The organism is Bartonella sp. B12(2025) (assembly GCF_053795135.1).
This window is the reverse complement of record NZ_CP200031.1, coordinates 1,388,187-1,445,857: the sequence shown is the minus strand read 5'-3', so window position 1 is coordinate 1,445,857 and position 57,671 is coordinate 1,388,187. Positions and strand designations below refer to the sequence as shown.

General features: G+C 37.6%; 51 protein-coding genes and 2 pseudogenes. 33 read left to right on the top strand and 20 right to left on the bottom strand.

The window, feature by feature from the left end:
• The first annotated feature begins 116 nt into the window (after window positions 1-116).
• From V3564_RS06465 to V3564_RS06445, 5 genes are all read left to right on the top strand, one after another.
• Entirely contained in the window at window positions 117-1,049 is a 933-nt protein-coding gene (locus V3564_RS06465) for an RsmD family RNA methyltransferase (RefSeq protein WP_455480752.1), read from the top strand.
• Window positions 1,050-1,051: 2 nt separating this feature from the next.
• The gene (locus V3564_RS06460; protein ID WP_455480751.1) at window positions 1,052-1,900 is read left to right on the top strand and encodes a TrmH family RNA methyltransferase; all 849 of its coding nucleotides are present in this window, start codon (window positions 1,052-1,054) and stop codon (window positions 1,898-1,900) included.
• The gene (lspA, locus tag V3564_RS06455; protein WP_455480750.1) at window positions 1,897-2,400 is read left to right on the top strand and encodes a signal peptidase II; all 504 of its coding nucleotides are present in this window, start codon (window positions 1,897-1,899) and stop codon (window positions 2,398-2,400) included. Before V3564_RS06460 ends, lspA begins: the two co-directional genes overlap by 4 nt.
• Before the next feature lie 829 nt (window positions 2,401-3,229).
• Window positions 3,230-4,003 carry a Bax inhibitor-1/YccA family protein gene (locus V3564_RS06450; protein ID WP_455480749.1) on the top strand — a complete coding sequence of 258 codons (774 nt, stop codon included), beginning with the start codon at window positions 3,230-3,232 and terminating at the stop codon, window positions 4,001-4,003.
• Between the two features lie 112 nt (window positions 4,004-4,115).
• On the top strand, window positions 4,116-4,994 hold the full coding sequence (locus tag V3564_RS06445; RefSeq protein WP_455480748.1) for an endonuclease/exonuclease/phosphatase family protein: 879 nt from the start codon (window positions 4,116-4,118) through the stop codon (window positions 4,992-4,994).
• Here V3564_RS06445 and polA read toward each other — a convergent pair.
• From polA to V3564_RS06415, 6 genes are all read right to left on the bottom strand, one after another.
• Window positions 4,991-7,897 (bottom strand): DNA polymerase I, encoded by a 2,907-nt coding sequence (polA, locus tag V3564_RS06440; RefSeq protein WP_455480747.1) that lies wholly within the window; start codon window positions 7,895-7,897, stop codon window positions 4,991-4,993. The two genes, V3564_RS06445 and polA, sit on opposite strands and share 4 nt — an antisense overlap.
• Before the next feature lie 325 nt (window positions 7,898-8,222).
• On the bottom strand, window positions 8,223-8,927 hold the full coding sequence (dnaQ, locus tag V3564_RS06435) for a DNA polymerase III subunit epsilon (RefSeq protein ID WP_455480746.1): 705 nt from the start codon (window positions 8,925-8,927) through the stop codon (window positions 8,223-8,225).
• A gap of 4 nt (window positions 8,928-8,931) precedes the next feature.
• Complete coding sequence (coaE, locus tag V3564_RS06430) at window positions 8,932-9,519, bottom strand: dephospho-CoA kinase (protein ID WP_455480745.1); 588 nt, start codon at window positions 9,517-9,519, stop codon at window positions 8,932-8,934.
• Window positions 9,516-10,397 carry a shikimate dehydrogenase gene (locus V3564_RS06425; protein WP_455480744.1) on the bottom strand — a complete coding sequence of 294 codons (882 nt, stop codon included), beginning with the start codon at window positions 10,395-10,397 and terminating at the stop codon, window positions 9,516-9,518. The genes coaE and V3564_RS06425 overlap by 4 nt, the downstream gene beginning before the upstream one ends.
• Entirely contained in the window at window positions 10,390-10,986 is a 597-nt protein-coding gene (locus V3564_RS06420; RefSeq protein WP_455480743.1) for a Maf family nucleotide pyrophosphatase, read from the bottom strand. The genes V3564_RS06425 and V3564_RS06420 overlap by 8 nt, the downstream gene beginning before the upstream one ends.
• A 206-nt stretch (window positions 10,987-11,192) precedes the next feature.
• Window positions 11,193-11,354, bottom strand: a complete 162-nt coding sequence (locus V3564_RS06415; protein WP_455480742.1) for a kinase/pyrophosphorylase — start codon at window positions 11,352-11,354, stop codon at window positions 11,193-11,195.
• Window positions 11,355-12,414: 1,060 nt separating this feature from the next.
• Between V3564_RS06415 and rho the strand changes: the two genes are divergently transcribed.
• The 6 genes from rho (at window position 12,415) to V3564_RS06385 (ending at window position 19,396) form a co-directional block, all read left to right on the top strand.
• Window positions 12,415-13,680, top strand: a complete 1,266-nt coding sequence (rho, locus tag V3564_RS06410; RefSeq protein ID WP_455480741.1) for a transcription termination factor Rho — start codon at window positions 12,415-12,417, stop codon at window positions 13,678-13,680.
• A 30-nt stretch (window positions 13,681-13,710) separates the two neighbouring features.
• Complete coding sequence (mnmE, locus tag V3564_RS06405; RefSeq protein ID WP_455480740.1) at window positions 13,711-15,018, top strand: tRNA uridine-5-carboxymethylaminomethyl(34) synthesis GTPase MnmE; 1,308 nt, start codon at window positions 13,711-13,713, stop codon at window positions 15,016-15,018.
• 108 nt (window positions 15,019-15,126) lie between these two features.
• Window positions 15,127-16,995 carry a tRNA uridine-5-carboxymethylaminomethyl(34) synthesis enzyme MnmG gene (gene mnmG, locus V3564_RS06400; protein ID WP_455480739.1) on the top strand — a complete coding sequence of 623 codons (1,869 nt, stop codon included), beginning with the start codon at window positions 15,127-15,129 and terminating at the stop codon, window positions 16,993-16,995.
• Window positions 16,995-17,642, top strand: coding sequence for a 16S rRNA (guanine(527)-N(7))-methyltransferase RsmG (gene rsmG, locus V3564_RS06395; protein ID WP_455480738.1), 648 nt, complete (start codon window positions 16,995-16,997; stop codon window positions 17,640-17,642). Before mnmG ends, rsmG begins: the two co-directional genes overlap by 1 nt.
• A 6-nt stretch (window positions 17,643-17,648) precedes the next feature.
• Entirely contained in the window at window positions 17,649-18,446 is a 798-nt protein-coding gene (locus V3564_RS06390; protein ID WP_455480737.1) for a ParA family protein, read from the top strand.
• Between the two features lie 50 nt (window positions 18,447-18,496).
• On the top strand, window positions 18,497-19,396 hold the full coding sequence (locus V3564_RS06385; RefSeq protein WP_455480736.1) for a ParB/RepB/Spo0J family partition protein: 900 nt from the start codon (window positions 18,497-18,499) through the stop codon (window positions 19,394-19,396).
• Window positions 19,397-19,753: 357 nt separating this feature from the next.
• Here the strand turns inward: V3564_RS06385 and gloB are convergent, their stop codons facing one another.
• The 5 genes from gloB to dapF all read right to left on the bottom strand — a co-directional run bounded on the left by gloB (window position 19,754) and on the right by dapF (window position 24,639).
• Entirely contained in the window at window positions 19,754-20,515 is a 762-nt protein-coding gene (gloB, locus tag V3564_RS06380) for a hydroxyacylglutathione hydrolase (RefSeq protein WP_455480735.1), read from the bottom strand.
• Between the two features lie 68 nt (window positions 20,516-20,583).
• Window positions 20,584-21,267, bottom strand: a complete 684-nt coding sequence (locus tag V3564_RS06375; protein ID WP_455480734.1) for a septation protein A — start codon at window positions 21,265-21,267, stop codon at window positions 20,584-20,586.
• Window positions 21,264-22,490 carry a signal recognition particle-docking protein FtsY gene (gene ftsY, locus V3564_RS06370; protein ID WP_455480733.1) on the bottom strand — a complete coding sequence of 409 codons (1,227 nt, stop codon included), beginning with the start codon at window positions 22,488-22,490 and terminating at the stop codon, window positions 21,264-21,266. Before ftsY ends, V3564_RS06375 begins: the two co-directional genes overlap by 4 nt.
• 14 nt (window positions 22,491-22,504) lie before the next feature.
• Window positions 22,505-23,788, bottom strand: coding sequence for a tRNA (N(6)-L-threonylcarbamoyladenosine(37)-C(2))-methylthiotransferase MtaB (gene mtaB / locus V3564_RS06365; RefSeq protein WP_455480732.1), 1,284 nt, complete (start codon window positions 23,786-23,788; stop codon window positions 22,505-22,507).
• Entirely contained in the window at window positions 23,788-24,639 is an 852-nt protein-coding gene (gene dapF, locus V3564_RS06360; protein ID WP_455480731.1) for a diaminopimelate epimerase, read from the bottom strand. The genes mtaB and dapF overlap by 1 nt, the downstream gene beginning before the upstream one ends.
• Before the next feature lie 230 nt (window positions 24,640-24,869).
• On the opposite strand from dapF, the gene V3564_RS06355 reads away from it, so the two are divergent.
• The 8 genes from V3564_RS06355 (at window position 24,870) to lpdA (ending at window position 35,987) form a co-directional block, all read left to right on the top strand.
• Window positions 24,870-25,418: an AprI/Inh family metalloprotease inhibitor gene (locus V3564_RS06355; protein WP_455480730.1), complete on the top strand. Its 549-nt coding sequence runs from the start codon at window positions 24,870-24,872 to the stop codon at window positions 25,416-25,418.
• Between the two features lie 103 nt (window positions 25,419-25,521).
• Window positions 25,522-26,697 carry a cell division protein ZapE gene (gene zapE, locus V3564_RS06350; RefSeq protein ID WP_455480729.1) on the top strand — a complete coding sequence of 392 codons (1,176 nt, stop codon included), beginning with the start codon at window positions 25,522-25,524 and terminating at the stop codon, window positions 26,695-26,697.
• Window positions 26,698-26,961: 264 nt separating this feature from the next.
• Entirely contained in the window at window positions 26,962-27,924 is a 963-nt protein-coding gene (mdh, locus tag V3564_RS06345) for a malate dehydrogenase (protein ID WP_455480728.1), read from the top strand.
• A 93-nt stretch (window positions 27,925-28,017) separates the two neighbouring features.
• On the top strand, window positions 28,018-29,214 hold the full coding sequence (sucC, locus tag V3564_RS06340; RefSeq protein ID WP_455480727.1) for an ADP-forming succinate--CoA ligase subunit beta: 1,197 nt from the start codon (window positions 28,018-28,020) through the stop codon (window positions 29,212-29,214).
• Between the two features lie 3 nt (window positions 29,215-29,217).
• The gene (gene sucD / locus V3564_RS06335) at window positions 29,218-30,120 is read left to right on the top strand and encodes a succinate--CoA ligase subunit alpha (RefSeq protein ID WP_455480726.1); all 903 of its coding nucleotides are present in this window, start codon (window positions 29,218-29,220) and stop codon (window positions 30,118-30,120) included.
• 160 nt (window positions 30,121-30,280) lie between these two features.
• Window positions 30,281-33,283, top strand: coding sequence for a 2-oxoglutarate dehydrogenase E1 component (locus tag V3564_RS06330; RefSeq protein ID WP_455480725.1), 3,003 nt, complete (start codon window positions 30,281-30,283; stop codon window positions 33,281-33,283).
• Between the two features lie 32 nt (window positions 33,284-33,315).
• Window positions 33,316-34,548 (top strand): 2-oxoglutarate dehydrogenase complex dihydrolipoyllysine-residue succinyltransferase, encoded by a 1,233-nt coding sequence (odhB, locus tag V3564_RS06325; protein ID WP_455480724.1) that lies wholly within the window; start codon window positions 33,316-33,318, stop codon window positions 34,546-34,548.
• A 32-nt stretch (window positions 34,549-34,580) separates the two neighbouring features.
• Entirely contained in the window at window positions 34,581-35,987 is a 1,407-nt protein-coding gene (gene lpdA / locus V3564_RS06320) for a dihydrolipoyl dehydrogenase (protein WP_455480723.1), read from the top strand.
• A gap of 148 nt (window positions 35,988-36,135) precedes the next feature.
• On the opposite strand, the gene V3564_RS06315 is transcribed toward lpdA, so the two are convergent.
• Both V3564_RS06315 and V3564_RS06310 read right to left on the bottom strand, forming a co-directional pair.
• Complete coding sequence (locus V3564_RS06315; RefSeq protein WP_455480722.1) at window positions 36,136-37,374, bottom strand: saccharopine dehydrogenase NADP-binding domain-containing protein; 1,239 nt, start codon at window positions 37,372-37,374, stop codon at window positions 36,136-36,138.
• Window positions 37,375-37,433: 59 nt separating this feature from the next.
• Window positions 37,434-38,531 carry a carboxynorspermidine decarboxylase gene (locus V3564_RS06310; RefSeq protein ID WP_455480721.1) on the bottom strand — a complete coding sequence of 366 codons (1,098 nt, stop codon included), beginning with the start codon at window positions 38,529-38,531 and terminating at the stop codon, window positions 37,434-37,436.
• A 154-nt stretch (window positions 38,532-38,685) separates the two neighbouring features.
• On the opposite strand from V3564_RS06310, the gene V3564_RS06305 reads away from it, so the two are divergent.
• The 7 genes from V3564_RS06305 to mnhG all read left to right on the top strand — a co-directional run bounded on the left by V3564_RS06305 (window position 38,686) and on the right by mnhG (window position 45,409).
• The gene (locus V3564_RS06305; protein WP_455480720.1) at window positions 38,686-39,174 is read left to right on the top strand and encodes a BA14K family protein; all 489 of its coding nucleotides are present in this window, start codon (window positions 38,686-38,688) and stop codon (window positions 39,172-39,174) included.
• A gap of 198 nt (window positions 39,175-39,372) precedes the next feature.
• Entirely contained in the window at window positions 39,373-42,294 is a 2,922-nt protein-coding gene (locus V3564_RS06300) for a monovalent cation/H+ antiporter subunit A (protein ID WP_455480719.1), read from the top strand.
• Entirely contained in the window at window positions 42,294-42,635 is a 342-nt protein-coding gene (locus V3564_RS06295; protein ID WP_455480718.1) for a Na+/H+ antiporter subunit C, read from the top strand. Before V3564_RS06300 ends, V3564_RS06295 begins: the two co-directional genes overlap by 1 nt.
• A complete protein-coding gene (locus tag V3564_RS06290) occupies window positions 42,635-44,257 on the top strand; it encodes a monovalent cation/H+ antiporter subunit D (RefSeq protein WP_455480717.1) in 1,623 nt (540 codons plus the stop codon). Before V3564_RS06295 ends, V3564_RS06290 begins: the two co-directional genes overlap by 1 nt.
• Window positions 44,254-44,739, top strand: a complete 486-nt coding sequence (locus tag V3564_RS06285) for a Na+/H+ antiporter subunit E (protein ID WP_455480716.1) — start codon at window positions 44,254-44,256, stop codon at window positions 44,737-44,739. Before V3564_RS06290 ends, V3564_RS06285 begins: the two co-directional genes overlap by 4 nt.
• Window positions 44,736-45,017: a K+/H+ antiporter subunit F gene (locus V3564_RS06280; protein WP_455480715.1), complete on the top strand. Its 282-nt coding sequence runs from the start codon at window positions 44,736-44,738 to the stop codon at window positions 45,015-45,017. The genes V3564_RS06285 and V3564_RS06280 overlap by 4 nt, the downstream gene beginning before the upstream one ends.
• Complete coding sequence (gene mnhG / locus V3564_RS06275; protein ID WP_455480714.1) at window positions 45,014-45,409, top strand: monovalent cation/H(+) antiporter subunit G; 396 nt, start codon at window positions 45,014-45,016, stop codon at window positions 45,407-45,409. Before V3564_RS06280 ends, mnhG begins: the two co-directional genes overlap by 4 nt.
• Window positions 45,410-45,448: 39 nt before the next feature.
• Here the strand turns inward: mnhG and V3564_RS06270 are convergent, their stop codons facing one another.
• The 4 genes from V3564_RS06270 to V3564_RS06255 form a co-directional block, all read right to left on the bottom strand.
• Window positions 45,449-45,835, bottom strand: coding sequence for an MliC family protein (locus V3564_RS06270; RefSeq protein WP_455480713.1), 387 nt, complete (start codon window positions 45,833-45,835; stop codon window positions 45,449-45,451).
• 17 nt (window positions 45,836-45,852) lie between these two features.
• The gene (locus V3564_RS06265; RefSeq protein WP_455480712.1) at window positions 45,853-46,248 is read right to left on the bottom strand and encodes an MliC family protein; all 396 of its coding nucleotides are present in this window, start codon (window positions 46,246-46,248) and stop codon (window positions 45,853-45,855) included.
• A gap of 408 nt (window positions 46,249-46,656) precedes the next feature.
• The gene (gene aroB, locus V3564_RS06260; RefSeq protein WP_455480711.1) at window positions 46,657-47,790 is read right to left on the bottom strand and encodes a 3-dehydroquinate synthase; all 1,134 of its coding nucleotides are present in this window, start codon (window positions 47,788-47,790) and stop codon (window positions 46,657-46,659) included.
• Window positions 47,765-48,397 (bottom strand): shikimate kinase, encoded by a 633-nt coding sequence (locus tag V3564_RS06255; protein ID WP_455480710.1) that lies wholly within the window; start codon window positions 48,395-48,397, stop codon window positions 47,765-47,767. Before V3564_RS06255 ends, aroB begins: the two co-directional genes overlap by 26 nt.
• 272 nt (window positions 48,398-48,669) lie before the next feature.
• Between V3564_RS06255 and V3564_RS06250 the strand changes: the two genes are divergently transcribed.
• The 3 genes from V3564_RS06250 to V3564_RS06240 all read left to right on the top strand — a co-directional run bounded on the left by V3564_RS06250 (window position 48,670) and on the right by V3564_RS06240 (window position 51,429).
• The gene (locus tag V3564_RS06250) at window positions 48,670-49,608 is read left to right on the top strand and encodes a site-specific tyrosine recombinase XerD (protein WP_455480709.1); all 939 of its coding nucleotides are present in this window, start codon (window positions 48,670-48,672) and stop codon (window positions 49,606-49,608) included.
• Window positions 49,609-49,684: 76 nt separating this feature from the next.
• Complete coding sequence (locus tag V3564_RS06245; protein ID WP_455480708.1) at window positions 49,685-50,641, top strand: acetyl-CoA carboxylase carboxyltransferase subunit alpha; 957 nt, start codon at window positions 49,685-49,687, stop codon at window positions 50,639-50,641.
• Between the two features lie 38 nt (window positions 50,642-50,679).
• Window positions 50,680-51,429, top strand: a complete 750-nt coding sequence (locus V3564_RS06240; RefSeq protein WP_455480707.1) for a L,D-transpeptidase family protein — start codon at window positions 50,680-50,682, stop codon at window positions 51,427-51,429.
• An 860-nt stretch (window positions 51,430-52,289) separates the two neighbouring features.
• Here V3564_RS06240 and V3564_RS06235 read toward each other — a convergent pair.
• The 3 genes and pseudogenes from V3564_RS06235 to V3564_RS06225 all read right to left on the bottom strand — a co-directional run bounded on the left by V3564_RS06235 (window position 52,290) and on the right by V3564_RS06225 (window position 55,105).
• Entirely contained in the window at window positions 52,290-52,562 is a 273-nt protein-coding gene (locus V3564_RS06235) for a GTP-binding protein (RefSeq protein ID WP_455480706.1), read from the bottom strand.
• Between the two features lie 24 nt (window positions 52,563-52,586).
• Window positions 52,587-53,692: pseudogene (locus V3564_RS06230) on the bottom strand (D-alanyl-D-alanine carboxypeptidase family protein).
• Between the two features lie 606 nt (window positions 53,693-54,298).
• Window positions 54,299-55,105, bottom strand: coding sequence for a lysophospholipid acyltransferase family protein (locus tag V3564_RS06225; protein WP_455480705.1), 807 nt, complete (start codon window positions 55,103-55,105; stop codon window positions 54,299-54,301).
• 129 nt (window positions 55,106-55,234) lie between these two features.
• On the opposite strand from V3564_RS06225, the pseudogene V3564_RS06220 reads away from it, so the two are divergent.
• From V3564_RS06220 to V3564_RS06205, 4 genes and pseudogenes are all read left to right on the top strand, one after another.
• Window positions 55,235-55,772 (top strand): annotated as a pseudogene (locus tag V3564_RS06220) (bifunctional hydroxymethylpyrimidine kinase/phosphomethylpyrimidine kinase); the annotation flags it as partial.
• Window positions 55,773-55,938: 166 nt separating this feature from the next.
• Window positions 55,939-56,091, top strand: a complete 153-nt coding sequence (locus tag V3564_RS06215) for a nucleotide-binding protein (RefSeq protein ID WP_455480704.1) — start codon at window positions 55,939-55,941, stop codon at window positions 56,089-56,091.
• A gap of 30 nt (window positions 56,092-56,121) precedes the next feature.
• Complete coding sequence (locus tag V3564_RS06210; RefSeq protein WP_455480703.1) at window positions 56,122-56,328, top strand: hypothetical protein; 207 nt, start codon at window positions 56,122-56,124, stop codon at window positions 56,326-56,328.
• A gap of 301 nt (window positions 56,329-56,629) precedes the next feature.
• Entirely contained in the window at window positions 56,630-56,947 is a 318-nt protein-coding gene (locus tag V3564_RS06205) for a hypothetical protein (RefSeq protein ID WP_455480702.1), read from the top strand.
• The last annotated feature ends 724 nt before the right edge of the window (window positions 56,948-57,671 follow it).

Sequence of the window (57,671 nt, the reverse complement as noted above, 5' to 3'; positions counted from 1 at the left end):
TCCTTTTTATTTTTTTCTATATATGTTTTAATTAACCTTAACTTCTTCGTACTCTTACGAGAAATTTAAGAGCTTTATAACATAAATTTTTTAAATTTGCATCGGTGATACCGAACATGCCTGCACAATGCTTTCAAACTCACCAGAATAATAGATATCCGCAGGAAAAGTTGCCTCTTATTTTAGAAACAGGTACGAGTGCAGATTATGCCCTCATTGACTCTGGCAATGGGCAAAAGTTAGAGCGTTATGGAGCTTACCGCATTATCCGACCAGAAGGTCAAGCACTATGGAAACCTGTTTTATCACAAAAGCAATGGGCTAATGTTGATGCCATTTTCACAGGCAACAAAAATGAAGAAGGTGTTGGTCGTTGGTATTTTCCCAAAAAACCGCTTGATGAAACGTGGCCACTTTCTTGGAATGGATTGTCCTTTCTAGGCCGCTTTACTTCCTTTCGTCATGTGGGTGTTTTTCCTGAACAAGATGCCCATTGGCGCACAATGGAAGAACAAATTGTTAAGACGGCACGTCCAATCAAATTGTTAAATCTTTTTGGCTACACAGGTATTGCTTCTCTGATTGGCGCACGTGCAGGTGCAAATGTCACACATGTTGATGCTTCTAAAAAAGCTATTTCTTGGGCAAAAGCCAATCAGGAAAGAGCAAAACTATCAGATCGCTCTATTCGCTGGATCTGCGATGATGCCGTAAAATTTGTCGAACGTGAACTACGTCGTAAAAAAACCTATGATATGATTTTTCTTGATCCCCCCGCATATGGACGTGGACCTCACGGTGAAATTTGGCAACTATTCGATCACTTACCGGCTATGATCACAAGCTGTCGTAAGCTTCTATCTGACAAGCCTCTCGCCATCATACTCACAGCTTATTCTATTCGTGCTTCCTTCTACGCACTTCATGCTTTAATGCGTGATGAATTCATAAACCTTGGTGGCACAGTCGAATCAGGAGAACTGATCTTGCGTGAAGAAGCTGCCGGACGCGCCCTTTCTACTTCTCTTTTCAGCCGTTGGATTGCCTGAATATGTGTATACCAAAAATCGGTAGGGTTAAAGAAATCACCTCTCTTAGCAACCCCATTATCAAAGACCTCCGAGCACTCTTCCAGAAAAAAAACCGTAATCGAGAAGGTCTTTTCATGGCAGAAGGGCTTAAATTAGTGATTGATGCTCTCAATCTCGGCTGGACAATACAAACACTTATTTTTTCTAAAAGCAAAACCGGAAATGCCGCTATCGAAAGCACTGCTGCACACACTATAGCAAATGGTGGTTTTGTCATTAAAGCCTCACAAAAGGTGATGGAATCCATTACTCGCCGTGATAACCCACAAACAGTTATTGGTATTTTCAAACAACAATGCCAACCAATTGAAACAATAAAAGGAGGGATAGAAGATGTTTATGTCGCACTTGATCGAGTGCGTGATCCTGGAAATCTTGGAACCATTATTCGCACTGCAGATGCCGTAGGAGCTAAAGGCGTGATTTTGATCGGCGAAACAACAGATCCTTTTTCACCTGAAACAGTACGCGCAACAATGGGATCAATTTTTTCTATACCACTTTATCGTTTTGATGAAAGCGCCTTTTTAAACTGGTCTGCTCACTTTAAAGGCATGATCGTTGGCACTCATCTCAAAGGATCTACAGATTATCGTACAATCGATTTCAAAAATGGCCCTATTATGCTTTTAATGGGAAATGAAAAACAGGGATTACAAGATATTCTTGCGAATCGTTGTGATCAACTCGCGCGTATTCCACAAAGTGGACGCGCCGACTCACTTAATCTGGCGATAGCAACAGCTATCATGCTTTATGAAATCCGTCGTCCTTATTTAACACTGGAACCATGCGAGACCAAAATATGATACGTAAATCACCGTTTTTTTTCCTCCTTGGCTTGGCATTTACAGTAGGGCTTGACCAAGCAGTCAAATACTGTGTTATGCGCAATATACCTCTAGGAACAGAAATTCCGTTTCTTCCTTTTATTTCCCTCTATCATGTGCGTAATTCTGGTATTGCATTTTCGTTTTTTTCTTCTTTTTCTCACTGGGGACTCATTGCCATTACGCTCATCATTATAGTTTCTCTTCTATGGTTATGGAAAAATACTGGATATAACAAGTCGTTAACATGCTTCGGTCTTACCCTTATCATTGGTGGAGCAATAGGCAATCTTATTGACCGTATTCGTTTTCACCATGTCACTGACTATATATTCTTTCATATCGATGATATTTTTTATTTTGCTGTTTTCAATCTTGCAGATACTTTTATTACACTCGGTGTCATTGCTATCCTTATTGAAGAATTGTGTATCTGGATAAAAGTAAAACGTCACTCCAATCGTACAGTTTCCAAATAAGAGCCTGTTAATTCACCTAAAATAATCGCATTTCATACAAAATATTTATAATATATGTACATCTTTATGCCTTATGTTTTGGATATTGTTGTTTACTGTTTTTCGTAATAATTTTGTTAAAAACATTCTATTTTCATTTTTACGTCTATATCTTTTAGAGCGTTAAGCGTAGCCTATTTTTCTAAAAAACAGCATTTTTTACTTTCCTATTTATTTCCAATATCTGGCTTTTTAATGGCTACAGTTGTTATTGTTATGCTAATAGTTTCTTTCATGACTGCATTCCTATCCTTTTTTGCATATTTTCAATTACAAGGTAATATATTGATTTTAAACATAAATAATAATTTTCATTAGATGAATTTATATATATCTTTAAAATGCTGTTTTTAAAAAGATTTAACTGCCTTTGAACCGTGTAAAAAGAGGTACGACATTGAAAACTGGAAAATAATAATAGGAACCGCTTGTATCTTCATAAACGCCAAAATGTTCATGCCAATGGATTTTGCATCATATTATTTATGTAGAAATAAAAATCTTACATTTTAATATTTTCTTTCGTACAAAATATGACAAAAAAGATTTAATGGTTTTTCTCAAAATAAGCCTTTTCCTTACTAATTTGTAAGATTTCTTCCCAACGAAAATCTCTTGTAATTTTAAAATAAATCTCCATAATAAGTGAAGGTATGCTGGAATTCTGCCAGCGGCACCTGGAGTTGTTGGTATGTGCCAAGTAAGGGCTTATACAAGACTGCTGTCCTAATGACAGAGATTCTTTTTAACTCCAACATCTGGCGGAACATATGCTAAAGGACTTTATATTATGGCTGATTTCAAAAATTTACGTTCGGCATCTATTTCTCATGTCGATGCATCAATTGATCAAGGATTGCGCAGTTATATGCTGGGCGTCTATAATACAATGGCCATTGGTTTGCTTCTTACAGCTGCTGCTGCTTACGCAGTCGCATTATTAGCAACGACGACAGACATGAGCCAAGCAGCCGCTCAAATCAATAGCAGTGTTTACTTAACCTCATTTGGAGTAACATTTTACACATCGCCATTCTCTTATATTGTTATGTTCGCACCACTTGTGGCGGTATTATTCCTTAGTTTCAAAATCAATACATTGAGCACAATCGCAGCGCGTAGTCTCTTTTTTGGTTATGCTGCTCTCGTTGGACTCTCTCTGTCCTCTATCATTTTACGTTATACGACAGAAAGTATTGTGCAAACGTTTGTCATTACTTCTGCAGCTTTTGGTGCTCTTTCGCTTTATGGTTATACAACGAAACGTGATCTCACAGCGATGAGATCATTCTTCTTTATCGGTTTGATTGGCTTGGTACTTTCCATGATTGTGAATATCTTTCTTGGATCGAGTGCTTTGCAATTTGCTATCTCCGTGATTGGCGTGTTTCTCTTTGCTGGTTTAACAGCTTATGACACACAAAGCATTAAAGTTATGTATTACGAGGGAGATGCACATGATGCAAGAGGACGTAAAATTATTATGGGTGCATTAAGTCTTTATCTTGATTTCATCAATATGTTTGTCTTCTTGCTACAGTTTCTCGGCTCAAATCGTGATTAATTGTAAAAGTTATAGTTCAATTAAAGAACCTTGTTTCTCAAAGGAAACAAGGTTCTTTTGTTTTTAGCACAAGCATTCCCATTTTACCTCTTAGGTACACCCTGATTCACAAATGACAAAAATACTTCATAAACAAAAATTTTCTCGATTCACCACATTGATCCAGAAAAATCTCCATAGCTCTTTTTTAAACACAATTCGCAACCACTCCCATCATCGGTCAAATATAATAAATCAGGACAAAAATTATGATCTCACTGTCGCTTCCTATAATGTTCATAAATGTGTAGGTGTTGATAAAATTTTTAATCCTACTCGTATTGTACGTGTTATTGCTGAACTGCAAGTTGATATCCTCGCCCTTCAAGAAGCAGACAAACGTTTTGGTAAACGCATTGGCTTAATTGATCTTCAATTGTTAAAAACCGAAACAGGTTTGATTCCAGTGCCCCTGAATACCATGTCACCTCAAGGTCATGGCTGGCATGGTAACGCTCTTTTTCTGCGAAAAGGATATATATGCGATATCTCACAAGTCACACTTCCTGGTATTGAACCACGTGGCGCTGTGATTGTAGAGTTGGAAATGGAAGCAGGCCTTATTCGTGTTATTGCTACTCATTTTGGTTTACTACGCCACTCTCGCAATCAGCAAACAAAAATGCTCCTTGCACTTCTCCAAAAACTCCCCCTTATGCCAACACTCCTCATCGGAGATTTTAATGAATGGCGGATGGGAAAAAATTCATCTCTAAATCATTTTTCTCCCTATTTTGATAACACACTTGAGGCTGTGCCAAGCTTTCCATCTCGCTTTCCTTTTCTAGCTCTCGATAGAGTTTTTGCTTTTCCCCATCAATTGGTAACAAATATTGAAAATCATCATTCACCGCTTGCACGCATTGCCTCAGATCATTTGCCTATCAAAGCTTATCTTGACCTTGCCAATGCAATGACCATTCTTAAAAACAAAATAAGTAAAAAAGACTAATGTGCTTCATCCCAATTTTGAGCAACCATTACTTTCACTTCAAGCGGTACAGACAAAGAGAAGACTGGCATTGTAGCATTTTCCATAACCTTTTTAACAAGAACCATAGTTGCTTCACTCTCTTCTTCCGGTACCTCAAAAATCAGTTCATCATGCACTTGCAGCAACATTTTTGCTAACAGTTTTTCTTTTTCCAAAGCATCTTCCATTTGAATCATGGCACGACGAATAATATCCGCCGCCGATCCTTGAATTCGTGCATTGATAGCAGCCCGCTCGTTAAAAGAACGGACTTGTAGATTTGCCGCTTTTATTTCTGGATAATGGACACGACGTCCAAAAATTGTTTCTACATAACCATTTTGGCGTGCAAACACCTTGGTATTTTCCATATAGTCTTTAATTCCCGGAAACCTTTCAAAATAAAGTTGAATATAACGTCCTGCTTCTTGTCGCGAAAGACCTAATTGGTTAGCTAATCCAAAAGCTGAAATGCCATAAATAATACCAAAATTAATTGCTTTTGCACGCCTTCTTATATCTGAATGCACTTCCTCTATCGGAACCCCAAACATTTGCGATGCAGTTATAGCGTGAATATCCTGACCTTGAGCAAAAGCTTCTTTTAACGCCGTGATGTCTGCAATATGTGCAAGAATGCGCAATTCAATCTGGCTATAATCAGCCGAAAGCAGAACATGTCCTTTTGGAGCAATAAAAGCTGTTCGAATTTTACGTCCTTCAGCAGTTCGCACTGGAATATTTTGTAAGTTTGGATCTGATGATGATAACCGCCCCGTTGATGTTGTTGCCAAAGAATAATTCGTATGAACACGCCCTGTTTTTTGCAAAATATAAGAAGGAAGAGCATCCGCATAAGTAGATTTTAGTTTTGCAAGTTGACGCCAATCAATAATTTTACGCGGCAAAATATGGCCTTCAGCAGCCAGCTCCTCTAAGGTCTGTGCAGAAGTTGACCATTGTCCACCTTTGGTTTTAGCATCTCCAGGCAATCCCATTTTTCCAAAAAGAATATCACCTAACTGCTTTGGCGAAGCAAGATTAAATTTCTCACCAGCTAACTGATAAATTTCTTCTTCTAGAATAAAAGCAGCCTGCGCTAATTCTCCTGAAAGACGCAATAAAATTTGACGATCAACGAGAATCCCTCGTTCTTCCATTCTTGCAAGCACTTCTATCAGTGGCCGATCAAGACGCTCATAAATTTTTGTCATTCCCTGTGCCACAAGCTGCGGTTTTAAGACTTGCCATAAACGAAATGTTACATCAGCATCTTCCGCAGCGTAAAAGGTTGCCTGTTTTAAATCTAATTGTGCAAAAGAAGTAATCTTTTTTCCATTATGCGTTAAATCATTGTAAGAAATCGGTTTATGTCCAAGCCAACGTTCGGATAAATCATTCATATTATGTCTTAGAGTTCCAGCATCTAAAGCATACGACAAAAGCATGGTATCATCAAAAGAGCGTATCACAATGCCGTACTGCTTCATCACCAACCAATCATATTTTATATTCTGACCAATTTTTAATACCGCTTGATTTTCCAATATCAGCTTTAAAAGTACCAAAGCCTTTTGTGTTTCAATCTGCCTGACAATGCGCCCACCACTTAAAAGATCATCTCCTCCTGCAACGTGTTCAAGGGGTACATAAGCTGCTTTTCCCGGCTGTAATGCCAATGAAAAACCAACAAGCTTTGCTTGCATAGGATCAAGTGAAGTGGTTTCAGTATCAAAAACGAAAAAGCCTTGTTCTTGTGCTTCTAATAACCATTCTTTCAAAATTTCTTCATCAAGAATAGTCGTGTAGGCATCTCTTGTAACTTTTTGAGTCAGTGTTTGATCTTTACGTTTTTGTGCTAACAATTGTGGGGAATCTTCAGAAAAATTATACGGAGATTCTCTGTCATACCTTTTAACGTCAGAATCACATCCATAACTAGGCTCTTTCCACTCAATATCTATATCAAGTGCATCAATAACTGCAGCGTTACATTCTGTTTCCTCTGCCACACGGCGCGTTAATGTAGCAAACCCCATCGCTTTAAGAAAGGCTATTAATCGTGGACCATCTTGTGGTTCTAAAACGAAATCATCTAAATCACTATCTATAGGCACATCTGTTTTAAGCCGAACAAGTTCACGAGAAATTTTTGCTTGTTCGCTATAAGTTTGAATATTTTCACGCCGTTTTGTTTGTTTAACTTCTGTCACGCGCTGCAACAAAAGATCAAGAGAATCAAATTGATCCAATAACTGGGCTGCAATTTTGGGGCCAATGCCTGGAATACCTGGTACATTATCTGTCGGATCTCCAATCAAAGCTTGTAAATCGACCATTTTTTCAGGCCTAACACCCCATTTTTCTACAACTTCAGAAACACCGATATGTTTGTCTTTCATTCCGTCATACAAAGATACATGCGCATTCACCAGTTGCATGAGATCTTTATCAGAAGAAATAATGGTTGTTTTTGCCCCAACCTTTGTTGCCAACTGCGCATAGGTAGCAATTAAATCGTCCGCTTCAAATCCTTTCTTTTCGATACAGGGTAAATTAAAAGCCTTTGTTGCCTGACGTATTAGAGAAAATTGAGGAATAAGATCTTCAGGGGGTGTCTCCCGATTAGCTTTATATTGTGGATAAATTTTTTTCCGAAATGTATCAGATGAATAGTCAAAAATAACAGCAAAATGCGTTGGAACAACGCCGGTAGCTGTATTGCGTGCATCACAGAGTAATTTCCACAGCATATTACAAAAACCAGCCACAGCTCCTACAGGAAGTCCATCTTTTTTGCGCTTTAAAGGTGGCAAAGCGTAATAAGCGCGAAAAATATAGCCTGATCCATCAACCAAAAAAAGATGATCTGTTGCTTTCATGACAATTTTATTTCTCCATTTCAGCTAAAAAACAATTCACTTTTATATATTTTTTCACTCTTACCTTAAAATTTATCAAACCGCCTCTAAAAAGCCATTTTTTGTTTTCATAAAGTATGGAGTCGTTACACTTTATATTCAGTACCTAGAGCTTTTCTTTGCTGTTACAGGATATAATAGCTTTCATTTTGCTCCTCCTATGATAGCTGAGGTACGATGTAGCGATAGGGTCGTTGTGGTGTTCCCCTCCCCACAACGACCGTTTTTTATAGACCTTGTTATTCTTGGTCTTTTAAATGATCTTTCCGGAAAAAAGCCATAGAAGCTAGTGAGAGGCTTTGAATTTATTCCACAGAGCTTTTTCGCCCATTTTGTTGATGAAATCGGCATGCATACTTCTTTCTTGCGCACTTAATCTTGAAGGTAAGGTCTGTGGACGAATTTTTACTACGTAGAGCGCATCCTTATCATTTTTAGTTCTCTCAATACCCTCTCTGTTATCAAAACCTAATACGCCCTGTTTTCCACCAATGAGCTCAATATAAACATCGGCGAGAATCTCCGCATCTAGCAAAGCACCGTGAAAAACACGATGACTATTATCAATTCCAAAACGTTTACACAAAACATCAAGAGAATTAGGGCCCATAGGAAATTTACGCCGTGCCATAGCTAATGTATCAAGAATATTATCAACACTGATAAGTTGTTTATTTGCTCGTCCTAATTCCGCGTTAAGAAAGCCTATATCAAAACTAGCATTATGCGCAATCATTGTTGCGCCATTGATAAATTCTAAAAACGCATCGGCAATATCACTGAAGCTTTTTTCATTCTTTAAGCGTTCATTGGTCAATCCATGAATTGCTACAACTTCATCAGGAATAATAACGCCTTGTGGGTTCAAATAAACATGGAATCGGCGCCCTGTCAGATAACGATCAACCATCTCTACACAACCTATTTCGATTATGCGATCTTTCTCTTTATCTAAACCTGTTGTTTCTGTATCAAAAATAATCTCACGCATTGCTTTAATTCTTTAGCAAACTTTTTATCACATAAAAAACTTGTTGACGTATATTTTCTAAATCTTTCCCTGTATCAATAATAAAATCAGCACGTTCTCGCTTTTTTTCATCAGACATTTGTTGAGAATTTATAAAAGCAAATTTTTCTTCATTCATGTTTGGTCGAATCATTGCACGCTCTTTTTGTATTGCCAGTGGAGCAGATACAACAACCACACTGTCTACACGTTTTTCACTATTTGTTTCAAAAAGAAGCGGGATATCAAGAACAACTAGATTTTTTCCCTGTTGGCGTACTCTATCAATGAATTCTCTTTCCTTTTTTTGAACAAAAGGATGAATTATTTTTTCTAATGTTTGTAATTTTTTATTATCATTAATCAAAATTTCAGAAAGCTTTATACGATTAACTTTACCATTTTCAACAACACTAGGGAATGTATGTGCTATAAGCGACAAAGTTGGCTCACTCTTATAAAGTTTGTATACTGCATCATCAGCACTAAAAACGGAGATACCCGCTTGTTTGAAGAAATTAGCAACCGTCGATTTTCCCATTGCGATGGATCCTGTTAATCCTATGATTTTCATTCTATTTCTTCACCCATATCTTCTAAAATTGCCATCCGTAATGCCTTTGTCACCTGTGGTCTTATTCCAAACCATCGTTCAAAGCCGAAAACAGCTTGATGTAAAAGCATACCAAGCCCATCGACAGTTCTTAAACCATGCGTTTTTGCTTGTTGTAAAAAAGGTGTTATCAATGGTGTATAAACAATATCTGTCACTAACGCTGTTGTCTTTGTTTTATGAAAATCGCAAAAGGGGAAAACATTTTTTTTCTCGTGTGGGTTTGTCATACCCACAGAAGTTGTATTGACAATTAAATCAGCCTGATAAAGTATTTCATCAGTACAATACCAATCATGAACTTTAACAGGTTTTCCGAAATACTCGGCTAAATCGTCCGCACGTTGCTTTGTACGATTAAGCAAGTAAATACGTTCAAATCCACGTTTTTTTAAAGTGTATAGAACAGCGCGTGCAGCACCACCTGCACCAAAAACAACAGCTGTTTCTTTAACCCAATCAGGAAAAAATTCATCAAGATTAGCACTAAAACCATAAGCATCGCTATTTGTGGCACAAAGTTTATCCCCTTCATACCACAGAGTATTAACCGCACCGATCATTGTTGCTACATCGTCTTTATGACTTGCTAAATGAAAGGCTTCCTGTTTATAGGGTAGAGTAACATTACCCCCACAAAATCCTCTTTTTTTTATAGATACGAAAAAATCTCTAAATTCTTCAGATATTATTTCCTGTGCTAAATATTCGCCTTGTAGATTGTATTTTTTAAGCCAAAAATTGTGAATTTTGGGTGATTTTGAGTGATGAATAGGATAACCCACAACAAAAGCACGTGGAAGGATTGTTTTTTTGCACTCTATTGCCAAATCAACCATCAATTATCCCTAAATGACGCAGTTTTACTAATAAAGGCAATAAAGGTAAACCAATAATAGTAAAAAAATCTCCATCAATTTTTTCAAAAAGATGGATTCCTTCCCCTTCAATTTGATATACTCCTACACTGTTTAAAACATCTGTCCCTACACGTGCTAAATAACGTTCAATGAACTCTGATGAAAGAAGACGCACTGACATATGTGCGCTAAAAGCTTCTACCCAAATTTTTTGACCATTTTTAAATAAAGCCACTGCGCTATGAAGAGAATGAGTTTTTCCTGATAAGTCACGTAAACGTTGATGTGCTTCCTTGTTATTTGTGACTTTATGAAAAACTTTCTCTTCTAAATTAAGCACTTGATCACAACCAATGACAAAGGCATCAGGAAAGCGATCAGAAACATTTTTTGCCTTTGCACTTGCAAGAAAACAACAGAGTTCTTTAGGAGTCTTTGTTTTTCCTGTTTTTTCTACTTCTCTTTCATCAAAGGAGGCTCCTTCAATAAAAAATTTTAAACCTGCCTTTTTCAGTAATTGTGCACGACAAGAACTAAGGGATGCTAATATTAACGTATCTGCTGCCATAGAGGTTTTCTCATTTTTCTTTTAAAAATCACGACAAAAGTTCAGATACAGCTACAGCTACAGCTGTTTTAAATAAAGTATTTTGTAAAATCAATAATAGATCAAAAAAACATTTAAAAATGCATTTTGCATAAGTCAATTTTTTAGTCATTATAGTGCGATTAATATAGCTACTTTTAGTTAGCGACAAAACTCTCTCACAAATTTCAAATTTTACGAACATGTGAGATTCTTTCAACTGAAGCAATTAAACCGATGACAAAAGCATTTTTTTCTTCCAAGAGAGCTTTTGGTAAATCAGCATTTGGAATGAGAGAAACATTAACTATTTTGATTCCACGATTTGCTAAATAGATGCTGATAAACATTTTAGAATTTTTTTGAGATTTCTACAGATATTGCATCTGATAAATCACTGGAAAACTGCCCATCATCACATTCTGTTGCAAAATTTAATATATCAATACAATGAAAGTAGTCTGCATTAAGACCACATTGCACACTAAGCACGTAAATTTTTTGGATTTCCGAGGAAAAACAGGAAAGCATCTAAAACATGAGGCAATATATCGATACAGAAAACTTTTATTTTTACATCTTTACTCTAAGAAAGAGTTTAATTTTTTACCAATGGTTGTGTAAAGAAAAACACCAAGCTCTTATTATATCTCATTAGGAGTTCTCTGTAGCTGTGTTTCATCACAAATCATAGAATATATACACCCCGTTTCTTAGCTTATCATATGATGAGATAGCACTTTCTAACAGAGAATCTTTTTTATATTGCATCAAAAAGCAGATGCAAATGAAAGATTTTTTTTCTCTTGTCACAAAAAAATTAATTCCTTGTTAACAAATGTGTATATACCCCCAGTGTTTTTCATAAAACTAAATTTTAGGAAAATTTTTCCATTATTATACACAGATAAAGCAGTTGTGATAATTGAACTCTCCTTATGAGAAAAAAAACGAGGATAATATCCTTAATATAGTGTTATAATTATTTTTTTTTCTTTTTTCTTTGTGGATAAAATTGAGGATAAATAAAGTATAAATGATAATTCACATTAAACACAGATTTAAATAAAAATAATAACTCATTTTAAAAAATTATTAATATAATATTTTTGAAATTTGTTTAGTTTTGATATAAATTAAATTCATAATTTATTATATGTGTTATAAACTAAGTTAAAACTTAACTTATGAAAAAATATATTTAATTAAATGATATATTTTAAAGTATTTCAATTTACATAATCAATCTTCTTATATAATTACTTATTCTTATACGAAAACAATCCGTATAGTGCTTGCAGATTGAAAAAATTGAGTGTACAATATCATTCTCTTATAAGAATGTTCCGTTCTTTAAATTTTCCGTATTTAATTCAAGGACAATCCTCCATCTATTAAAGAGCATATTTCATGCAAGAAATGAAACTACAAGAACTTAAAAGTAAAAATCCAGTTGAACTTGTTTCTTTTGCTGAAACATTAGAAGTTGAAAATGCTTCTTTGATGCGTAAACAGGAATTAATGTTCGCTATCCTGAAAAAACTTGCTTTGCAAGATGTAGAAATCATCGGAGAGGGAGTCGTTGAAGTTTTACAAGATGGGTTTGGATTTTTGCGATCTGCTGATGCTAATTATCTTCCAGGACCTGATGATATTTACCTTTCCCCTACACAAATTCAATCTTTTTCTTTAAAAACAGGTGATACTGTTGAAGGTCCTATACGTAGTCCAAAAGAAGGAGAACGTTATTTTGCTCTTCTTAAAATTAACACGATTAATTTTGAAGATCCTGAAAAAATTCGTTATAAAATTCATTTTGATAATCTCACTCCCCTTTACTCGAATGAACGTTTTCAGATGGAAATACAGGATCCTACAGAAAAGGATATGTCATCACGGGTAATTGATTTGATATCTCCATTGGGAAAAGGGCAGCGAGGATTAATTGTGGCGCCTCCTCGAACAGGAAAAACGGTTTTACTTCAAAATATTGCTCATTCTATCACAACTAATCATCCTGAATGTTACCTTATAGTTCTTTTAATTGATGAACGACCAGAAGAAGTTACTGATATGCAACGTTCTGTAAAAGGAGAAGTTGTTTCTTCTACTTTTGATGAACCAGCAATTCGTCATGTACAAGTAGCTGAGATGGTCATTGAGAAAGCAAAACGCCTAGTTGAATATGGGCGTGATGTCGTTATTCTTCTTGATTCTATTACACGTCTTGGGCGTGCTTATAACACGGTTGTTCCTTCATCAGGTAAAGTTTTGACGGGTGGTGTAGATGCAAATGCTTTACAGCGTCCTAAACGCTTTTTTGGTGCAGCACGTAACATTGAAGAAGGCGGGTCTTTAACCATTATTGCAACGGCTTTGATTGATACAGGTAGTCGTATGGATGAGGTTATTTTTGAAGAATTTAAGGGAACAGGTAATTCAGAGATTGTTCTTGATCGTAAAGTTGCTGATAAGCGTATTTTCCCAGCTATGGATATCTTAAAGTCAGGAACACGTAAAGAAGAGCTTCTAGTAGCACGACAAGATTTACATAAAATTTTTGTTCTTCGCCGTATTTTAGCACCCATGAATGTAACAGATGCAATTGAATTTTTGATTGACAAATTAAAACAAACAAAAAACAATAGTGAATTCTTTGATTCAATGAATACATAGGCATTGAACTTTTCGATTAGGATATATCCTGTGGATACAATCTTTGCCGTTTCTAGTGGATTGTTACCTTCAGGGGTTGCTGTCATTCGGCTTTCTGGTTCTCATGTTGTGACTATTGTTAAAACGCTTTGTGGTTGTTTACCTAAAGCGCGATTTATGCATTATGGAAATCTTACTGCTCGTGATGGTAGTTTTTTAGATTCTGCTTTGACTGTTTTTTTTCCTGCTCCTCATAGCTTTACGGGGGAAGATTGTGCAGAGTTTCATTTGCATGGAGGAAAAGCAGTTGTTAATCGTTTTCTTGACGAATTATCTACGTTTTCTGGATGCCGTATCGCAGAGGCAGGTGAATTTTCACGTCGTGCGTTTATGGAAGGAAAATTAGATCTTGTTCAAGCAGAAGGTCTTGCTGATTTAATTGAAGCAGAAACGGAAAGTCAACGGCGTTTAGCGGTTATGGGTACAAGTGGACGTTTAACAACACTTTATCGCGATTGGCGTCATAAACTTATAAAGGCACGTGCTTTTATTGAAGCAGAACTTGATTTTTCTGATGAAGATGATATCCCCAACTCGGTATCTGATGAAATTTGGAAAGATGTGGAAAATCTTTGTGCTTCCCTTCGGGAACATATTTATGAAGGGGAACGTGCAAGTATCTTACGTGATGGGCTAAAAATTGTTATTGTAGGTGCTCCGAATTCCGGAAAATCGAGCATAATGAATCGTTTGGCTGGGAGATCTGTTGCTATTGTGACAGAAGAAGCGGGTACAACCCGTGATGCTTTAGAAATGAGACTGGTTCTTGGTGGTTTACCAGTTTTTTTAACAGATACTGCTGGTTTTAGAAAAACAGAGAACAAAATCGAGCAATTAGGAATAGAAGTTGCAAAGAAGCATGTTATAGACGCTGATTTAGTTATTCTAGTTTATGATATGGACAATCCTATAAAAGTTGATTTACCAGAAACATTGGCTGAAATATGGCATGTTGGTAATAAGCTTGACCTTTATAAAAATAATGAAACCCATTGGTCTATACAGTTTTCTGCATTAACTGGTTTGAATTTTGATTATTTTATTAAGGAACTCGAGTCATTTTGTTTACGCCGCGCTTCTGAAATTGGAAACCTTGTTCCAGCACGTAAAAGGCAACTTCAATTATTAAAAGAGGCTGTTAAAGAAATTGAGGCTTCTATGAATTATGATTTTCTTGATTTAACTTTACGTGCAGAACATCTTCGCCGTGCAAGTGATTTTCTTGGGAGGATTACGGGGGATATAAATGTTGAAGATTTGCTTGATGTTATTTTTTCAGAGTTTTGTATTGGTAAATAATGATTCACGTGAAACATTGATTATTTCATAGACAGATTTAAAAGTTTATGTATTTTATATTTTGTTTCACGTGAAACTTTAAAACAATTTTCTATAGAAAGAATTTAGATGCAGTCATATGATGTTGTCGTCATTGGTGGTGGTCATGCTGGTTGTGAAGCCGCTTCAGCTTCAGCACGTGTTGGAGCGCGAACAGCACTTGTTACGCACAAAATATCAGCACTAGGAACAATGTCATGTAATCCCGCTATTGGTGGTCTTGGAAAAGGACATTTGGTTCGTGAAATAGATGCTTTAGATGGTCTCATGGGAAGAGCTGCAGATGCTGCTGGAATTCAATTTCGGCTTCTTAATCGGCGTAAAGGACCAGCAGTAAGAGGACCGCGTACACAAGCTGATAGACAATTATATAAAAAAGCAATTCAAAAAATTTTACAAGAACAAGATAATCTCACTTTAATTGAAGATGAAGCAGTTGATTTGATTGTTAAAGACAATTATACTTCAGGTGTTCTTTTAAAAAAGCAAGGACCTATTCTTTCTGGCGCTGTTGTTTTAGCAACAGGCACATTTTTAAACGGTTTTATTCATATCGGTAATAAAACGTGGGCTGCTGGACGTATGGGCGATAAATCAAGTGTGCAACTTGCTGAACGTTTAAAAAAATACAATATAAATCTTAGTCGATTAAAAACAGGAACTCCTGCTCGTCTTAGCAAAAAAACGATTCATTGGGATGCGCTTCCAAAACAAAAAGCTGATGAAGATCCAGTTCCTTTTTCTCTTTTAACAGAAAAAATTGACCAACCCCAAATTGAATGTGCAATAACACGCACAAATACTCAAACACATAAAATTATACGTGAAAATATTCATAAATCTGCTTTGTATTCTGGAAATATTGAAGGATTAGGACCGCGTTATTGTCCTTCAATTGAAGATAAAATTATTAAATTTGGTGAACGTGATGGCCATCAGATTTTTTTGGAACCAGAAGGTTTAAATGATGATACTATTTATCCAAATGGTCTTTCTACTTCTCTTCCTGAAGATGTACAAATTTCCTTATTAAAAACTATTGAAGGGTTGGAAGATGCTACAATTTTACAGCCTGGTTACGCTATTGAATATGATTTTGTTAATCCACAACAATTGACTAAAACTTTGGAATTGTGCTCCTTATCAGGATTGTTTTTAGCGGGTCAGATTAATGGTACAACAGGATATGAGGAAGCTGCAGCACAAGGACTTTTAGCTGGATTAAATGCTGCACGTAAAGTGGGAAAATTAAATGAGATCATTATAAGTCGTTCTACTGCTTATATTGGTGTTATGGTAGACGATTTAGTTACACGTGGTGTTTGTGAACCTTATCGAATGTTTACATCACGTGCTGAATTTCGTTTATCTTTACGGTCTGATAATGCTGATGCTCGTTTAACACCTTTAGCACAGAAATGGGGAATCGTTAGTAAATTACGTTGGAATTATTTTCAACAAAAACAGCAGCGTCTTGATCAAGCACGATCAATGTGCCAAGAACTTTTTATAACTCCTAATGAAGCTTCTGCTCATGGATTGCAAATAAATCACGATGGGATTCGACGCTCAGCTTATGATCTTCTTGCTTATCCTCATATGACTATAGAACGTCTTTCACATTTTTGGCCGCAATTACAGTCTATTGATTCTAAAACAGTTGAATCTTTAGAAATTGAAGCACAATATGCAGTTTATTTAGAAAAACAAGCACAGGATATTGTTGCTCTTCAACGAGATGAACATTTAGAAATTCCTTCTTCTCTTGATATTCAGTCAATTTCTGGTCTTTCAAATGAACTAAAAACAAAAATTCAGGAGATATCGCCACGTTCAATTGCTGATGCTCAAAAAATTGATGGTATGACGCCCGCAGCATTATCGCTTATTATTACGTATATTCAACGTAAACGACGTGAAAAGGCTAAATCAGCTTAATGAATATTTGCATAGAAAAAAAATATAAGGCATTATTAAATATTGTTCCTTCTGTTTCACGTGAAACAATGGATGATTTAATGAAATTTGAAACTTTAATAATGCAATGGAATACACATATTAATTTGGTGTCCACTACAACAATACCAGTTTTATGGACACGTCACATTTTAGATTCTGCACAAATTTATCCTTTACAAAATGATTTTATGCATTGGTGTGATCTTGGATCAGGTGGCGGGTTTCCCGCAATTGTTATCGCTATTTTTATGAAAGAAAGAAAAACAGGGCATATTGATCTCGTTGAAAGTAATGGAAAAAAAATATCTTTTTTACGAACAGTTATTGCTCAACTTAATCTCCCAGCTACAGTCCATCATTGTAGAATTGAAGATGTCTATCAAAAAATAAAAACGCCAGATGTTATAACAGCGCGAGGATTAGCTTCTCTAGATGATCTTTTAAAGCTTATTTTTCCCTTTTTTACACAAAAAACAATAGCCCTTTTTCAAAAAGGTCGGGATTACTCTACAGAAATTACAAATGCCTCTGCCAATTGGCAATTTAATCTGATAAAACATAAGAGTAAAATTGATGAAAATTCTGTTATTTTAGAAATTTCTCATCTTCTATCACGCAGAGGATAAGGCAAAATGAGCGAAACACGGATTATCGCTATTGCAAACCAAAAAGGTGGAGTTGGTAAAACAACCACAGCAATTAATCTTGCTACAGCTTTAGCAGCCATTGGTGAAAATGTTCTTATCATGGATGTCGATCCACAAGGCAATGCCAGTACAGGATTGGGAATTGATCGAAATAGCCGCCCTCTATCTTCTTATGATGTTTTGGTTTCAGAGATTTCAGTTACAAAAGCAGCTTTGAAAACAGCTGTACCAAATTTACATATTGTACCTTCTACACTTGATCTTTTAGGCGTAGAAATGGAAATTTCTTCATCAAAGGATCGCATTCAACGTTTGCGTAAAGCCTTCTATGATGATCCAAAAATGGAAAAAAAATTCAGTTATATTTTAATTGATTGTCCCCCATCGCTTAATCTTTTAACACTTAATGCTATGGGTGCTGCGGATTCTGTTTTGGTGCCTATGCAATGTGAATTTTTAGCACTTGAAGGTTTAAGCCAATTGCTTGAAACTGTAAAGCAAGTACGATCTGTACTTAATCCGTCTCTAGAAATTCAAGGTATTGTTCTAACAATGTATGATGGACGTAATAATCTTTCAAATCAAGTTGTTGAAGATGTACGCTCTTTTATGGGAGATAAAGTTTACCGCACCGTTATTCCACGAAATGTGCGAGTATCGGAAGCGCCTTCTTTTGGTAAACCGGTATTGCTTTATGATCTCAAATGTGCTGGTAGCCAGGCTTATTTGCGTCTAGCATCAGAAGTAATACAACGTGAAAAACAAGCACGCGCTGCTGCTTAGAAATATAAGAAAATTAATTTTTGTAAAAAAAAAACTCAAAGAGCAAAATTATGAATGATGATCAATCAAAAAAAAGACTAGGACGTGGATTAGCAGCACTGATTGGTGATATAAGTCTAAATAACAATCTTGCATCTTTACCAAGTGATGATAAATCGATAGAATCTAGTACCCTTTCTGAGAGGTTTATTCCTATTGAATCCATTTCTTGTAATCCACATAATCCACGGCGTCATTTTACTGAATCAGAACTTGATAATTTAGCACAATCAATTCGCCAGCACGGTGTTGTTCAACCTGCTATTGTAAGGCCTTCACGCGATCATCCTCATCTATTTGAATTAATCGCTGGCGAACGACGGTGGCGTGCTGCACAACGAGCAAATTTAAGCCAATTGCCGGTTATTGTTCGCGATGTGGATGATAAGACAGCTTTGGAATTGGCAATTATTGAAAATGTTCAACGTGCTGATCTTAATCCTATTGAAGAAGCAAGGGGGTATGAAATTCTTCTGAGTGAGCATGGTTATACGCAAGCAGATTTAGCACAAGTGATTGGAAAAAGCCGAAGTTATGTTGCAAATACACTTCGTTTGTTGAAATTGCCGTTAAAGGTACAACAATTTTTAACCGATGGACAACTTTCAGCGGGTCATGCACGCTGTCTTATAACTGTTGATAATCCACAGGATTTAGCTGAAAAAATTATTCGTGAAGGCCTTTCAGTACGTCAAACAGAAATGCTTGTTGCGTATGAGCAAGAAAATCCTAGAGTTAAAAAACGAACTTCTGTAGAGAAAGATGCAGAAACAAAATCTTTAGAAAAATTACTTGCAGATATGATTGGAATGAAAGTAATCATTCGGCATGGTAAAAAAGGTGGTGATTTAAAAATACACTATTCTTCATTAGAGCAATTGGATGACATTTGCCGACGTTTACAAAATTAATCAATAGCCTAAAATAATGCAAATCTTATCAATATGTTTTTTATAAAAATTCAAATTTCCAAAAGTGCAATGTTATTTTCAGTGCTATAGTGTCAGTTGCATAATTTGGTGTGATATCTTTATTAATTTTGGCTACCGAAAAATATAAACGTTATTATTATTTCTGGTGCTTAATGGTTCCGGCTTTAGAGGTAGCAAGTTTTTGACTTCTTTTTTATTGTTCTATTTTAAAAAGGAAGTTTTCTTTTAAAGAAAAGTTTATCACGATATTGGGATTGTTTATATGTGATAAAGAAAAATGGTTATTTGGGAATACGTTACAAGAAATAAAAGAAAACACAAAAAAAATAAATATTGTCAAAAATTATCTTTTCTTTTCCGTATGTCAGCAAATACCTCTTCATCTGTTGCATTCTCCATTGCGAGATTTTCTCTTAACAAATTATCATCCCAACGAAGAAAAGGATTAGTTGCTTTCTCTTGTCCTAAGGTGACAGGTAAAGTCATAAGATTCTTTGAACGTAACAAAAAAACATCTTCTGCTCTTTGATGAAGCTTTTGATTGTGTGGATCAAGTGTTAATGCGAAAAGAGCATTGGTTTTGGTGTATTCATGTCCACAATAAAGAAGCGTTTCATCGGGAAGTTGACGAAGTTTTTTTAAGGAGTTCAGCATTTGTGCTGGTGTGCCTTCGAAAAGACGTCCACAACCAAGTGAAAAAAGTGTGTCCCCCGCAAAGAGTAAATTTTCTTCAGGAAGATAGTAAGACAATGCTCCTAGCGTATGACCAGGTGTTGAGAGAGCTAAAAGCGTGTGGGTTCCGAAGAAAAAGCTTTCATCAGATTGAAGTGTTTTGTCAAGATGACCAATCTTTTCTTTTTCTGCTTCTGGCCCAATAACTACGGCTTTATAAGTTTGTTTTAACTCTGCCAATGCTTCTATGTGGTCATGATGGTGATGAGTTACAAAAATAGTTTGAAGTGTCCAGTTACGACGTTTTAATGCACTATGGATCGCTTTGCTTTCAGGTGCATCAATTGCGGCCGTGTAGCCACTTTTTTCATCATGAATGAGTACACAAAAATTATCTTCTCGGCAGATAAACTGCTCAATTAACACGTATTTTCTCCATAAAAGTGCGCAGTAATGAATCTATAAAATAATTTGTAATAACGAATGTGTTATATTCAAGAATCAGACTTTTCATTTTCTGTAAAAAGACCTTGTGAGTGTTTCATAATAAGAGGCATTTGGGTAAGCATGAAGAGAACTGTTATAGGCATGACGCCAAATACTTTAAAACTAGTCCAAAAATTATTGCTAAAATTGCGCCAAATTATTTCATTTAAAAGAGCAAGAAAAACGAAGAAAAACGCCCAGCGATAGGTAAGTTTTTGCCATCCTAAATCATCAAGTTTTAAAGTAGAATCGAGAGCATAACGCAAAAGTGGTTTTTTAAAAAACATACCTCCAAAAAGGATAAGGGCAAATAAGCTATTAATAATTGTTGGTTTCATTTTGATGAAAGTATCATTGTGAAGCCAAAGAGTTAAAAATCCAAAGATCAGAACAAATATTCCCGAGATGAGAGGCATTATGGGAATTTTCCGTGCAAGAATCCATGATAGGCTTAAAGCCACAACGATTGCTACCATGAAAATAGCGGTTGCAGGGAAAATAGGTTTATCAAAATTTTTAAAGAGTCCAATATTGTTTATCAGCCATTCACCTTTATAATTGGCAAGAAAAAAGACGACTAACGGTCCCATTTCTAAGAGAAACTTAAGTGTTGGTGAAAAGGCTATTTTTTTATTTATATTTTTTGAATCAGGATTATTGTACAGATTAGGTTTAAAAGAAGTTTTTTTCATGCGTATTTTCCTGCGATAGTTTCGGTAAAATCAGAAGCAGAAAAAGGTTGAAGATCCTCGACATTCTCTCCTATACCAATAAAATAAATGGGTAATTTGTATTTTTCTGCAATGGCGACAAGAATTCCTCCCCGTGCAGTACCGTCCAGTTTTGTCATGACTAAACCGTTAACGCCAGCAATATCGCGGAAAGTATCCACTTGGCTAAGTGCATTTTGTCCGGTAGTTGCATCAAGCGTTTGAAGAATTGTATGGGGTGCTTGGGGTGTATGTTTGCCTAAAACACGAATAATTTTTGCCAATTCATCCATCAGTTCAGTTTTATTTTGTAAGCGTCCAGCTGTATCAATAATCAATACATCACTGTTTGCTTTTTTTGCTTTTTCATAGGCATCAAATGCTAGACTAGCAGCATCTGCACCTAGTTTGGTTGAAATAACAGGAGATCCTGTGCGTTCACCCCAAATATGCAATTGTTCAATGGCTGCAGCACGGAATGTATCACCAGCAGCTAGCATAACTTTTAGCCCTCCTGCAGTAAGTTTGGCAGCAAGTTTTCCAATAGTTGTCGTTTTCCCAGTACCATTTACACCTACCAGTAAAATAACGTGAGGCTTATGATTAAGATCAAGTTCTAGTGGAATCGCAACAGGTTCCAATACTTTTTTGATTTCGTTAGCTACGATGGTGTGAATATCATCTGGAGATAAATTTTTCTCATAACGACTAGAAGCTAAAGTATCAACGATGCGTGTAGCCGTTTCTACACCAAGATCAGCTTGAATAAGGATGTCTTCTAGCTCTTGCAATGTGTTTTCATCAAGTTTTCCCTTGATAAAGAGGTCACTAATTGACTTGCTTAAGCGTTGTGAAGAAAGAGTTAATCCTTTTTTAAGGCGCTCAAACCATGCTGTCTTTTTCGGTTCAACAGAAAATACAGACGAAAGCTCTTCAATTTTTTTTTCGCTGATTGTATCTGTGACAATTATTTTTCCAGAATGTAATTTAAAAGACGGAGTTTTCTTATCATATTTTATAGATGTTGTATTTTGACTTTCTATTTGTTCTTTTTTTTCTATAGAAGATTGATTGTTTTTTGTTTTTTTGCTTCTGTCCTCACTTTCTTCTATCATATCGGGTTCATAAGGAGTGGAAACTTGTTCTATTTTTTGCTCTTTAGATTCGTTAAAAGAGAATATTTTTTTTATAAAAGATTTTGTCATAAGAGTTTTCCTGCTCAAGCTGCGTTTAATTTTGGGAGGACAGCAATCAATTTATCGCCATCGTGGCCAACGATAAGGGCTTGAACAATTGTTCCAGCTTTTGCACCTTTAATTTGTACAAGAGTGTAATCTTCTGTTCGTCCGATTTCATCTTTTTCAATGAGAACTGTTTGCTGACTGTTTTGTAAGCGAGCAAGATGTTTTTGGTAAGCCTCTTCACCTGCTTTGCGCAACCTTTTTGCACGCATCTTAACTATTTTGCGGCTGATTTGTGGCATACGTGCGGCGGGTGTTCCTTTTCTTGGACTAAAAGGAAAGACATGGAGATGTGTTAAATTACAATCATTGATCAAAGAGAGGCTATTTTGGAACATCTCTTCTGTTTCAGTGGGAAAACCAGCAATTAAATCTGCGCCGTAAACCATTGTAGGGCGTTTAGCATGCAAATCTTGACAAAATTGAATTGCATGTTCCCGCAAGTGCCGTCGTTTCATTCTTTTTAGAATCATGTTATCGCCTGCTTGCAAGGATAAATGCAAATGTGGCATTATTCTTTTTTCATAGGCTAAGAGATTGATGAGCTCTTGGTCTGCTTCAATAGAATCGATCGATGAAAGACGCAATCGAGGCAAATCAGGAATGTGATGCAAGATGGTTGAAGTTAATTTTCCTAAAGTTGCTTTTCCAGGAAGATCGTGACCGTAGCTTGTAAGATCAACGCCTGTCAGAACCACTTCTTGAATACCATTACCTATGAGCTGTTTAATCTGTTCAACCACAGCTCCCATGGGAACTGAGCGTGATGGTCCACGTCCATAAGGAATAATGCAAAATGTACAGCGATGATCGCATCCATTTTGTACCTGTACGAAAGCACGTGTGCGTTCTTCCATCGCACTAACCATATGTGGAGCGATTTTTTGTACTTCCATGATATCATTGATAAGCACCTTTTCGGAGTGGTTTATGCCAAAATCAGGAAGTTGACGATAAGAGTGGGCATGAAGTTTGTCTTCATTCCCTAAAACAAGATCCACCTCTGTCATCGATGCAAAACTTTGTGCTTCTGTTTGTGCTGCACATCCTGTAACGATAATGCGGGCATGAGGATTTTCACGTCTCGCTTTGCGGATCGCTTGTTTTGCTTGTCGCACGGCTTCGGCAGTAACAGCGCAGGTGTTAAAGATAATAGCACCATCTTTGAGCTTATCGAGTCCAGAAGAAGTGCTTTCTTTGCGTATGATTTCTGATTCATAGCGATTGAGTCGGCAACCTAGCGTTATAATTTCTATCGCCATCAAAAGTGATCCTTTTTATAGCTTCCTGTTAAAGGGTTAAGAAAACCACTAAATTCATATTTAATTGGGCCAGTCATGATAATGTGATCGTCTTTTTGATAAAAAATATTGAGTGTTCCTCCTGGCAAATTCACATCGATATGGCGTTTTGTGAGTCCACGTCGATAAGCAGCTACTGCACTGGCACAAGCGGCGCTGCCACACGCTTGTGTTAATCCAGTTCCTCGCTCCCATGTTCGTAAAGTTAAACTTTTTTGTGATGTTACGAAAGCGATGGAAATATTACAACGTTCTGGAAAAAGAGGATCATGTTCAAGTTTTGGTCCATACTTTTCTAATGAAATATGTTGAATATTACTCTCAACAAAAAAAATAGCGTGGAGATTGCCAACGGAGACAAGGCAAGCATCTTTTAAGGGACCAGCAGTAATTTCTACGTGATTAGTATCAGCTATTTCACGTGAAATAGGCATTTCCTTTGCATTAAAACTTGGGCATCCCATATCAACGGAAATGAGTTTATCTGTTTGACGTTTACCTTCAATAATCCCAGCAGGAGTTTCCAATCGAAAGGTCTCACCAAAATTGTGATCTATGAGCCATGCAATTACACAACGGGTACCATTGCCGCAAGCCTTAGCCATTGAACCGTCAGCATTCCATATTTCGATGCGGAAATCAGCTTCTTTTAGGGTTGGTGGATGGATAGCCATGATTTGATCAAAATGTGTTTTGGGATCTGCTGATAAAGCAAGGATTGCTTGTTGTGTGATAGCATGTGTACTTTCACGCATATCAGCAACAATGATTTTATTTCCAAGACCGTCCATTTTGCTAAATGGCGTTTTCATGAAACTTCTCTATTTCTAATGCTTATTCATAAGAATATATGACTGAGAATCTTATAAATTTCTAGTGCTTAATAAATATAAAACTGGTGGAAAAAATTATTTATTGTTCAAAATAGGTAATTTTTATCCTATTTTTTTAATTTGTTAATTTATCTCTGTAAAATGCCATATAAAAATGTTCGTTCATTTTTTGAGTGAGCCTATGTTATGTCGTGGGAAAGAGTATAAATATGTCATTTTCAAAAATTTCGTTTTTCGTCACCATATTAATGGTAACCTTTTTAGGAGGATGTTCAACATCGCAGTTTGGCAGTAATGATGGTGACAACACATTAGAAGCTTCTTATCCGCTTCAACAAATGTCAACATCTGAAGTGATGTCTGATCTGTCATCCTCTCACTCGTCAGCATCTGAAGCAGCAAATGTTTCAATGTATGGAAAAGGAGATTCTAAGAGTGATGGACAAATGGTTCAGCTTGAATTGCCAGATAATGCTATCGATTTGTTTCCTGCAAGTATTGCTGGGGTTTGGAATCTTTCTATGGGTGGTAAAGTTTGCCGAATTGCAACGCCACAAACAAAATTTGGCCAAGGATATCGTGCTGCTCCTTTACACTGTTCAGGCCTCTTTTCACAAGTGAATTCGTGGGCTGTTAAAGGAAAAAAATTATATTTCTATAATAGTTCAGGACGTGTTATCGTTGCTCTTTATTCTTCCAATGTTGATCGTTTTGAGGGACGTACACTGAATAATTATCCAGTTGTTTTAAGCCGTTAAATCGTTTTGAGCCATTTATATTATGAAAAAATAAGAAATACGTTAGGTTTATGAAGAGAATTTGTATTTTTCATTGAGAACGGGTTGAAAAAAGGTTGTTTGAATGATTTTAGTTTCAACGCGCTATAAGGAGTTGGTATACAAAGGAGAAATCAGTTTTGATCCGGCTCAATTGGCTTTAACAGAATATTTTGATCGTTTATTAGAAGAAATTACGGAGAAAAATGTTTCTCGGCCGTGGAAATTCTGGCGTTTCTTTAAGAGAAGAAAAAAAAACTCTGTTGTAAAACAGGATGGTTTTGATAATTTCTTTCAGGGACTGTATATTTACGGTGAAGTAGGACGAGGCAAAACCATGCTGATGGATTTGTTCTTTTCTTGTTTGCCCCAGGAACGTAAAAAGCGCGCTCATTTTAATGACTTTATGGCCGATGTACATGAACGTATTAATATTTACCGTCAAGCATCAACACATGCAAAAGCTGGACAAGATGATCCTATTTCAGCTGTTGCTGAAGATTTTGCACGAGAAGCTCAGGTACTTTGTTTTGATGAATTTAGCGTAACAGATATTGCAGATGCTATGGTGTTGGGACGCCTTGTTTCTGCTTTATTTGATAAAGGGGTTTTCTTCGTTGCGACTTCAAATGTTGCTCCTGATAACCTTTATTATAACGGTTTAAATAGAGAGCTTTTTTTGCCTTTTATTCAAATTTTGAAAGCACATGCTCGCGTTATCAATCTTGATGCAAAAACAGATTATCGTCTTGAAAAATCAAATCTACAACACGTGTATATAACGCCGTTAGGGTTGGAAGCAAATGAATACATGGATCAAGCGTGGGCACTGGTGTTGCAAGGACAGAAGGAAATATCTGATGAACTTTCTATAAAAGGGCGTCTTATTCATATTTCACGCACCGGAGCGGGTTGTGCGCGCTTTGATTATCAAGATTTATGCACAAAGCCTTTGGCAGCGGCTGAGTATTTAGCATTGGGGGAACGTTATCATACGATTTTTGTCGATAATGTACCTGTGATGGATGATACATGTCGCAATGAAACGAAACGGTTTATTTTATTTATTGATATTTTGTATGAACGCCACATAAGATTATTTATGTCAGCGGCAGCCGTACTTGAAGATTTATATAAAGGACATGCACAGACGACAGAAACATTTGAGTTTAAAAGAACGCAATCACGTCTTTTTGAAATGCAGAGTCAGGATTATTTGAAACTTTGGGCAGAACATTTTCTTTTGAAGGAGAATAGTTGATTATATTTTTACATAAACTGTAAAAACAACAACTCTTTGAAACTAAAAGAAGTGTAATAATTCTGTTGTATTTTTTTTAAATTCACTTTATCGATACACCATGGTAGTTTTCTAATAGTTGTTTCTATAGAAGAAAAAAAATTTGGTAAATTTCATGTCTTTCTCTTTTTGATGACATTATTGAAAATATGACTAAGATAAAAAAACATTCAGTATACTGGCGCTGATGAATGTGCGCTGATTTGTCTAACGTTAGGAAAAAAAATGGCACGAAAGAAAATAGCTCTCATTGGTTCGGGCATGATTGGTGGGACTTTAGCGCATATTATTGGGCTTAAAGAACTTGGTGATGTTGTCTTATTTGATATTGCGGAAGGTTTACCACAGGGTAAGGCTCTCGATATTGCTGAATCTTCACCCGTTGACGGTTTTGATATTAGTCTAAAAGGTGCTAATGCTTATGAAGAAATTGAAGGTGCAGATGTTGTTATTGTAACAGCAGGAGTTGCGCGAAAACCTGGTATGAGCCGTGATGATCTTTTGGGCATTAATCTAAAAGTGATGGAGCAAGTTGGTGCTGGGATTAAAAAATATGCGCCTTCAGCATTTGTTATTTGTATTACGAATCCCCTTGATGCAATGGTATGGGCATTACAGAAGTTTTCAGGTCTTCCTATACATAAAGTGGTTGGTATGGCTGGTGTTCTTGATTCGGCACGTTTTCGTTATTTCTTATCTAAGGAATTTAAGGTCTCTGTTAAAGATGTGACAGCGTTTGTTTTGGGAGGTCACGGTGATTCAATGGTGCCTTTGGTGCGTTATTCAACGGTTGGTGGTATTTCTTTGCCTGATCTTGTGAAGATGGGGTGGACAACACAGGAAAGAATTGATCAAATTATCCAACGTACTCGTGATGGCGGTGCAGAAGTTGTTAGTTTGTTAAAAACAGGCTCTGCTTTTTACGCACCAGCGGCTTCTGCTGTTTCTATGGCTGAAGCCTATTTAAAGGATACTAAGCGTGTTGTTCCTGTCGCAGCCTATCTTTCAGGTGAATACGGAGTTAATGATACTTATGTTGGTGTTCCCGTTGTACTTGGTTCGGGCGGTGTTGAACGGATCATTGAAATTGATCTTGATAAAGAGGAAAGAAGTGCTTTTGAGCATTCAGTGGATGCAGTACAGAAGCTTTGTGAAGCTTGTATCGCTATTGTGCCTGGTCTCAAATGAATTGAGCAAGGCTCTGTTTATTAAGTAGAAAGTATTTAGAATATTGGGGTTTGAGGGTTAATAAAATAATCTGTAAAAGAGAAGGACAAATGTATGAATATCCATGAATATCAGGCCAAACGTCTGCTTCATGAATATGGAGCACCAGTTGCAAATGGTGTTGCTGTTTATTCTGTAGAGCAAGCTGAAACGTGGGCAAAAAAATTGCCTGGGCCACTCTATGTGGTTAAAAGTCAGATACACGCTGGTGGTCGTGGTAAAGGAAAGTTTAAGGAACTTGGTCCTGATTCAAAGGGTGGTGTCCGACTTGCAAAATCCGTTCAAGAAGTTGTTGCACATGTCCAAGAAATGCTTGGTAAAACTTTGGTAACCAAACAAACTGGTTCAGAGGGGAAGCAAGTCAATCGTCTTTATATTGAGGATGGTGCCGATATTGAGCGGGAGCTTTATCTTTCACTTTTGGTTGATCGTACGGTCGGTCGGGTAGCTTTCGTTGTTTCAACGGAAGGGGGAATGGACATTGAAACGGTTGCTGAAGAGACACCAGAGAAAATATTAACTCTACCCATTGATGCTGTACAGGGCGTTACCTCTGTTGATTGTACAAGGCTTTGTGATGTATTAGATTTGCACGATAGTGCACGAGAAGATGGTAAGAAGCTTTTTCCAATTCTTTATAAGGTATTTTGTGAAAAAGATATGAGCCTTCTCGAAATTAATCCGCTTATTGTAATGAAAGATGGTCATTTGCGCATTCTTGATGCAAAAGTTTCTTTTGATAATAATGCTCTGTTCCGTCATCCAGACATTTTGGAACTACGCGATACTTCAGAAGAAGATCCAAAAGAGATAGAAGCATCAAAGCATGATCTTGCTTATGTTGCTCTTGATGGCACGATTGGTTGTATGGTCAATGGTGCAGGTCTTGCTATGGCAACAATGGACATTATTAAGCTTTATGGAGCTGAGCCAGCAAATTTCCTTGATGTTGGTGGTGGAGCTTCAAAAGAAAAGGTAACTGCTGCTTTTAAGATTATTACTGCTGATCCAAATGTTAAAGGTATTTTGGTTAATATTTTTGGTGGTATTATGCGTTGCGATGTTATTGCTGAAGGCGTAGTTGCTGCTGTTCGGGAAGTTGGTTTAAAGGTTCCTTTGGTTGTTCGTCTTGAAGGCACAAATGTTGAGCAGGGTAAAGCGATTATCAGTGAAAGTGGTTTGAACGTTATTCCCGCTGATAATTTAGATGATGCTGCTCAAAAAATTGTTGCAGCCGTGAAGGGAGCTTAAGTTATGTCGATTCTTGTGAATAAAGATACAAAAGTTCTGGTTCAAGGACTTACAGGAAAAACAGGAACGTTTCATACAGAGCAAGCGCTTGCTTATCATGGTACGCAAATGGTTGGTGGCGTTAACCCTAAAAAGGGTGGCGAGACATGGGAAGGTTCAAAAGGTGAAACTCTTCCTATTTTTGCAAGTGTTGCGGAAGGAAAAGAAAAAACAGGCGCGGATGCTTCTGTTATTTATGTTCCTCCTGCAGGGGCAGCAGCAGCTATTATAGAAGCTATTGATGCTGAGATTCGTTTAATTATCTGTATTACGGAAGGCATTCCTGTTACGGATATGATTAAAGTAAAGGCTAGATTAGAAAAATCAAAATCACGTCTCATTGGTCCTAATTGTCCTGGTATTCTCACACCAAATGAATGTAAGATTGGTATTATGCCTGGTTCTGTTTTTAGAAAAGGTTCTGTTGGGGTTGTCTCACGGTCTGGAACTTTAACTTATGAAGCAGTTTTTCAGACGAGTCATGAAGGCCTTGGACAGACAACAGCTATTGGTATTGGTGGTGATCCTGTTAAAGGCACTGAATTTATTGATGTATTAGAAATGTTTTTAGCTGATGATGAGACTCAGTCTATCGTTATGATTGGTGAAATTGGTGGTTCTGCTGAAGAAGAAGCAGCTCAGTTTCTCCAAGATGAGGCAAGAAAAGGTCGTAAAAAGCCGGTGGTTGGTTTTATTGCTGGTCGTACAGCACCTCCAGGACGCACAATGGGGCATGCTGGTGCTGTTATTTCTGGTGGTAAAGGTGGGGCAGAAGATAAAATTTCTGCAATGGAATCAGCTGGGATTCGGGTGTCTCCTTCACCTTCACAGATAGGTAAAACCTTGATGTCGATTTTGAAGGGGTAAAAGAAAACTTCATCTGCATAAAAGATATATCCTTATTCAGATGAAGTATTGGGTATAAAAAGATAAAACTTTTTTGAATTTTCTGACCCTCGTTTGCTTTGCAAGCATTTAAAGGTCGAAAAAGAGATAAGGAGACGGAATAAATGTTCCGGAGAGATATATGGCAAGGCAGGACGAGATAAATAGTCTTTTTGCACAGACGTCTTTTCTTTATGGTGGAAATGCGGATTATATAGATCAACTTTATGCCGAATATGAAAAAGATCCCACCAGCGTAGATTCACAGTGGCGTACTTTTTTTGAAAATCTTCAGGATAACAAAGAAGATGTTCTCAGAAATGCTGAAGGAGCAACTTGGCAACGTGAGCATTGGCCATTAAAGGCAAATGGTGAGTTAGTTTCTGCTCTTGATGGTGATTGGTCTGCTCTTGAAAAATATCTTGGTGATAAATTAAAGGAAAAAACAGCAGTTAGTGCTGCACAAAAAGGAAAAACTTTTAGCGAACAAGATGTTATTCTAGCAACACGTGATTCTGTTCATGCGCTTATGATGATTCGTGCTTTTCGAGCACGTGGGCATCTCCGTGCACAGCTTGATCCTCTTCAATTGGCAGAAAAAATTGAGGATTATAAAGAACTTTCTCCAGAAGCTTATGGTTTTACCCCTGACGATTATGAGCGGCCAATTTTTATTGATGGTGTTTTAGGATTGGAATATGCAACTATTCCACAAATGCTTGAGATCCTCAATCGTATCTATTGTTTAACGATTGGTATAGAATATATGCATATTTCTGATCCTGCTCAAAAAGCATGGCTTCAAGAACGTATTGAAGGATCAGATAAGCACATTACCTTCACACAGAAAGGCAAGAAAGCTATCCTTAACAAGCTTATTGAGGCGGAAGGGTTCGAGCAGTTTTTAGATACAAAATATAAAGGAACAAAGCGTTTTGGACTTGATGGTGGTGAAGCGTTGATTCCTGCTCTTGAGCAGATTATTAAATGTGGTAGTACTTTAGGTGTTCAGGAAGTTATTTTAGGAATGGCTCATCGTGGTCGTTTAAACGTTCTGTCACAAGTTCTTGCAAAACCACATCGAGCTATTTTTCATGAATTCAAAGGGGGATCTTATAAGCCTGATGATGTAGAGGGATCGGGTGATGTCAAATATCATTTGGGAACTTCAGCTGATCTTGAATTTGACGGTAAAAAAGTACATTTATCGCTTTTGGCTAATCCATCTCACCTTGAGATTGTTGATCCGGTTGTTATTGGCAAGGCTCGTGCTAAACAAGACCAACTTGTGGGTCATTCTACGTACGCTGATGAACTCCCATTAAGCGAGCGTTCAAAAGTCTTGCCGTTGCTTATTCATGGTGATGCTGCTTTTGCCGGGCAAGGTGTTATTCAGGAAACTTTTGGTCTTTCAGGTCTTAAAGGTTACAGCGTTGCGGGCTCTATTCATGTTATTATCAATAATCAGATTGGTTTTACAACAGATCCACGCTTTTCGCGTTCTTCGCCATATCCGTCAGATGTAGCGAAAATGATTGATGCTCCAATTTTTCATGTGAATGGTGATGATCCTGAAGCTGTTGTCTTTATTGCGAAATTAGCAACAGAGTTTCGTCAAATTTTCCATAAATCGGTTGTAATTGATATGTTCTGTTATCGCCGTTATGGACATAATGAAGGCGATGAGCCTTCCTTTACGCAACCGCTTATGTATAAGGCTATCCGTAATCATAGGACTACTCTTCAGCTTTATGGCGACCAGTTGGCAGCGGAAGGGGTTGTTTCTTTAGAAGAGATTGAACAACAAAAAAAACTATGGCGTGACAAGCTTGAAGTTGAACTTGAAGCGAGTGCTTCTTATAAACCAAACAAGGCTGATTGGCTTGATGGGAGTTGGACGGGGTTGAAAGCTTTCAGTAATGCTGATGAGCAATACTCTAGAACGACGGGTGTTGAGTTAAAAGCTTTAAAGGAAATTGGTAAAAAACTTATCGAAATTCCACCAGACTTTCATGTTCATAAAACTATTCAGCGCTTTTTGAACAACCGTGCTAAAATTTTTGAAACCGGTGAAGGTGTTGATTGGGCAACGGCTGAAGCTTTAGCTTTTGGTTCACTTTGTGTAGAAGGAGCACCGGTTCGTCTTTCCGGTGAAGATGTTGAACGTGGAACTTTTTCACAACGTCATTCAGTTCTTTACGACCAAGAAAATGAAGCGCGTTATATCCCTTTAAATAATTTGAAAAAGGGACAAGCATTTTATGAGGTAGTTAACTCTATGCTTTCTGAAGAAGCCGTTCTTGGTTTTGAATATGGATATTCCCTTGCTGAACCACGGGGATTAACACTTTGGGAAGCGCAGTTTGGTGATTTTTCTAATGGTGCACAGGTCATTTTTGACCAATTTATTTCATCTGCAGAACGTAAGTGGCTTCGTATGTCTGGTCTTGTGTGTTTGTTGCCTCATGGTTTTGAAGGGCAAGGTCCAGAGCATTCTTCGGCACGTTTGGAACGTTTTCTTCAACTTTGTGCGGAAGATAATATGCAGGTTGCTAATTGTACGACTCCTGCAAATTATTTTCATATCTTGCGTCGGCAAATTAAACGTGATTTTCGTAAACCGTTGATTTTAATGACACCAAAATCACTTTTGCGTCATAAGCGGGCAGTTTCTTCCTTAAGTGAAATGGGAGCAGAAACAAGTTTTCAGCGTTTGTTGCTTGATGATGCAGAATGTCTCAAAAACTCCACCATTAAATTGCAGAAAGACAATAAAATCCGCCGTATCGTTCTTTGTACGGGCAAGGTTTATTACGATCTTTATGAAGAACGGGAAAAAAGAGGCATTGATGATGTTTATTTGCTTCGTATTGAACAGCTTTATCCTTTCCCAGCAAAAGTTTTGGTGAATGTATTATCGCGCTTTTTGCAAGCAGAGGTTGTTTGGTGCCAAGAAGAACCGAAGAACATGGGGGCTTGGTCATTTATTGAGCCTTATTTAGAATGGGTTTTGACGCATGTTAATGCGCAATATTCACGTGCACGTTATGCAGGGCGTCCTGCAAGTGCATCACCGGCCTCTGGGTTGATGGTGAAACATCTTGAACAGCTTGCTGCGTTTCTTGAAGATGCATTAGGCTCTTAATTTATTACTACTCTAATGTATGGAAAAATATCATGACTACTGAAATTCGTGTTCCTACTTTGGGCGAATCGGTTACCGAAGCAACAGTTGGCAAATGGTTTAAAAAGCTTGGTGAAGCTGTCACTGTGGATGAGCCCTTGGTTGAATTAGAAACTGATAAGGTAACAGTTGAGGTTCCTTCGCCTATTACGGGGAAATTATCTGAGATCATTGCAAAGGAAGGTGATACGGTTGAAGTGAATGCGCTCTTAGGGGTGGTTGAAGCTGGAGCTTCAGGTATTTCTAAACCACTGTCTCCCTCTGACACATCTGTTTCAGCGACTTCATCTGAATTGGAGCAGTCTTCTTCGAGCGATACAATGCCTCCTGCACCTTCAGCAGCAAAATTGATGGCTGAAAATAATATTGTAAAAAGCGATGTTTCAGGTTCTGGAAAACGTGGACAAATTCTCAAAGAGGATGTTCTTAATGTGTTGACACAAGGAACAAAAGCACCTAGCCCTGCAGTTTCTACAGCCAGCTCTGCCTCTGCATCCACCAGCTCTTCGGTTACTCCTGTTCAGGAAATGCGTGAGGAGCGAGTTCGTATGACAAAGTTGCGTCAAACAATTGCTCGCCGTCTTAAAGACGCACAGAATACAGCAGCAATGTTAACCACATTTAATGAGGTTGATATGTCTGCTGTGATGGATTTGCGCAAGCGTTATAAGGATCTTTTTGAAAAGAAACATGGCGTTAAGCTTGGCTTTATGGGATTTTTTACCAAGGCCGTTTGTCATGCTTTAAAAGAGCTTCCTGCTGTTAATGCAGAAATTGATGGAACAGATATTGTTTACAAAAACTATGTCAATGTTGGAATTGCTGTTGGAACGGATAAAGGACTTGTTGTTCCAGTGGTTCGTAATGCAGATCAGATGTCGTTGGCAGAAATTGAAAAAGAGATTGGCCGTTTGGGTCGCCTTGCTCGTGATGGAAAATTAGCAGTTTCTGATATGCAAGGTGGAACTTTTACCATTACAAATGGGGGGGTGTATGGCTCATTAATGTCAACGCCGATTCTGAATGCACCACAGTCTGGTATCTTGGGAATGCATGCGATTAAAGAACGAGCAATGGTTGTTGGGGGTCAAATTGTGATCCGACCTATGATGTATTTGGCACTTTCTTATGATCATCGTATTGTGGATGGGCAGGAGGCTGTGACTTTCCTTGTGCGTGTTAAGGAAAGTTTAGAAGATCCAGAACGCCTTGTTCTTGATTTGTAAAAGTACAGTTTTCAAGATGAAAGGAAAAATGGATGTCTTATGATGTGGTTGTGATCGGAGCAGGTCCAGGTGGTTATGTGGCAGCAATTAAAGCAGCGCAACTTGGACTTAAAACAGCGATTATTGAAAAACAGATGACACTTGGTGGTACGTGTCTCAACGTTGGTTGCATTCCTTCTAAAGCATTATTGCATGCTTCAGAAGTATTTGCTGAAGCACAGCATGGTTTTGAAACACTCGGTATTTCTATTTCAAAACCTAAGCTTAATCTTGAACAGATGATGGTGCATAAAAAAGCTGTTGTAACAGCCAATACGAGTGGTGTTTCTTTTTTGATGAAAAAGAATAAAATTGACACTTTTTTTGGTACAGCTAAAATTTTAGGTGCAGGTCAAATTGAAGTTATTGCTAGGGACGGTCGTCAACAAACGATTACAACAAAAAATATTGTTATTGCTACAGGTTCAGAAAGTTCTGGCATTCCAGGTGTGAATGTTGAAGTTGATGAAAAGGTTGTTGTATCTTCTACGGGAGCGATTGCCCTTGAAAAAGTACCAGCGCACATGATTGTTGTTGGAGCTGGTGTTATTGGTTCAGAACTTGGTTCAGTTTGGAGCCGCTTAGGTGCTAAAGTTACCATTATTGAATATCTTAATAAAGTTTTAGGATCAATGGATGGTGAAATTTCGCGGCAATTCCAAAAAATAATGGAAAAACAAGGGATTGAATATAAGACTGGTACAAAAGTAACAGCTATTACACGATCTGGTTCAACGGCTCAGGTGAGTTTTGAAGCGGCAAAAGGTGGTACATCTGAAACTTTAGAGGCTGATGTTGTTCTCATTGCTACGGGACGTTCTCCATATACGGAAGGTCTCGGTTTGGTGGAAGCTGGTGTTCAGCTGGATGAGCGTAGCTTTATTGCTGTCGATGCGCAGTGGCAGACAAATGTTCCAGGAATTTATGCGATTGGTGATGTCGTTAAAGGGCCGATGTTAGCGCATAAGGCGGAGGAAGAAGGCGTTGCTGTTGCTGAAATTTTGGCGGGTCAGAAGGGACATGTTAATTTTAATGTCATTCCTAGTGTTGTTTATACACAGCCAGAAATTGCCAGTGTAGGAAAGACAGAAGAAGAACTTAAAGCTGCTAATATTGATTATAATATTGGTAAATTTCCGTTCATGGCTAATGGTCGTGCACGTGCAATGCAAAAAAGTGATGGTTTTGTTAAAATCCTTGCTGATAAAAAGACAGATCGAATTTTGGGTGGGCATATTCTTGGATTTGGTGCTGGTGAAATGATCCATGAAATTGCAGTTTTAATGGAATTTAGTGGTTCATCAGAAGATCTAGGGCGTTGTTGCCACGCTCATCCTACCTTATCAGAAGCAGTGCGGGAAGCAGCTTTAGCGATATTTGCTAAACCGATTCATATATAAATGTGCTCTTTAGCATGCTATGATGCTTCTTAAAAAAGTCTCAAAGATACTTTTTTGTTTTGTGAATTTATGCGTTATATATTTTTGAAAAAAACCGCCCTTTTCGGGGCGGTTTTCTGTATCTGCCGCTGGTATATAAAGAAGAAGTTTAAAACTGTAATTTTTTATCTTCTTGTTGCTCTCTTATACAGGTGGAAAGACCCATATGATCGAGATATTTGAGGAAGGGATGTGGTGGTAATTCTTCTACATTGACCATGGTTTTAACATCCCATTCGCCGGTGGCAATAAGAAAGGCTGCTGCTGCTGCTGGTACACCAGCTGTATAAGAAATTCCTTGCGCGCCGGTTTCGTGAAAAGCTTGTTTGTGATCGGTTATATTATAGATAAAAACTTCCCTTGGATTTCCATTTTTTTCACCTTTTACAAGATCTCCAATACAGGTTTTTCCTGTATAATCTGGTGCTAAAGAAGCTGGGTTAGGTAAGACAGCTTTTACGACTTTCAAAGGAACAACTTCTTGGCCTTCTGCCGTTTTAATAGGCTGTTCAGATAAGAGTCCTAGATTTTTCAGGACAGTAAAAACAGTGATATAACGTTCACCGAATCCCATCCAAAAGCGGATGTTTTGAACATCTAAATTTTTAGATAATGAATGGATTTCATCGTGTCCTGACATGTAGGCTTTTTGTTTTCCCACAACGGGTAGATCCCACTCATGGCTGACTTCAAACATTTGATTAGAAGTCCACTTTTTATTTTGCCAAGACCATACCTTTCCTGTAAATTCTCGAAAATTAATTTCTGGATCAAAATTGGTGGCAAACCAGCGCCCATGGTTTCCAGCATTAATGTCAATGATGTCGATATCGGTAATTGTATCGAAATAATCGTCATGTGCTAATGCTGCATAAGCATTAACAACACCAGGATCAAAGCCTGCTCCTAAAATAGCGGTTATACCGGCTTTTTCACATTCTTGACGTCGAGGCCATTCATAATTGTCATACCAAGGAGGTGTTTCACAAACTTTAAGGGGGTCTTCATGAATTGCAGTATCGATATAAGCGCATTTTGCTTCAATACAAGCTGAAAGAACAGACATATTAAGAAAAGATGATCCAACATTGATGACAATTTCGCATTTTGTTTTTTGGATGAGTTTTACAGTTTCTTCTACATTCATTGCATTGAGCGTATGACTCTGAAGAACACCTTGTTTTTTCATGGTGTTTTTTTCTTTAATAGAAGCAATGATGGCGTCACATTTTTTGAGTGTTCGTGAAGCGATATGAATTTCACCGAGAATATCATTGTTTTGAGCACATTTGTGCGCGACAACTTGTGCAACACCTCCAGCACCAATAATGAGAATATTTTTCTTCATTGTAGGTTCATCTCCTTTTTAATACTGTTGTATATGATGTTTTTTTAAATGGTTATTTTTTATGAAAGACTTTTCTGATAATCACTATAATAAAACTGGCGTTGAAGTTTTAGTGTACCGTCAAACTCTTTGATAACAATGGCAGGCATTGTGACACCATTAAACCAGTTCTTTTTGACCATTGTATAGCCTGCAGCATCTTGAAAAGATAGTCTGTCACCTATTTTTAGAGGCTCGGGAAACTGAAATGTTCCAAAAATATCGCCAGCAAGACAGGATTTTCCGCAGACCATAATTTCGTACGATCCTTGATTTGGTTCTAATTTGGCATTTTCACGATAAATTAAAAGGTCAAGCATATGTGCTTCAATTGAGCTATCAACAATAGCGAGGTTTTTTTCATTATACAATGTATCAAGAACACTTACTTCTAGTGTCGTGCTTTTTGTGATAGCGGCTTCTCCTGGTTCTAGAAAAATGGTGACACCATGGGTTTTTGAAAAATGTTTTAAGCGTTCTGCGAAAGTTTCTAGAGGATAGTTTTCAGCTGTAAAATGAATTCCACCGCCAAGGCTTATCCAGTCAACTGCAGCAAAAAGTTCTGCAAATTTTTCTTCTATGTGATTCAGCATTTGGTTAAAAAGATTAAAATCAGCATTTTCGCAATTGTTGTGGATCATCAAGCCATTGATGAGGGGCAGAACTTCTTTAATAGCGTTTTGATTGGTTTCTCCTAAGCGGCTAAAAGGGCGGGAGGGGTTAGCAAGATCAAAATTGGATGCGCTGATTCCTGGATTTAACCTTAGACCTCGTTGAATGGTTTTTGTTGCATTAGCAAAGCGTTGAAGTTGTTGAATGGAATTAAAAATAATTTTGTCTGCGTAACCACATGCTTCATCAATTTCATGATCTGCCCAAGCAACCGAATAGGCATGGGTTTCTTTGCCAAATTTTTCTCTTCCTAGATGCAGTTCATAAAGGGATGATGATGTTGTTCCATCCATAAACTCAGACATTAAATCAAACAGACTCCATGTAGCAAAACATTTCAAAGCAAGCAAAATTTTTGCTCCAGACATTTCGCGTAAGCGAGCGATAATTTCCATATTTTTTATAAGCTTAGATTTATCTATAAGATAATAGGGGGTTCTTATCATTGTTTATCCATTTTCTTTTGAAGGATCTTATTGCTAAGATTAACGTTTAGTACAAAGAGTGACAGAATGTCTCAAAAAAAGAGGCTTTTTCTGTCTAGCAGTAGAAAGATTTTCTGTGACTGCGTTTTAATTTTGTTATTTTGAGATTTGCGTTATGTATATGAAAAAAAAATTATATTATGCTTTAGCTCTTGTATTTATTGGAAGTTTTTTCATTATAACAACTAATATTGTTGACTTGGTACAAAATAAGAGTGATGCTGAAGCTAAGGTGATGTCTCAGACTTTTGTTCAAAAAAGTTCGGTACCTCTGATTTTTACGGGGCGTAGAGAACTTAATGGTTTTAAAGGTTATCATAATTATCGGCGTGGTTATCGTAAGTATAGGGATAATTGGTGGTATCCTGAAGCAGCCTTCGTTACGTTGCCACATCTAAACACAAAACGTGCGTCATTAAAAGCTGTATCAGAGGAGGAAAGAATGTTTTTAATCTCTTCTTTAAAGAAAAAAGAGCCATGGATGTTTAAACAACATATCGAATCTTGTCGTGCGCGTTATCGTTCTTACAATAAAAGTGATAACAGCTATCAACCTTTTCATGGGCCTCGTAAACAGTGTCTTTCACGCTTTTTTAAAGGATAGAAATCGTTTAATGTAAAAACTCTTTAAGGTATTTTGTATGTTGAGCAGTTTTTTCACGCAACAGTTGTGTTTTGAAAATTTTAAATGCTTTTAAGTTTTATTAAATCTTATTATCATAAGTGCAGAGTGGGGGTGTGATAGTGTAAATTGTTATTTTGTCGATGACAAAATGTATAAGAGCAGGATGGAGCTTAAAGAATGACAGTACGGGAAGCAATGTTGATATTGCTGGTTTTGCTTCCCTTTTGTGGAAGTGCTGTTATTGGTTTTTTTCGTTCGACAGCAAAAAATAATGAAGCGTGGTTTGCTGGGATCATTGCACTTTTCAGTTTTCTTTTTACAATAATGCTTTATCCAGCAGTTCGTGGAAATCGCGTAGTGCGTTTCGATATTTCTTGGCTTCCAGAATGGGGGAGTGATTTGATCCTCCGTATAGATGGTTTATCGTGGCTTTTTTGCTTGCTTATTACAGGAATTGGGCTGCTTGTTGTTGTTTATGCGCGATATTATATGGATCCAGCAGATTCTGTACCGCGTTTTTTTTCTTTTTTTCTGGCCTTTATGGGTTCAATGACAGGAATAGTCTTATCGGGCAATCTCATCTTTTTGGTTGTTTTCTGGGAACTCACCAGTATTTTTTCTTTTTTGTTGATTGGTTATTGGTACCATAATGCGAGTGCGCGTGAGGGTGCGCGCATGGCTTTAACGATTACAGGTTTTGGTGGTTTTACCCTTTTTATTGGGGTTTTATTGATTGGCCACATCGTTGGCAGTTTTGATTTGGATAAGGTTTTGCAGTCTGGGGATATGATTCGGTCAAGTTCTCTTTATACTCCTGTCCTTATTTGTATTTTATTGGGAGGATTAACAAAAAGTGCACAGTTTCCATTTCATTTTTGGTTGCCTAATGCAATGGCTGCTCCAACACCTGTATCGTCTTATTTGCATTCGGCAACAATGGTGAAAGCAGGATTATTTTTGCTTGTTCGTTTATGGCCTGTGCTCTCTGGTACAGAATCTTGGTTTTGGCTGGTTGGTTTTTCAGGACTCTCGACACTGTTGCTTGGTGCCTATTTTTCCATGTTTCAGCAAGACTTGAAAGGGCTACTTGCTTACTCAACTATTAGTCACCTTGGATTAATTACTACGCTTTTAAGTCTTGGTAGCCCACTTGCATGTGTTGCAGCGATCTTTCATATGGCCAATCATGCTACTTTTAAAGCTTCTTTATTTATGGCCGCTGGCATTATTGATCACGAGACGGGGACACGTGATATGCGTAAGCTGACAGGTCTTTATCATTCTATGCCTATTACAGCAACTTTGGCTTTAGTAGCAAGTGCGGCGATGGCCGGAGTTCCTTTATTGAACGGTTTTTTATCGAAAGAGATGTTTTTTGCTGAAGCGGTTGAAACGCATATGGAATCATGGCTTGATTGGATTGCACCTTATGTTGCAACACTGGCTAGCCTGTTTAGTGTGACCTACTCTATACGTTTTATTCATGGTGTCTTTTTAGGGCCAAAACCTGTTAATTTACCTAAAACTCCACATGAACCACCGTATTTTATGCGTTTACCAATGGAACTTTTAGTGTTTATTTGTTTGGCGGTTGGTATTTTGCCCAATTTAACAATAGGGCCTATTTTGGATAATGCAGTTGTCTCTGTTTTAGGACCGATGACAATCCCTTATAATTTGGCTGTTTGGCATGGTTTTAATACTCCATTAATGATGAGTTTTGTGGCTTTATTAGGAGGCGGGTTGCTCTATGCTGTTGGGCATCGTTATTTTTTATCCTGTGATGATGGGCCTCCTTTTTTTCGCCACTTGAAAGGACCCCGTATTTTTGAACGCGTTCTCGTAATTATTTCTTGGAAGTGGGCACGTACGGTGGAATCTGTTTTTTCAACGCGCCGTTTACAAATACAATTGCACTGGATTTTTTTTCTGTGTTTTGCATTTGTTGGTTTTTTGCTTTGGTGCGATGGTTTAATCTCAGTAGGTTCGTTATCACTTTTTCCGCTTGATATTCCTTTTCTTGCCTTTTGGTTTGTCGGTGGATTGTGCGCACTTTTAGTTGCTTGGCAGGCAAAATTTCACCGTCTTGCGTCACTCATGCTCTTGGGGGGAGCCGGCTTGATGACTTGCGCAACCTTTTTATGGCTTTCTGCACCCGATTTGGCAATAACACAATTGGTTGTTGAAGTTGTAACAGTTGTCTTATTATTACTTGGTTTGCGGTGGTTGCCTAAGCGTTTGCATCACTCTACTCCAACGTCTGTTCATTTTTTTGTGCGCTTGCGTCGTATCCGTGATTTTGCCATGGCACTTGTGGGAGGTGTTGGTGTCGCATGGCTCTCTTTTGCGATGATGATACGCCCTCAAGGTACGACAGTTTCTGATTTTTTTCTAAAGAATGCTTATTCGAGTGCTGGTGGTCGAAATGTTGTGAATGTGTTATTGGTGGATTTTCGTGGCTTTGATACCATGGGAGAAATTGTGGTTTTGGGTGTTGTTTCACTCACAGTTTTTGCACTTTTACGGCGGTTTCGTCCTGCTCTTGAAAGTATTAATGTTCCTTTTCAAAAAGATATTCAGGTGGCTTCTGATACGACAAAGCTTGATCAAAACGTGGAGGATACAGTGTTAAATTATTTAGCTGTTCCTGCTATTATTATGTCTTGGCTCTTTCCAGTTATTATCGCTTTTGCTATTTATTTATTTATGCGGGGACACGATCTTCCAGGAGGCGGATTTGCTGGCGGTGTGACTTTAGCGATAGGGATTATTTTGCAATATCTTGCACGCGATATTCGATGGGTGGAAACCCATTTGAGAGTTTTGCCTGTGCGTTGGATGGGTTTTGGCTTATTTTTGTCAGTAGCAACGGGGGTGGGATCTTGTTTTTTTGGGTATCCTTTCTTAACCTCTTTTTTTCAATATACTCACCTTCCACTAATTGGAGATATTCCCATAGCATCCGCTTTTTTATTTGATTTTGGCGTGTTTTCTCTTGTGTTGGGAGCAACTGTTCTTATTTTAATTGCACTTGCACATCAATCAATTCGTAGTTACCGAATCGGTAAAAAACCAAGTGTAAAAGAGAAGGAAAATTAATGGAAATTATTCTTTCTTTGGGTATTGGGATTCTCGTCGGATCAGGTATTTGGCTTCTTTTGCGTCCGCGAACTTTTCAAGTAATTCTTGGTTTGTCTTTGATCTCCTATGGTGTTAATCTTTTTATGTTTTCGATTGGTAGATTGCGCAGCAATGCTGCGCCGATTATTGATCCTTCCATTGTGATAAATCCAGCTAATTACGTCGATCCTCTTCCACAAGCTTTGGTTTTGACAGCAATTGTGATTAATTTTGCAACGACAGCTTTATTTTTGGTTATTCTTTTGGTTTCACGCGGTTTAACAGGTTCAGATCATGTTGATGGACGTGAGGTGCAGTGATGGAAGTTGGGGTGCAACATTTCCTTATTTTGCCTATTCTTTTGCCATTAAGTACTGGAGCGCTTCTTCTCTTTTATGACGAACGCCGTTCGAGACTTAAATCATTGATTAGTCTTTCTTCTGCAGGATTGTCGATTGTTATTGCTGCTTTATTGATTATGCGTACTCTTGAAGTAGCACCAGCTTCGGATGTTTATCGGCTTGGCAATTGGCCCTCTCCCTTCGGAATTATTTTGGTTCTTGACCGCTTAAGTGCTATGATGCTTTTACTTTCCAGCTTGTTGATTACTGCTGCACTAGTTTTTGCACATGCTCATTGGTATAAAGCTGGTTCTCATTTTCAGTCACTGATGCAATTTTTTATGGTGGGAATAAATGGCACTTTTTTAACGGGTGATTTATTCAATTTATTTGTGTTTTTTGAAGTTATGTTAACGGCTTCTTACGGGCTTTCTTTGCATGGTTCTGGTCAGTTACGCGTGCGTGCAGGGTTGCATTATGTAGTGGTTAATCTTGTTGCTTCGTTATTTTTTTTAGTTGGTACGGCACTTATTTATGGAGTCGTTGGCACTCTTAATATGGCCGATTTAGCTATCAAAATAAAACATATAGCTTCTACGGATATTGTTTTATTCGAAGTAGGTGCTGCGTTTTTGGGTATTGCTTTTTTACTTAAAGCGGGTATGTGGCCGCTTAATTTTTGGTTGGTACCAACTTACAGTGCTGCAGCAGCGCCCGTTGGGGCTTCTTTTGTGCTTTTGAGTAAGGTTGGTCTTTATATTATTTTGCGTTTAATGTTACTATGGCTTGGTTCTGAAAGCGGAAACTTTAGCCATTTTGGTCATATGGTTCTGTTTTATGGTGGGCTTGCCACTATGACTTTTGGTCTTATTGGGGTATTAGCTAGCCAAGTTTTGGTACGTTTGGCAGCTTATAGCGTTCTTGTATCCTCTGGCACATTGTTAACAGCGATTGGGATGGACAATACAGCCCTCATAGCAGGTGCACTTTTTTATATTGTTTCTTCAACTTTAGCACTTGGAGCTTTTTTTCTTTTGGTGGAGCTGGTTGAACGCTGTCAAGATGTGGCTGCCAGTGTTTTGGCTGTCACAATGGAAGTGTATGGTGACGATGAAGAAGAGGAAGAAGATGAAGTGGGCACCTATTTGCCAGTAACCTTGGCAATTCTTGGGGCTTGTTTTGGGATCTGTGCCATTTTGATTATTGGGATGCCACCTTTTTCTAGTTTTGTTGCTAAATTGATGATGTTCATGGCAGTTTTAAATTACAGTAAAGAGGATTTTTCTTCCTCTATGCTTGTTTTACATGATTGGTTTTTTGTGGTTTTTGTTACAATATCTAGTTTTGCAGCTTTGATTGCAATGACACGAACTGGTGTTCGAACTTTTTGGGTTTCTCTCGAAGGTAGAATTCCGCGTGTACAAGTGATCGAATTTGCACCTATTGCTGTTCTTCTTTCTTTATGTTTTCTTATAACAATTATGGCCAATTCTGTTAGCCATTATATGTCTGAAACTGCTAAAACTTTGCATGATCCTCAGAACTATATTGAGAGTATTTTAAATGATTTCTCTCTCAAAAATAGGGAGGTGAATCAATGAATTATTTTTGTCCTTTCCCTTTTTTCAGTATGGCAATTGTTTTTATGTGGCTGATCTTAAACGGTTTTAGCTTAAGCCAATTGCTTTTAGGGATTATAATTGCTTTGTTTAGTGGTTGGGTGATGCGGTTTCTTGAGCCGGAAAAGATCACTATTAAAAGTTGGCGTGCAGTTTTTCGTCTGATTTCTCGCGTGTTTATCGATTCTATAATTTCAAATGTTTCAGTGGCTTGCTTTATTTTAACAAAAAGATCTCAAAAACAGCAGTCTGGTTTTATTGTGGTGCCCCTTTCGCTTAAGAGCCGCACTGCTTTAGCTGTTTTAGCATGCATCCTTTCAGCAACTCCAGGAACCGTTTGGATTGCTTATAATAGTAAAAATGGTGAACTTTTGCTTCATGTATTAAATTTTAAAAATGGATATGATTATCAACAGTCGATAAAACAGCGATATGAACAGTTACTTTTGGAGATTTTCTCATGAGTATGGTGATTCTTTATTGGGGACTTTTCATTTCACAAAGTTTTTTAAGTTTGGCGATGATTCTTGCGCTGTTTCGATTGATTCGTGGTCCACGGGCGCAAGATCGGATTATTGGTTTGGATGCTCTTTATATAACAACTATTCTTTTGTTTCTTACATTCGATATTCGTTCAGGAACGACCCTTTATTTTGTAGCGGCTCTTATTATTGGGCTTTTAGGTCCTGTATCGAGTATTGCTTTGGCAAAATTTTTGATGCGGGGGGAAATTATTGAATGAAAAATGACGTATCGCTTGTCGTTGCTATTATTATCACTGTTTTTTTAATATTGGGGTCTGGTCTCACATTGATTGGAACGATAGGATTGGTGCGTTTTTCCAATTTTTATGAGCGTTTGCATATGCCTTCAGTGGGTACGTATTGGGGCGCTGGAAGCATTCTCATTTCTTCGCTTCTTTATTCAACGCTCGTGGATCATCGTTTTGTTTTTCATGAGGTATTGCTGATGATTTTTCTGTTTGTGACAACACCAGTAGTTTCCATGCTGCTGTCACAGGTGGCAGCTTATCGACACTATTCAGAAGATCAATCAGAGAAGCCGCTGGCTCTTTTATCTCATCAAACGGAAGAGTTGTCCACATCCGCATCAGAAGGAATACCATACGATTAGAGCCAGTGCAGTTTTTGTATGCGATAACTTATTCTATTTTTATGCCTTTTCTTCTACACAGCGGATAGGCTTTTCTTCCTCTGGATCATTAATAAGATCATAGAATATAGCTTCGTCTTTTTTTGTCCACCAAACATATATGTCTCCCATATATTTTGCTCCAGAAGCGGAGATTACATTGGAAGCAATGACGCGCCTACCTTTCCATTTAAAGTCAACCAATGAAATATTGTCAGCATTGAGATAGGTTGCTTCAACGCGTTCTTTACTTGTTCCAGTATCACATTGATAGACAACGGTTTCTGTTGTTGGTGCCGGATCATCTGGTACCTCAATGACTAAAGAGCCAGCAAAGGCACTGATTGAATTGAAAAGTGATAGATTCAAAGCGACTAAAAGCCCTGAAATGAGTGGAGTTTTTTTCATAGTTCTTCCCTAATTAATTAGAATAATAACGTTGATTCGTCTTTACAGAGGATGGGTTTTTTTTCTTCTGGATCATTAACAAGATCATAAAGTGTGACTTCGTTGTTGGTTTTCCACCAGATATAATGAGCTCCTGCGTATTTTGTTCCCGTGGTAGCGATTACATTTGCAGCGATGGTGCGATAACCCCTCCATTTGAAATCAACCAACGAAATATTATCAGCATTGAGATAAATTGCCTCAACGCGTCCTTTACTTGTTCCAGTATCACACTGATAGGTAATGGTTTGGGTCATTGGTTCTGGGTGGTCTGGTACCTCAATGATTAAAGAGCCAGCAAAAGCACTGACTGAGCTGAAGATTGATAGACTTAAAGCGGCGAAAAATTCTAAAATGAGTAGAGTTTTTTTCATAATGCTTCCCTATTATGCAGAAGAATAATTTGATTGGTGCGATGGTGTCTACGGCAGGATTCGAACCTGCGACCCCAGGATTCATACCACTTCGATTTTCACCGCCAGCTTTGTGAGCTGTTTGTGGTCTGGACTGTCTCTTCACCTTGAAGCTTGTGCTTTTTAGGCGCTGCCCGTTCAGTCTCTACACCTTCTTCTCATTTCAAAAAGAGAGGCTTGGCTCGGGATTGGCATATAGTCTCCCATGAAGCTTTCCCCGAATTTGAGCAGATCCACTTTGAGGATTTCTCCTTAAAGCGCCCAATTTCTTTAGGAATCCTGTGCTCTATCCTACTGAGCTACGCAGACATCATCATGCGTACTTCTTTAGCTGAAGTATAAAAACGAATCAATTATATTCATTATGAATTAACTAATTTCCGCTAATTTTTGTTTCAGAAAAGTCAAAACTGTGTCTGGTGAAACACTTTTTGCGATAAATGATTGACCAAGTCCACGTGTTAGGATGAAGGTTAAATCGTTCTGTGAAACTTTTTTGTCTTGGGCAAGGAAAGTCATTAGTACTTCAGCATTTGGCAGCTTACCTGGAATATCCTTTAGCTGCGTGGGCAATCCTATCGCTTTAAAATGTGCTTCTATGCGGTGTGTGAGTGTGGGATCTGTTAAATTCAATTGAGCAGAGAATTGGTGCACTAGAATCATCCCAATCGCTACGGCTTCGCCGTGGATTAAACGATTTGAGTCATAGGCTGTTGCTGTTTCAAGCATGTGTCCAAATGTATGACCAAGGTTTAATAATGCGCGCTCTCCTGTTTCGTATTCATCGCGTGCTACAATGTCGGCTTTAAATTGGCATGAGCGGACAATGGCTTCTGTTCGTATTGGACCATTAGAAAAAACTTTTTTCCCGTTTTTTTCAAGCCATTCAAAGAAATCAGGTTGGTTAATGAGTCCGTATTTAATCATTTCCGCGTAACCAGCACAAAATTCGCGCAATGGCAGTGTATCAAGGATACAAGTATCAGCAATAACGCATTGCGGCTGATAAAAAGCACCAATAAGATTTTTACCATATCGGCTATTGATTCCAGTTTTTCCACCAACAGAAGAGTCAATTTGTGCAAGAAGTGTTGTAGGTATCTGAATGAAATTCATGCCGCGGCGTATAATGCTTGCGGCAAATCCTCCTAGGTCGCCAATGACACCACCACCAAAAGCAATAACGCAGTCACCCCTTTCTAAACGTGCAGCAAGAATTTTATCGATTACAGTTTGCAGGGTTGAAAATGATTTTGATTGCTCCCCTGCTTCTACAATAATAGGAACAGTATGAATTTTATTTTTTGTTAATTCTGTCTGTAATGTATCCAAATGGAGAGATGCAACATTTGTATCTGTAACAAGTGCCAAACGCGTCTGATGAAAATCTTTTTGGTTAAGAGAACGCTTAATCTGCAAAGCAGCTTGCGAAATGAGATCTGGACCAATGATGATATTGTAAGAGCGTTTTTCCAGTTTAACAATAACGGTCTTGGTTTGCATGCTTGTTATTCCTATCGTTATTTTCTGTATAGAGGTAGTGCTGTACAGACCGTATGACATTTTGTGCTACAGTATGACGGTTTTCTTTATGACTGTTAATTGTTAAGTTTGCTTTTGCATAGATAGGATAACGCTGTTCCATGAGTTTTTGCATGGTTTTTTTGGGATTTGGTGTTTGAAGAAGCGGTCGCGTTGGACGCTGCGAAACACGTTCCATGAGGATATCAAGATTTACTTTGAGCCAGATGGATATTCCATTTTGATGAATAGCATTTTGTATGTATTGGTTTACGTAGGCACCGCCGCCTGTTGCTAGAACAAGAGGACTTTTTTTTATAAGGTTTAGAATAATACGTTGTTCAAGAGCGCGGAACTCTGGTTCACCATAAATTTTAAAGAATTCAGCGATGGTCATTTGTGCAGCTTTTTCTATTTCCTGATCAGAATCGTAAAAAGGCAACTGAAGCATGGTGGCGACGCGTTTTCCGATCACTGATTTGCCTGCACCCATCAGACCAACAAATACCAGTGCTCGTTTATCAAGAGATGATAAGAGCTGATTCTTTATTTGTGTCATCGGTATATGTTTAGGTTGACTGCTTTTCATCGTGTTATTTCTGTATTTATCTGCTTTAAAGTCAATTCCTGTTAATCTTTATAAGGCATTATAGAAATAGAATATTTATAGAAATAGAATATTTTGAGGGTAGTTTATTGTTTTATGCCAACATTGACTAGATTTTTAATGATTCTTTTCATTTTTTTTATTGTTCTTTTCGGTATAATGATTGCTCTCGTGGTTTTTGTTGAACCGATAACAGCGGATATGTATATCGATGTTCCTTTGGATTCATTGGGTCTTTCTTTGAGCATAAATCAATGAAAAGTAATGTTGTAATAGATCGTTTTCTTGAAATGATGAGTGCTGAACGAGGAGCTTCTGTTCATACACTTGCAGCTTATCAGCATGATTTACAGTGGGCACGAGATGAATTGTTTTCGCACTCTGTTTCACTTTTTTCAGCACAAAAGGAAGATTTAATTGGTCTTTTGTCTCTTATGCATACTCTTGGTTTTACAGCATCTTCACAAGCGCGTCGTTTATCGACTTTGCGTCAATTTTATCAGTTTCTTTATGCAGAAGGATTGAGAGCAGATGATCCCTCTCATGATATTGATGTACCTCGTCAGAGGCGTCCTTTGCCGAAGATTATCAGTGAAGATGCGGTAACAAAGTTGCTTGATTTGGCGCAGTTGGAAGTGAATCAAGCAAATTATGGATCCAAGAATCACTTGCGTGCACTGCGTCTTCAGGTATTGATTGAAATGCTTTATGCAACAGGGCTACGTATTAGTGAGTTGGTGAGTCTTCCAGTGCAGGCTATCCGAGGGACGGAGTACAGTATTTTGATTTGCGGTAAGGGAAAAAAAGAACGAATGGTGCTGTTGTCAAAAAAAGCGTGCCAAGTTCTTTCGCAATGGTTAATATTGCGTGATCAAGGAAAGGATGCGGCAAGTCTTTATCTTTTTCCTGCGAGTTCGGAAATAGGGTATATTGCTCGTCAAGTCGTTGCACGAGAGTTGAAAGGTCTTGCCAGAAGAGCAGGAATAAAAAGTGATAGCTTTTCTCCGCATGTGTTGCGCCATGCTTTTGCTAGTCATCTTCTGCAAAATGGCGCTGATTTGCGTACAGTTCAACATTTGTTAGGCCACTCTGATATTGCCACCACCCAGATTTACACACATGTGTTGGAAGAAGGGCTTTATCGTTTAGTCAATGAACATCATCCACTTGCCGATGAGAAAAAGGCTAGTTAAAGAAAAGGTGATTTTTGAAAAATACTTTATAAAGTGAATTATAAGTGTATAAGTTACGCTAAATAAGTTAGGTACAATGTATAATTATCTTGATTTTGAAAAACCGGTTGCTGATCTTGATGGGAAAATTCTTGAATTAAAAAAGATTTCTCAGGAAGAAGGCAGCCTTGATATGAGCGACGAAATCGCGCGCCTTGAAATGCGTTCCCGAACGGCACTGCACGATATTTATAAAAAATTATCGCCATGGCAAAAAACGCAGGTGGCTCGCCATCCTGATCGTCCTCATTTTGTGGACTATTCTACGCGATTACTGAGTGATGTTACACCTTTAGCAGGAGATCGCAAGTTTGCTGAAGATGAAGCTATTCAAGCGGGATTCGCACGTTTTAAAGGTGAAGCAGTTGCTTACATAGGCCAAGAGAAAGGTCATGATACGCAAACACGTTTGCGTTATAATTTTGGTTCTGCACGTCCAGAGGGGTATCGCAAAGCTGTACGTATTATGGAAATGGCTGACCGTTTTGGTTTGCCATTACTTACTTTTGTTGATACGGCAGGCGCTTATCCTGGTGTGAGCGCTGAAGAACGCGGTCAAGCAGAAGCAATTGCCCAATCGACAGCAGCGACTTTGCGCTTAAAAGTTCCTGTTGTTTCAGTTGTTATTGGAGAAGGCGGTTCAGGGGGGGCGATAGCAATTGCAGCAGCCAACAAAGTTTATATGTTGGAGCATGCAATTTACTCTGTTATTTCTCCAGAAGGAGCAGCTTCTATTTTATGGCGTGATCCGACCCGTGCGAAAGATGCCGCAATGAATATGCGTATTACTGCTCAAGATTTATATCGCTTAAAGATTATTGATGGCATTATTCCGGAGCCTTTAGGAGGAGCACATCGCGGCAAAGAGGCCGTGATTGATGCAACGGGTGATGTTATTTCTGCTGCTTTAGAGGCTATGGCTGGCAAAGGTGGCGAAGCTCTTAAACGAGACCGTTGGGAGAAATATCTTCAAATTGGTAGGTCTCTTGCGTAAGTCATTTTTTGTAAAGGGATGGATTGGAGTTTTATTTGATGATATTAAAAAGATTCCTTACGGTGTGTCTTTTGTTTGTAATTGGGATATTGACGGCATGTGAGGGAAGATTGCCAACTTCTTTTCGTGCTAAAGTTGAGCAGCCGCTACCACAAAAAATCCAAAATAGAATGGTTTCATATAATGTTGATCCATATGCGCCGATTATGATGCGTTTTTTTAAGGAAGAGAATGTTGCTGAAATTTGGAAACAGTCCCGTTCAGGACCTTTTCTGTTGATGGCGCGCTATGACATTTGCAAATGGTCCGGTCAGCTTGGACCTAAATATAGGGAAGGTGATTTTCAAACACCGGAAGGTTTTTATACCGTTAACGCAAACCAAATGAATCCTTATTCGAAATATTATCTTTCTTTTAATATAGGATTTCCCAATCTTTATGATCGGAAAAATGGTCGCACAGGAAGCAATCTGATGGTGCATGGTTCTTGCTTTTCCGCTGGTTGTTATGCCATGAGTGATAGGAGTATGGCACAGATTTATGCTTTTGCGCGGGATGCTTTTAGAGGTGGACAGAGAGAATTTCAGTTGCAGGCGTTTCCCTTCCGCATGACTGACGCTAATATGGCGCGTCATAGGAGTGATCCTCATTATCAATTCTGGGTTATGCTTAAGAAAGGTTATGATTTTTTTGAGAAAAATCATAAACCTCCAGTGGTTGATGTTTATGAAAAACGTTATGTTTTCAATCGTGATACTGATAGAATTTTAGTTTCCAGAACGCGGTGAGCATCATTTTATCGTAAAATGGAATTCTCTTTGCTTCTTGCAGAATGCTTTCTTCTTTTATCATGGTGTGTTAGCGCTTTTGGTGAGATGTCATAGAGCGTATTTGAAGGTTGGCAGCATTGTTCATCAAAGATTTTTATTCATGGAAGGTTGAAGAAAAAATGAAAGCTTTATTCCTAGAATAATCAGAGGATTGTCCAATATGACAGTTTTGTTCACAGTATCTATGAAGAGTTTTTATCTCTCTTTTTTTCAACATCATCGGCAATGATGACAAAACACGTTTGTGTGATTCCTTTTGGCCATGCTGGAAATTTTATGTGGTGGAAAAGTGTCTTGTACATCGTGTAACACAAGTGAGCGATGTGAGTTATTACGTAATGATTTTGTGCCATTAAGGCTTTTTAGATTTTCTAAAAAGCCTTAATGGCATCATCATAAATAAATTGGCTTTTCACAGTTTAGTGAAAAGGCATGGATAGTCCGTTGATAGGTATGATCGTGGAGAGAAAGAGTGAGACATTGTTTAAATTGTATATTTTCTTTTTTTCGTCCCATAATGTTTTATTTGTTAATGTGCTTGAACAGCAGTGGTTAGAATGGACATTGATATAATTTGTGCTGTAGGATTCATCGTTTTAAGTGTACTGATAAACGTATTTGGAAGTGCCTTTTGGGTAGTAATGTCTGTTAATTTTGTCAGAAAGTACTAATTTTTGTGTATTCTAGAATAGCATTTGAATCCGGGAAGCGTATTTAATGTATCAAATGTTCAAGAACAGCGTTGATGGACAATGCTTGAATTAAGCTAGGATGGTTTAAAAGAGCTTGTAAAATAGGGGCCAGCCACCCTTGTTGTTTCAATGAATAATATGATTGGGTTGTTTGAGGTGCATTGTCTGAACGCGATTAATTAAATCTGTTAATGTATCTATAAGATCACTGTAAAAATTGCAACATAAGCAATCGTTTGTGAGTTGGATGATTCCTTCTGTTGTTTTTTCAATCAAAAGACTGTCAATGTTTACTTCGTCGGATTTGTTGATGATAACAGTATTGTTAGCCAAAAGAGGATCACACAGCATACGATTGAGTAAAGTTGTTTCACCAGAGGCTAAGCCGGTAATAAGCATGAATGCGTTTTATTTTCATGTTCGTTACCGACTGTAGCTTGCGGCCTTTGCTACAGAGCTGTTTCTTGTTTTTTTATCCGGGATGGGAAGTTTTTTAGCGGTTTTCCTTTGATTTTACGTTTCTTTGGTGCACTAATGAGTCGTGCGGATAAAGGAAGAAAAAAAGCGTGTGAAGTAGCAATAAAAGGTGAGGTGAGGATAATATTTCCTTGATCATCATAAGAATCCGCATACATTTTTGTGGCTTCAGGTGTGCATGTTTGTTGCCTCATATCGCTTGCTTGTGTCATTTTGGTGCCATAGGGTTTTAGTGTTGCCAGTGTTAACTGGGGCGTTCCTTGATGTGAGAACCCTGTCTCAAGTAGCTGTGCGGCTTTTTCTTCCCTTTCACTCATGTTATGAGACCCTAAAATGACAGTAATAATTGTGCGCTTATTGCGGGTTGCTGAGGCAACAAGATTAAAGCCGGAGGCACAAATAAAGCCTGTTTTCATGCCATCTATTCCATCAAAACGGCCAATAAGGTTGTTTGAATTAAGTTGGATTTTTCGTTTGTCACCAAAATCAATGGCTGGAATGGAAAAGTAATGGGCATATTGAGGAAATTCCTGACGGATCTGAACTGCTAAAAGAGCAATATCACGTGCTGTGGAGTAATTATGTGGGTTTGGTAAACCACTTGCATTAGCAAAATGGGTTCCAAACATGCCTAGGCGTTGAGCCTCAGCATTCATTTTTTGCACAAAAACTTCTTGTGAACCAGCAACTGCTTCACTCATAGCGATAGCTAAATCATTGGTAGATTTAACCATGGTTATACTTAAGGCTGTATCAAGTGTGAGAACGGATCCAGCTTTATAGCCTGAACGATATGCAGGAGCTTTTGCTGCATATTTGCTGATGGTGATGTGTTTGTTGGGTGAAATTTTTCCTGTGCTCATGGCGCGAAAAATGACATAAGCAGTCATTAATTTTGTTAAGGAGGCTGGATACCAACGCTCAAAAGCTTGATTATGTGCCAAGATGCGTTCAGTTGCGACATCAACGGAAATAAAAGGTTGTGCCAGAGAAAGAGTGCTTGTCAAACTTAGAATTAAAGACAAAAATAGATTATGGAAGAGCCGTTGCATTAAGACCAAATCCTTTTTTCAATGACTTAGAATTATTTTAATGTAGGGCACAAAGCTTTTGAGTCCATGATATAGAAGGCGGACGATTAGTTACGTCTCAGTTTTTCTTCAAAAGTAAAAAACGGCGTTCATTCTTGAGTTCGGTTTTGCAGCTTGCAAAAGTCTCTAGAGTAATAACTCTTAAATAACGAAAATTGTGCAATGCCTCACGTTCTTTAACGGGATCCCTCATGAAGAATAGCATGCTTTATATGCGTTTATTCACGTAGTTGCTTTAAAGAGACATTTCAGTTTTCTCTCAACTCCACCTTTGGTCCGATCCGTGGGTGGTATAACATATTGGGTATCGTCATCTTTATGCTTATGAGGGTACAAATTGGCATCGCATTATATTTAGCAGCTTTTAATGTTGCACCTGCTTTTGCATTTAGACGGTTCATAAATGGGTATATTCACTTCTTTCTTAAATGCTTTTTGTACACATGTCATTATCTCTTGTAACGTATAAGAAAATTTTTTTGTGATTCATTATAAGAAGACAAAATAAAATATTCTGTATTTAGTACTTTCAACTCAATATAAAAAGAAATAAATTATTTTTATAAATCAATACGTTGATTCATAATTACTCAGTTTTTGAAGTTTTTTAACGGCACAGGGCGGCATAGGTGGAGGATTAAGGTCTTGAGCTGCTAATAAAAGAAGTTCATCACAGGTTTTTTCTGTTTTTTGGATGAGCTGCTCTAGGAAATCACGTTTGCTTAAACCAGCTTCTATAGGGGGAAGAATGCGAACACGGATTGTTCCAGGATAGCGGCGAAAATTGTTGCGTGGCCAATATAAACCAGCATTGTGCGCAATGGGCACAACTTGAAGTCCCAATTCATTGTAAAGAGCAACAATTCCTGATTTATAATCTGGTTCTTGACCTGGCTGTCGGCGTGTCCCTTCGGGAAAGATCAAAATTTGACGCCCTTGTTTCGCTTTTTCTTTAGCTTTCTGTATGATGGTTTTTAAGGCTTTAATGGGTGTTGTTCGATTAATTGGGATAATTTGTGTTTTTGCCATGTACCAACCAAAAAATGGGATCCACATCAGTTCACGTTTTAGGATGAGAGTGGGGTCATCAAAATAGGGAATAAGGCTAAAGGTTTCCCATGCAGATTGATGTTTTGGAGCGATGATGTAGGCTCCTTTTGGGAGGTTTTCTAATCCTTCAATTTCATAGTTTGTGCCTGCAATATATTTTTGAAAAAAGAGTGTGACACGTGCCCATGTTTTAGGGACAATCCATGCTTTTTTGCGTGGCATTAAAAAATAGATGGGGGCGTAAAGAATCATTTGTATAAAAGTAGTTGTATAAAAAGCTAAGGTAAAAAGAAGAGAACGAAGGATGAGCACTGCATTTTCCATTTTATATTTGCAAAAATGCTATGTATATAACGTACTTTATATAAGAAAACATCTCTCTTTATGTTTTTTCAAACACCTATTTTCGGGAAAATTATTTTTAGCCATTTAAAAACATAAAGAAAGAGGTTGATGAAATTACAGGTTAGCCAAGATACCCTTTTTATTCCACGGATTTTATCTATTGCTGGGATTGATCCTTCTGGTAGCACTGGAATGCAAATGGATCTGAAAGTTTTTTCAGCCATAAAACCTATATAGTGTAGAGTTGTTTTTGCACAAAATGCACAAGGTGTACGTACTTTTAAAGCGTTGGATGCTTATTTTGTTGTTGAGCAAATTGATTTTGCTTTTGAGGATGTTCATGTTGATGCCATTAAAATTGGTATGGTAGCAAATGCTCAGATTGCGATTAATTGCAGAGCGTTTTGCTTATCACGAAGTGCGCTTCATTGTTTTTGATCCCGTTATGGTTGCAAAGAGTGCCGATCTTCTTTTAAAGTCTGATACGATTGAAATTATGTGTGATATTTTTGTGCCGATATTGGCTTTGATTACGCAAAATTTTCTTGGGGCAGCTATGTTGTTGGGATGTGAAATGCAATAGCCATTAAACGCTATCTATCAATATGATTCGCGATTTCTGGCTCTAGGTTATAATGCAGTTCTGTTTTTTTGGTAGAGTACTTTGGTTTCCTTTGCGTAGAAACTGAAGCTAATCATTGTTCATTGCACCGTAAAACACCATACACCATATATTATACGCATGTTATATGATAAATATTATATACGTCGCGTTTATAAGTATAACTTATGTAGAACATAAGTAAGGGTTGTTGTATACGCCGACAGTCGTATTTTTCTCCACAAAAGGTGGCGTTGGAAAATCAACAACAGCGCTCGTTCTTTATCAGGTTTTAGCTCGTCATGGATCACAAATTAAAATAATAAATACTGACCCTAATCAACTTATTGCTGATAAATGGTAGCAAAACGCTAGTCTTCATTATCTATTAAATATGGATGCTCAAGGTGGTATTAATGAGAACACTATTATAGATGACGCAGCAAATACGCATAGCTTTGTTATTGTTGATCTTGAAGGCTCAGCGAATATAACAGCATTATATGCTATTAATCGTTTCGATATGATTATTATTTCTATGGCCGGAACAAAACTCGACAGTCGTAAAGCAGCAAAAGTCGTTATGCTTTATAGCTCGTGAGAGAAGAGCAAGAAGAAAGCAATATTCCTTACCGTATTATGTTTTCAAAGTGCTTTGTAATACAAACTCGTGAAGAAAAAGAAGTCCGCAAAGAATTGATTGAAGCAAAACTTCCTATTTTAGATCATGGTATGATAAATAAAGCCGCGTTTTCTTCTATATTTTGTTTTGGCTGCACTCTTTATTAGTTAAATAAAGAAGATGTACCAAATAGCTGAATTTGCCATAGCAAATGCTGAACAAGTTGCTACTGATATTTTGCGAGCATTGAAACTCGAAGGAGTAATGCAATGACAAAAGAATGCAAACCAATATTCTCTATTTTAATAATTTATCTACTTTAGAACCCACAACAAAAGCTTCTAAACATGACAAACAAGACATTGATAAAACTGCTCAACAAAGTTGTTTTACGATACGTCACGCGTCTTTTAAAAATTCAAAAGAGTTTATTTTAACTAAATCTGGTTCTGTTGATGGTCGATCAAAGCCTCGCAGTTTGAGAACAAATCGCATAACTCTTGCAATTAGGCCAGATGTTGATGAAGAACTTCGTGCACTTGCTAAAAAATTGATGTCACCTGGGGAAAGTCTTTTAACTCTTGGTGATGTTTTGTAATTTTTGATCCATTATTATAAAGATTCTGCGAACTGTTGATTAAAGGAAAAAGAAAATCTTAAAGAAGTAAGGCGCTTTGATAAACAAGATTTATTAAACGCGGATCATGATGTCATGATTTTAAAAGAATGTTTTTATTCTAATCAGAAATAAACTGTAGAAATGCCTTCTGTTTTTTTGTTTGAGCACTCTAAAATTTTTCAAAAGTCGGTATTCTTTTTCGCTGGATATTTCTTCTTCATAACGGTGTAAAATATTTCCTTTTGTTGAGATATCGGTGTAAAAAAATAGGAATACCCAGTATATCGGCAATTTCTTGCAAACGTCCCGCTCCTACACGATTTAATCCTTTTTCTTACTTTCGGATTTGTTAGAAAATGACACTTAAGTTGTGGCCTAATTGTTTTGAGACATTTCTATTATTTTTCTTCTGGAGCGAATTTTTTGCTTACAGGAACGTTATTAAAATGCAGATTTTTAGCTTTCATCCTAAAGCTCCCCTACTGGTTTCCGGGAGCTTGAAAGTACTGAACTCAAATCAGCTTTTTGCTTTTAGTGCTTATAACACCTGGATATAACAAAATCTCCCGGGACCATTTCATGTTTGAGTTTTCGAGCTTTCAGATCCCTGTTGAACATTGCGTATACGATTAAAGTCACGGGTCAACTAATAAGGTAATTTAATAAGATTAGCAATGTGCGGTTTTGAAAAAAAACTTATCAT

Bases quoted from the DNA above. Each gene is read 5' to 3' on its own strand.
- V3564_RS06465 (WP_455480752.1), top strand. From the start codon at position 117: ATGCCTGCACAATGCTTTCAAACTCACCAGAATAATAGATATCCGCAG.
- V3564_RS06460 (WP_455480751.1), top strand. From the start codon at position 1,052: ATGTGTATACCAAAAATCGGTAGGGTTAAAGAAATCACCTCTCTTAGC.
- lspA (WP_455480750.1), top strand. From the start codon at position 1,897: ATGATACGTAAATCACCGTTTTTTTTCCTCCTTGGCTTGGCATTTACA.
- V3564_RS06450 (WP_455480749.1), top strand. From the start codon at position 3,230: ATGGCTGATTTCAAAAATTTACGTTCGGCATCTATTTCTCATGTCGAT.
- V3564_RS06445 (WP_455480748.1), top strand. From the start codon at position 4,116: ATGACAAAAATACTTCATAAACAAAAATTTTCTCGATTCACCACATTG.
- polA (WP_455480747.1), bottom strand. From the start codon at position 7,897: ATGAAAGCAACAGATCATCTTTTTTTGGTTGATGGATCAGGCTATATT.
- dnaQ (WP_455480746.1), bottom strand. From the start codon at position 8,927: ATGCGTGAGATTATTTTTGATACAGAAACAACAGGTTTAGATAAAGAG.
- coaE (WP_455480745.1), bottom strand. From the start codon at position 9,519: ATGAAAATCATAGGATTAACAGGATCCATCGCAATGGGAAAATCGACG.
- V3564_RS06425 (WP_455480744.1), bottom strand. From the start codon at position 10,397: ATGGTTGATTTGGCAATAGAGTGCAAAAAAACAATCCTTCCACGTGCT.
- V3564_RS06420 (WP_455480743.1), bottom strand. From the start codon at position 10,986: ATGGCAGCAGATACGTTAATATTAGCATCCCTTAGTTCTTGTCGTGCA.
- V3564_RS06415 (WP_455480742.1), bottom strand. From the start codon at position 11,354: ATGTTTATCAGCATCTATTTAGCAAATCGTGGAATCAAAATAGTTAAT.
- rho (WP_455480741.1), top strand. From the start codon at position 12,415: ATGCAAGAAATGAAACTACAAGAACTTAAAAGTAAAAATCCAGTTGAA.
- mnmG (WP_455480739.1), top strand. From the start codon at position 15,127: ATGCAGTCATATGATGTTGTCGTCATTGGTGGTGGTCATGCTGGTTGT.
- rsmG (WP_455480738.1), top strand. From the start codon at position 16,995: ATGAATATTTGCATAGAAAAAAAATATAAGGCATTATTAAATATTGTT.
- V3564_RS06390 (WP_455480737.1), top strand. From the start codon at position 17,649: ATGAGCGAAACACGGATTATCGCTATTGCAAACCAAAAAGGTGGAGTT.
- V3564_RS06385 (WP_455480736.1), top strand. From the start codon at position 18,497: ATGAATGATGATCAATCAAAAAAAAGACTAGGACGTGGATTAGCAGCA.
- V3564_RS06375 (WP_455480734.1), bottom strand. From the start codon at position 21,267: ATGAAAAAAACTTCTTTTAAACCTAATCTGTACAATAATCCTGATTCA.
- ftsY (WP_455480733.1), bottom strand. From the start codon at position 22,490: ATGACAAAATCTTTTATAAAAAAAATATTCTCTTTTAACGAATCTAAA.
- mtaB (WP_455480732.1), bottom strand. From the start codon at position 23,788: ATGGCGATAGAAATTATAACGCTAGGTTGCCGACTCAATCGCTATGAA.
- dapF (WP_455480731.1), bottom strand. From the start codon at position 24,639: ATGAAAACGCCATTTAGCAAAATGGACGGTCTTGGAAATAAAATCATT.
- V3564_RS06355 (WP_455480730.1), top strand. From the start codon at position 24,870: ATGTCATTTTCAAAAATTTCGTTTTTCGTCACCATATTAATGGTAACC.
- zapE (WP_455480729.1), top strand. From the start codon at position 25,522: ATGATTTTAGTTTCAACGCGCTATAAGGAGTTGGTATACAAAGGAGAA.
- mdh (WP_455480728.1), top strand. From the start codon at position 26,962: ATGGCACGAAAGAAAATAGCTCTCATTGGTTCGGGCATGATTGGTGGG.
- sucC (WP_455480727.1), top strand. From the start codon at position 28,018: ATGAATATCCATGAATATCAGGCCAAACGTCTGCTTCATGAATATGGA.
- sucD (WP_455480726.1), top strand. From the start codon at position 29,218: ATGTCGATTCTTGTGAATAAAGATACAAAAGTTCTGGTTCAAGGACTT.
- V3564_RS06330 (WP_455480725.1), top strand. From the start codon at position 30,281: ATGGCAAGGCAGGACGAGATAAATAGTCTTTTTGCACAGACGTCTTTT.
- odhB (WP_455480724.1), top strand. From the start codon at position 33,316: ATGACTACTGAAATTCGTGTTCCTACTTTGGGCGAATCGGTTACCGAA.
- lpdA (WP_455480723.1), top strand. From the start codon at position 34,581: ATGTCTTATGATGTGGTTGTGATCGGAGCAGGTCCAGGTGGTTATGTG.
- V3564_RS06315 (WP_455480722.1), bottom strand. From the start codon at position 37,374: ATGAAGAAAAATATTCTCATTATTGGTGCTGGAGGTGTTGCACAAGTT.
- V3564_RS06310 (WP_455480721.1), bottom strand. From the start codon at position 38,531: ATGATAAGAACCCCCTATTATCTTATAGATAAATCTAAGCTTATAAAA.
- V3564_RS06305 (WP_455480720.1), top strand. From the start codon at position 38,686: ATGTATATGAAAAAAAAATTATATTATGCTTTAGCTCTTGTATTTATT.
- V3564_RS06300 (WP_455480719.1), top strand. From the start codon at position 39,373: ATGACAGTACGGGAAGCAATGTTGATATTGCTGGTTTTGCTTCCCTTT.
- V3564_RS06295 (WP_455480718.1), top strand. From the start codon at position 42,294: ATGGAAATTATTCTTTCTTTGGGTATTGGGATTCTCGTCGGATCAGGT.
- V3564_RS06290 (WP_455480717.1), top strand. From the start codon at position 42,635: ATGGAAGTTGGGGTGCAACATTTCCTTATTTTGCCTATTCTTTTGCCA.
- V3564_RS06285 (WP_455480716.1), top strand. From the start codon at position 44,254: ATGAATTATTTTTGTCCTTTCCCTTTTTTCAGTATGGCAATTGTTTTT.
- V3564_RS06280 (WP_455480715.1), top strand. From the start codon at position 44,736: ATGAGTATGGTGATTCTTTATTGGGGACTTTTCATTTCACAAAGTTTT.
- mnhG (WP_455480714.1), top strand. From the start codon at position 45,014: ATGAAAAATGACGTATCGCTTGTCGTTGCTATTATTATCACTGTTTTT.
- V3564_RS06270 (WP_455480713.1), bottom strand. From the start codon at position 45,835: ATGAAAAAAACTCCACTCATTTCAGGGCTTTTAGTCGCTTTGAATCTA.
- V3564_RS06265 (WP_455480712.1), bottom strand. From the start codon at position 46,248: ATGAAAAAAACTCTACTCATTTTAGAATTTTTCGCCGCTTTAAGTCTA.
- aroB (WP_455480711.1), bottom strand. From the start codon at position 47,790: ATGCAAACCAAGACCGTTATTGTTAAACTGGAAAAACGCTCTTACAAT.
- V3564_RS06255 (WP_455480710.1), bottom strand. From the start codon at position 48,397: ATGAAAAGCAGTCAACCTAAACATATACCGATGACACAAATAAAGAAT.
- V3564_RS06250 (WP_455480709.1), top strand. From the start codon at position 48,670: ATGAAAAGTAATGTTGTAATAGATCGTTTTCTTGAAATGATGAGTGCT.
- V3564_RS06245 (WP_455480708.1), top strand. From the start codon at position 49,685: ATGTATAATTATCTTGATTTTGAAAAACCGGTTGCTGATCTTGATGGG.
- V3564_RS06240 (WP_455480707.1), top strand. From the start codon at position 50,680: ATGATATTAAAAAGATTCCTTACGGTGTGTCTTTTGTTTGTAATTGGG.
- V3564_RS06235 (WP_455480706.1), bottom strand. From the start codon at position 52,562: ATGCTTATTACCGGCTTAGCCTCTGGTGAAACAACTTTACTCAATCGT.
- V3564_RS06225 (WP_455480705.1), bottom strand. From the start codon at position 55,105: ATGGAAAATGCAGTGCTCATCCTTCGTTCTCTTCTTTTTACCTTAGCT.
- V3564_RS06210 (WP_455480703.1), top strand. From the start codon at position 56,122: ATGGATGCTCAAGGTGGTATTAATGAGAACACTATTATAGATGACGCA.
- V3564_RS06205 (WP_455480702.1), top strand. From the start codon at position 56,630: ATGCAAACCAATATTCTCTATTTTAATAATTTATCTACTTTAGAACCC.